The organism is Pseudomonas sp. TE12508, assembly GCF_056279485.1.
In genome coordinates, this window is the sequence record NZ_JBWCCN010000006.1 from 225411 (window position 1) to 283081 (window position 57671).

At 59.5% G+C, this 57671-nt stretch carries 36 protein-coding genes and 1 pseudogene (1 of these 37 only partly in view); 20 read left to right on the top strand and 17 right to left on the bottom strand.

The features are described 5' to 3' along the window. On the top strand, window positions 1-826 hold the final stretch of the coding sequence (locus ACZ9IM_RS10575) for a sensor histidine kinase (RefSeq protein ID WP_476223847.1). It extends 1211 nt beyond the left edge of the window; only the last 826 of its 2037 coding nucleotides appear in the window; its start codon lies off the left edge, out of view; the stop codon is at window positions 824-826. A gap of 2 nt (window positions 827-828) precedes the next feature. Then, window positions 829-1410: a cob(I)yrinic acid a,c-diamide adenosyltransferase gene (locus tag ACZ9IM_RS10580; protein WP_427622904.1), complete on the top strand. Its 582-nt coding sequence runs from the start codon at window positions 829-831 to the stop codon at window positions 1408-1410. A 122-nt stretch (window positions 1411-1532) separates the two neighbouring features. Here the strand turns inward: ACZ9IM_RS10580 and ACZ9IM_RS10585 are convergent, their stop codons facing one another. The 4 genes from ACZ9IM_RS10585 to secA form a co-directional block, all read right to left on the bottom strand. Next, on the bottom strand, window positions 1533-2477 hold the full coding sequence (locus ACZ9IM_RS10585) for a Nudix family hydrolase (RefSeq protein WP_476223848.1): 945 nt from the start codon (window positions 2475-2477) through the stop codon (window positions 1533-1535). Next, window positions 2474-3106, bottom strand: coding sequence for a glutathione S-transferase family protein (locus ACZ9IM_RS10590; RefSeq protein WP_476223849.1), 633 nt, complete (start codon window positions 3104-3106; stop codon window positions 2474-2476). Before ACZ9IM_RS10590 ends, ACZ9IM_RS10585 begins: the two co-directional genes overlap by 4 nt. 164 nt (window positions 3107-3270) lie before the next feature. After that, window positions 3271-4488: a bifunctional glutamate N-acetyltransferase/amino-acid acetyltransferase ArgJ gene (gene argJ, locus ACZ9IM_RS10595; RefSeq protein ID WP_476223850.1), complete on the bottom strand. Its 1218-nt coding sequence runs from the start codon at window positions 4486-4488 to the stop codon at window positions 3271-3273. Window positions 4489-4623: 135 nt separating this feature from the next. After that, a complete protein-coding gene (gene secA, locus ACZ9IM_RS10600) occupies window positions 4624-7359 on the bottom strand; it encodes a preprotein translocase subunit SecA (protein WP_476223851.1) in 2736 nt (911 codons plus the stop codon). Between the two features lie 307 nt (window positions 7360-7666). Between secA and ACZ9IM_RS10605 the strand changes: the two genes are divergently transcribed. Beyond that, window positions 7667-8122: a DUF721 domain-containing protein gene (locus ACZ9IM_RS10605; protein ID WP_123357942.1), complete on the top strand. Its 456-nt coding sequence runs from the start codon at window positions 7667-7669 to the stop codon at window positions 8120-8122. A 147-nt stretch (window positions 8123-8269) separates the two neighbouring features. On the opposite strand, the gene ACZ9IM_RS10610 is transcribed toward ACZ9IM_RS10605, so the two are convergent. After that, a complete protein-coding gene (locus ACZ9IM_RS10610) occupies window positions 8270-9757 on the bottom strand; it encodes a helicase HerA-like domain-containing protein (RefSeq protein WP_476223886.1) in 1488 nt (495 codons plus the stop codon). Window positions 9758-9941: 184 nt separating this feature from the next. Here ACZ9IM_RS10610 and ACZ9IM_RS10615 point away from each other — a divergent pair. From ACZ9IM_RS10615 to ACZ9IM_RS10635, 5 genes and pseudogenes are all read left to right on the top strand, one after another. Next, a pseudogene (locus tag ACZ9IM_RS10615) lies at window positions 9942-10973 on the top strand (HAMP domain-containing protein); the annotation flags it as partial. A gap of 93 nt (window positions 10974-11066) precedes the next feature. Beyond that, window positions 11067-11831, top strand: a complete 765-nt coding sequence (locus tag ACZ9IM_RS10620; protein ID WP_427623017.1) for a methyl-accepting chemotaxis protein — start codon at window positions 11067-11069, stop codon at window positions 11829-11831. 240 nt (window positions 11832-12071) lie between these two features. Next, window positions 12072-13193 carry a glycosyltransferase family 4 protein gene (locus tag ACZ9IM_RS10625; RefSeq protein ID WP_476223852.1) on the top strand — a complete coding sequence of 374 codons (1122 nt, stop codon included), beginning with the start codon at window positions 12072-12074 and terminating at the stop codon, window positions 13191-13193. Next, complete coding sequence (locus ACZ9IM_RS10630; RefSeq protein WP_476223853.1) at window positions 13186-13962, top strand: DUF2334 domain-containing protein; 777 nt, start codon at window positions 13186-13188, stop codon at window positions 13960-13962. The genes ACZ9IM_RS10625 and ACZ9IM_RS10630 overlap by 8 nt, the downstream gene beginning before the upstream one ends. Next, window positions 13959-14954, top strand: a complete 996-nt coding sequence (locus tag ACZ9IM_RS10635; protein ID WP_427622911.1) for a lysylphosphatidylglycerol synthase transmembrane domain-containing protein — start codon at window positions 13959-13961, stop codon at window positions 14952-14954. The genes ACZ9IM_RS10630 and ACZ9IM_RS10635 overlap by 4 nt, the downstream gene beginning before the upstream one ends. Window positions 14955-15016: 62 nt before the next feature. Here the strand turns inward: ACZ9IM_RS10635 and ACZ9IM_RS10640 are convergent, their stop codons facing one another. Further along, on the bottom strand, window positions 15017-15232 hold the full coding sequence (locus tag ACZ9IM_RS10640) for a hypothetical protein (protein WP_427622912.1): 216 nt from the start codon (window positions 15230-15232) through the stop codon (window positions 15017-15019). 82 nt (window positions 15233-15314) lie between these two features. Next, a complete protein-coding gene (gene purU, locus ACZ9IM_RS10645; RefSeq protein ID WP_008072448.1) occupies window positions 15315-16163 on the bottom strand; it encodes a formyltetrahydrofolate deformylase in 849 nt (282 codons plus the stop codon). Window positions 16164-16488: 325 nt separating this feature from the next. Here purU and mvaT point away from each other — a divergent pair, with 325 nt between their 5' ends. After that, window positions 16489-16866: a histone-like nucleoid-structuring protein MvaT gene (gene mvaT / locus ACZ9IM_RS10650; RefSeq protein WP_007933316.1), complete on the top strand. Its 378-nt coding sequence runs from the start codon at window positions 16489-16491 to the stop codon at window positions 16864-16866. Window positions 16867-16964: 98 nt separating this feature from the next. Here the strand turns inward: mvaT and sbcB are convergent, their stop codons facing one another. Beyond that, window positions 16965-18395 carry an exodeoxyribonuclease I gene (gene sbcB / locus ACZ9IM_RS10655; protein WP_476223855.1) on the bottom strand — a complete coding sequence of 477 codons (1431 nt, stop codon included), beginning with the start codon at window positions 18393-18395 and terminating at the stop codon, window positions 16965-16967. 168 nt (window positions 18396-18563) lie between these two features. On the opposite strand from sbcB, the gene ACZ9IM_RS10660 reads away from it, so the two are divergent. From ACZ9IM_RS10660 to ACZ9IM_RS10685, 6 genes are all read left to right on the top strand, one after another. Then, window positions 18564-19289, top strand: coding sequence for an RDD family protein (locus tag ACZ9IM_RS10660; protein WP_063341330.1), 726 nt, complete (start codon window positions 18564-18566; stop codon window positions 19287-19289). Beyond that, the gene (locus tag ACZ9IM_RS10665) at window positions 19286-20263 is read left to right on the top strand and encodes a stage II sporulation protein M (RefSeq protein WP_476223857.1); all 978 of its coding nucleotides are present in this window, start codon (window positions 19286-19288) and stop codon (window positions 20261-20263) included. The genes ACZ9IM_RS10660 and ACZ9IM_RS10665 overlap by 4 nt, the downstream gene beginning before the upstream one ends. After that, window positions 20250-21794 carry a DUF4129 domain-containing protein gene (locus ACZ9IM_RS10670; RefSeq protein WP_476223858.1) on the top strand — a complete coding sequence of 515 codons (1545 nt, stop codon included), beginning with the start codon at window positions 20250-20252 and terminating at the stop codon, window positions 21792-21794. Before ACZ9IM_RS10665 ends, ACZ9IM_RS10670 begins: the two co-directional genes overlap by 14 nt. After that, window positions 21791-22954 carry a DUF4350 domain-containing protein gene (locus ACZ9IM_RS10675; RefSeq protein WP_476223859.1) on the top strand — a complete coding sequence of 388 codons (1164 nt, stop codon included), beginning with the start codon at window positions 21791-21793 and terminating at the stop codon, window positions 22952-22954. Before ACZ9IM_RS10670 ends, ACZ9IM_RS10675 begins: the two co-directional genes overlap by 4 nt. Continuing rightward, window positions 22951-23952, top strand: a complete 1002-nt coding sequence (locus tag ACZ9IM_RS10680) for an AAA family ATPase (RefSeq protein ID WP_476223860.1) — start codon at window positions 22951-22953, stop codon at window positions 23950-23952. The genes ACZ9IM_RS10675 and ACZ9IM_RS10680 overlap by 4 nt, the downstream gene beginning before the upstream one ends. A 196-nt stretch (window positions 23953-24148) precedes the next feature. Beyond that, window positions 24149-25480 carry a DUF58 domain-containing protein gene (locus tag ACZ9IM_RS10685; RefSeq protein ID WP_427622919.1) on the top strand — a complete coding sequence of 444 codons (1332 nt, stop codon included), beginning with the start codon at window positions 24149-24151 and terminating at the stop codon, window positions 25478-25480. Between the two features lie 75 nt (window positions 25481-25555). Here ACZ9IM_RS10685 and ACZ9IM_RS10690 read toward each other — a convergent pair whose 3' ends face one another. The 4 genes from ACZ9IM_RS10690 to ACZ9IM_RS10705 form a co-directional block, all read right to left on the bottom strand. After that, window positions 25556-29893 (bottom strand): Ig-like domain-containing protein, encoded by a 4338-nt coding sequence (locus tag ACZ9IM_RS10690; RefSeq protein WP_476223861.1) that lies wholly within the window; start codon window positions 29891-29893, stop codon window positions 25556-25558. Next, window positions 29890-33969 carry a Tc toxin subunit A-related protein gene (locus ACZ9IM_RS10695; RefSeq protein ID WP_476223862.1) on the bottom strand — a complete coding sequence of 1360 codons (4080 nt, stop codon included), beginning with the start codon at window positions 33967-33969 and terminating at the stop codon, window positions 29890-29892. Before ACZ9IM_RS10695 ends, ACZ9IM_RS10690 begins: the two co-directional genes overlap by 4 nt. A gap of 75 nt (window positions 33970-34044) precedes the next feature. Then, on the bottom strand, window positions 34045-37635 hold the full coding sequence (locus tag ACZ9IM_RS10700; RefSeq protein ID WP_476223863.1) for a Tc toxin subunit A: 3591 nt from the start codon (window positions 37633-37635) through the stop codon (window positions 34045-34047). Window positions 37636-37800: 165 nt separating this feature from the next. After that, window positions 37801-39582 carry an Ig-like domain-containing protein gene (locus ACZ9IM_RS10705; protein WP_476223864.1) on the bottom strand — a complete coding sequence of 594 codons (1782 nt, stop codon included), beginning with the start codon at window positions 39580-39582 and terminating at the stop codon, window positions 37801-37803. Window positions 39583-41524: 1942 nt separating this feature from the next. Here ACZ9IM_RS10705 and ACZ9IM_RS10710 point away from each other — a divergent pair. After that, window positions 41525-41896: a DUF6124 family protein gene (locus ACZ9IM_RS10710; RefSeq protein WP_476223865.1), complete on the top strand. Its 372-nt coding sequence runs from the start codon at window positions 41525-41527 to the stop codon at window positions 41894-41896. A gap of 154 nt (window positions 41897-42050) precedes the next feature. Here the strand turns inward: ACZ9IM_RS10710 and ACZ9IM_RS10715 are convergent, their stop codons facing one another. Both ACZ9IM_RS10715 and ACZ9IM_RS10720 read right to left on the bottom strand, forming a co-directional pair. Next, a complete protein-coding gene (locus tag ACZ9IM_RS10715; protein WP_192343845.1) occupies window positions 42051-42410 on the bottom strand; it encodes a PilZ domain-containing protein in 360 nt (119 codons plus the stop codon). A 222-nt stretch (window positions 42411-42632) separates the two neighbouring features. After that, window positions 42633-43016 (bottom strand): tetratricopeptide repeat protein, encoded by a 384-nt coding sequence (locus ACZ9IM_RS10720; protein ID WP_192343844.1) that lies wholly within the window; start codon window positions 43014-43016, stop codon window positions 42633-42635. A gap of 170 nt (window positions 43017-43186) precedes the next feature. On the opposite strand from ACZ9IM_RS10720, the gene pyk reads away from it, so the two are divergent. After that, window positions 43187-44638, top strand: a complete 1452-nt coding sequence (gene pyk / locus ACZ9IM_RS10725) for a pyruvate kinase (protein WP_218397966.1) — start codon at window positions 43187-43189, stop codon at window positions 44636-44638. A gap of 167 nt (window positions 44639-44805) precedes the next feature. On the opposite strand, the gene ACZ9IM_RS10730 is transcribed toward pyk, so the two are convergent. From ACZ9IM_RS10730 to ACZ9IM_RS10740, 3 genes are all read right to left on the bottom strand, one after another. Then, a complete protein-coding gene (locus tag ACZ9IM_RS10730; protein WP_476223866.1) occupies window positions 44806-45555 on the bottom strand; it encodes an enoyl-CoA hydratase-related protein in 750 nt (249 codons plus the stop codon). 197 nt (window positions 45556-45752) lie between these two features. Then, window positions 45753-46688: an iron-sulfur-binding ferredoxin reductase gene (locus ACZ9IM_RS10735; RefSeq protein WP_476223867.1), complete on the bottom strand. Its 936-nt coding sequence runs from the start codon at window positions 46686-46688 to the stop codon at window positions 45753-45755. Further along, window positions 46681-47787: a GGDEF domain-containing protein gene (locus ACZ9IM_RS10740; RefSeq protein WP_427622926.1), complete on the bottom strand. Its 1107-nt coding sequence runs from the start codon at window positions 47785-47787 to the stop codon at window positions 46681-46683. The genes ACZ9IM_RS10735 and ACZ9IM_RS10740 overlap by 8 nt, the downstream gene beginning before the upstream one ends. A gap of 336 nt (window positions 47788-48123) precedes the next feature. On the opposite strand from ACZ9IM_RS10740, the gene ACZ9IM_RS10745 reads away from it, so the two are divergent. From ACZ9IM_RS10745 to ACZ9IM_RS10755, 3 genes are all read left to right on the top strand, one after another. After that, window positions 48124-49647 carry a fumarate hydratase gene (locus tag ACZ9IM_RS10745; protein ID WP_476223868.1) on the top strand — a complete coding sequence of 508 codons (1524 nt, stop codon included), beginning with the start codon at window positions 48124-48126 and terminating at the stop codon, window positions 49645-49647. A 328-nt stretch (window positions 49648-49975) separates the two neighbouring features. After that, on the top strand, window positions 49976-54526 hold the full coding sequence (locus ACZ9IM_RS10750; RefSeq protein ID WP_476223869.1) for a SpvB/TcaC N-terminal domain-containing protein: 4551 nt from the start codon (window positions 49976-49978) through the stop codon (window positions 54524-54526). Continuing rightward, window positions 54523-57303, top strand: coding sequence for an RHS repeat-associated core domain-containing protein (locus tag ACZ9IM_RS10755; protein WP_476223870.1), 2781 nt, complete (start codon window positions 54523-54525; stop codon window positions 57301-57303). The genes ACZ9IM_RS10750 and ACZ9IM_RS10755 overlap by 4 nt, the downstream gene beginning before the upstream one ends. Window positions 57304-57671 lie beyond the last annotated feature (368 nt).

The window sequence follows — 57671 nt, forward strand, 5'->3', positions numbered from 1 at the left end:
GGTGCAGTCGGAAAAAATGCTCTCGGTCGGTGGCCTCGCCGCTGGCATGGCTCACGAGATTAATAATCCACTGGGTGCAATCCTGCACAACGTGCAGAACATTCGTCGGCGCCTGTCACCTGATCTGCCGAAAAACCTCGAACAAGCGGAGCAACTGGGCATTGAGCTGGAAACGGTCAACCAGTATTTGAAAGTTCGCGAAGTGCCGCAATTACTCGATGGCATTCAACAGGCAGGTGCCCGGGCAGCGAAAATCGTGACGCACATGCTCAGCTTCAGCCGCCGCAGTACCCGGCAGATGGCGCCATGCGATTTGCCGGCGTTGATCGATCAAGCGGTGGAAATCGCCGGCAATGACTTCGACCTGGCGATCGGTTTCGACTTCAAGGGGCAGGCGATCATTCGGCAGTTCGATCCGGCACTGGGCCCGGTGCCCGGCACTGCCAACGAACTGGAACAGGTGCTGCTCAACCTGCTGAAAAACGCCGCGCAAGCCATTCATCAGCGTACCGACGACCGCGAACCGGGGCGGATTATTCTGCGTACAAAACTGAACCCGCCATGGGCGGAAATTCAGGTCGAAGACAACGGCATCGGCATGAGCGAGAACGTGCGCAAACGTACGTTCGAGCCGTTCTTCACCACCAAGGAAATCGGTCAGGGCACCGGCCTTGGGCTCTCGGTCTCGTACTTCATCATCACCAACAACCACAAGGGCCAGATGGAAGTGCAATCGACGCCGGGCCAAGGTACCTGTTTCACCTTGCGCCTGCCGTTGTCGGGCACTCCGGTGGTCTCTCAAGAACTCAATCAGCTGTCGAGGTAACCATGGGCTTTCGCTTGTCGAAGATTTACACCCGCACTGGCGACAAAGGCGAAACCGGGCTCGGCGATGGCCGCCGGGTGCCCAAGGACCATCCGCGCATCGAGGCCATTGGCGAAGTCGATACGCTGAACAGCCAGGTGGGTGTGCTGTTGGCCGGGTTGGCGGCACAAAGTGATACGTACCCGGGGCTGAACGAAGTGATCGAGGTGTTGGCGCCCTGCCAGCATCGGTTGTTCGACCTGGGTGGCGAACTGGCGATGCCGGTGTATCAGGCACTGAACACGGCAGAAGTCGAGCGGCTCGAAGCGGCGATTGATGTGTGGAATGAAGAGTTGGGGCCGCTGGAGAATTTCATTCTGCCCGGCGGTTCCGCGCTGATCGCCCAGGCTCACGTATGCCGCTGCCTGGCGCGCAGTGCCGAGCGGCGCTGTCAGCAGTTGAATGCGATCGAGCCATTGGCCGGGGTTGGCCTGGCGTATATCAATCGGTTGTCGGATTTGTTGTTTGTGGCGGCGAGGTTGATTGCCAAGCGTCAGGGGGTTGCCGAGATTCTTTGGCAGCCGGCGGCCAAACCCGGAGTGTAGTAACTGATCGTTCCCACGCTCTGCGTGGGAATGCAGCCCGGGACGCTCTGCGTCCCAATCAAGAGCCGAACGCGGAGCGTCCGTTGAGGCATTCCCACGCAGAGCGTGGGAACTATCGGGTGCTATGCCTCAGGCCAAAACGCCCGAATCCCCGCCACACCCTGCGCCCCTGCTTCCCAAGCCTTCTGCCGCTCTGCCGGGCCCACCCCGCCGAGCAAAAACACCGGTTTGCTGAAGCCCTCGATCAAAGTCGAAGCCTGCTCCCAACCCAATGGCAGAGCATCCGGGTGAGTCTGCGTCGGCTGCACCGGCGACAGGGTCACAAAGTCCACGCCCATTTGCTCGGCCAACGCCAGTTCTTCAGCGTTGTGGCAAGACGCTGCCAACCAGCGTGACGCCGGTAGCGGACGCCCGGCCGCCGCATACTTGCGCAACTGCTGCGATGTGATGTGCCAACCAGCGGACGGGAAGTCCCCCAGCCATTCAAACGGCCCCTTGATCATCAACTGCGCCTTGCCGGCACACAGCCCCGCCGCATCCACCGCCAGATCGCGGTATTGCGGGTCGTAGCCGTTGGGCGCGCGCAACTGAATCAGCTTGATGCCGCCAGCGATGGCTTTCTGGATACCGCGCAGCAAGGCCGGGGTTTCCAGGCCCTCCGGGGTAATCAGGTAGTCGCCGGGCAAGCGTGCAGCGGCGACGATCGGCTGGTTGGCGGCCGGAAATTCGTAATCCACCAGTTCCCGCGCGGTCACCCAGGCCAAAGGCTGACCTTCGGCGCCATGGGGTTCGCCGGTAAATGCCGAGACTTCCCAGACATCCAGCAACACCTGCTTGTCCGGGTAATCGTGGCGGACCTTGATCATCGGCCGCGCGGTGTTGACCACAATGCCCAACTCTTCGTGAAGCTCACGAGCCAGGGCCGTTTCGACGGATTCGTCATCCTCGACCTTGCCACCGGGGAACTCCCACAAACCGCCCTGATGCTGGGTGTCGGCACGGCGCGCGATGAGGATTTTGCCGTTGCTATCGCGGATAACCGCGGCTGCTACATGGACTCGTTTCACCGCTCTATTTCCTCCAGACCCGCCTTCTGCCAGGCCTTGAAGGCTGGCCATTGGTAGATGGTTTCGACATAGGCCGCGTCGGCCTCGGGCAGTTTTACCTGATAGGTGCGCAGGCGTACGGCGATCGGTGCAAAAAACGCATCGGCCAGGGTCGCGCCGCCAAACAGGAACGGGCCGGTTTCAGTCGCGGCTGCGCGACATTCAGCCCACAACGCCAACATGCGCTCGATTTCAGCCTGAACCTCAGGCGGGGTCGGCGACAGTGGCGCGTCGTGGCTCAAATCGAACGGCATGTTGCCGCGCATGGCGAAAAAACCGCTGTGCATCTGCGCGCACGCCGAACGCGCCTGGGCACGGGCGACAGTGTCTTTGGGCCAGAGCCCGGCGCCGGGGAATTGTTCGGCCAGGTATTCGGCAATCGCCAGGGAATCGGCGATGGTGCCGTGTTCGGTTTTCAGCAGAGGGACTTTCCCGGTCGGCGAATGCTTGAGCACGCGCTCGCGAGTGTCCGGCTGGTTCAGTTTGATCAGTTCTTCGGTGTAGGACGCGCCAGTCAGGTCAAGGGCCAGGGCGGCGCGCAGGGACCAGGAGGAATGCAGTTTGTCGCCGATGATCAGGTGGAGGCTCATGTTCGGGACCTTTTGATGAGGAAACAGGCCAGTCTAGCTAGCGACTGACAGACCGCCATCGCGAGCAGGCTCGCTCCCACATGTTTTTCTGCCATACACAAAATCTGTGTTCACTGGAGATCTACTGTGGGAGCGAGCCTGCTCGCGATAGCGTCGACTCGGTCTTAAGTACGGTACTCGGCGTTGATCTTCACGTATTCGTGGGACAGGTCAGTCGTCCAGATGGTTTCGCTGCATTCACCGCGACCCAGCTCGATACGGATGGTGATTTCTTCCTGTTGCATCACTGCCGCACCCTGGGCTTCGGTGTAGGTGGCAGAGCGAGCGCCGCGGCTGGCGATGCACACGTCACCGAGGAATACGTCGATCTTGCTCACGTCCAGGTTCGGTACGCCGGCACGGCCCACGGCGGCCAGAATGCGGCCCCAGTTCGGGTCGGAGGCGAACAACGCGGTCTTGATCAGCGGCGAATGGGCCACGGTGTAGCCGACGTCCAGGCACTCCTGGTGATTGCCGCCGCCGTTGACTTCCACGGTGACGAACTTGGTCGCGCCTTCGCCGTCGCGCACGATGGCCTGGGCCACGTCCATGCAGACTTCGAACACCGCTTGTTTCAGCAAAGCGAACAGCGGACCGCTGGCTTCGGTGATTTCCGGCAGTGCAGCCTGACCGGTGGCGATCAGCATGCAGCAGTCGTTGGTCGAAGTGTCGCCGTCGATGGTGATGCGGTTGAACGACTTGTTGGCGCCGTCCAGCAGCAGGTTTTGCAGCACCTCGCGGGAAACTTTGGCGTCGGTGGCGATGTAGCCGAGCATGGTCGCCATGTTCGGACGAATCATGCCCGCGCCTTTGCTAATGCCGGTGACGGTGATCGTCACGCCGTCATGCTGGAACTGGCGGCTGGCACCCTTTGGCAGGGTGTCAGTGGTCATGATGCCGGTAGCGGCGGCTTCCCAGTTATTGACCGACAGGTCGTCGAGGGCGGCTTGCAGCGCACCTTCGATTTTTTCGACCGGCAGCGGCTCGCCGATCACACCGGTGGAGTACGGCAGCACGAGATTTGCATCGACGCCGGTCAGCTCAGCCAGTTTGGCGCAAGTGCGCTCGGCAGCTGCCAGGCCTGGTTCGCCGGTACCGGCGTTGGCATTGCCGGTGTTGGTCAGCAGGTAACGTACCGGGCCTTGCACGCGTTGTTTGGCCAGGATAACGGGAGCGGCGCAAAAGGCGTTCAGGGTGAACACGCCCGCCACTGTGGAACCTTCGGCACAGCGCATGACCACGACATCCTTGCGCCCCGGGCGCTTGATACCGGCCGAGGCGATACCGAGTTCAAAACCGGCAACCGGGTGCAACGTTGGCAAAGGACCAAGACCAACAGCCATGAATGCGCTCCTTAAAAAGTAGTGTCTGCACCGTCATTACCCCGTTCTTTTAACGTGGCGCGGTGGTTTAAATGGCAAAACGCCGCGACGGCATAAGCCGGTCGCGGCGCGGGTATTTCAGCGAATGAAACGGGTTTACTGGATCTGCCCGTGGCAATGCTTGAACTTCTTGCCCGAACCGCAGTAGCACAGCTCGTTACGGCCCAGCTTCTGCTCGTTGCGCACCGGTGCGGTGGCGAGGGCTACGTCGACCTCTTCACCCAACACTTCCGGTTGCTCCAGGCCAGGTGCTTCGTCGTGCTGGAACTGCATGCGCGCAGCCAGTGCTTCGGCTTCCTGACGCAGGCGAGCTTCTTCTTCGATCGGATCTTCGCGGCGGACCTGAACGTGCGACAGCACACGGATCGAGTCGCGCTTGATCGAATCCAACAGCTCGGAGAACAAGGTGAAGGACTCGCGCTTGTATTCCTGCTTCGGGTTCTTCTGCGCATAACCACGCAAGTGGATGCCGTGACGCAGGTGATCCATGGTCGACAGGTGGTCTTTCCACAGGTCGTCCAGTACGCGCAGAACGATTTGCTTCTCGAAGGTGCGCAGTGCTTCGGCACCGGCCTGGTCTTCTTTCTCGTTGTACGCGGCGATCAGCTCGTTCATCAGCTTTTCGCGCAGGGTCTCTTCGTAGAGGTGATCGTCTTCGTCCAGCCACTGCTGGATTGGCAATGCCACACCGAAGTCGCTCTGCAACGCCGCTTCCAGACCGGCCACGTCCCACTGCTCAGGCAGTGATTGCGGTGGAATGTGCGCGCTGACAGTTGCGTTGAGCACGTCCTGACGGAAATCGGCGATGGTTTCGCCGATGTTGTCGGCGGCCAACAAACTGTTACGCATGTGATAGATCACTTTACGTTGTTCGTTGTTGACGTCGTCGAACTCGAGCAGTTGTTTACGGATGTCGAAGTTGCGGCCTTCAACCTTGCGCTGAGCCTTCTCGATGGCGTTGGTCACCATGCGGTGCTCGATCGCCTCACCGGACTGCATGCCCAGCGCCTTCATGAAGTTCTTCACCCGGTCAGAGGCGAAGATGCGCATCAGGCTGTCTTCCAGCGACAGGTAGAAACGGCTGGAACCGGCGTCGCCCTGACGACCGGCACGACCGCGCAACTGGTTGTCGATACGGCGCGATTCGTGACGCTCGGAAGCGATCACCTGCAAGCCGCCCGACTCCAGCACTTGCTGGTGGCGTTTCTGCCAGTCGGCCTTGATCTGGGCAATCTGCTCAGGGGTCGGGTCTTCCAGCGAAGCGACTTCCACTTCCCAGTTACCGCCCAACAGGATGTCGGTACCACGACCGGCCATGTTGGTGGCGATGGTCAGCGCGCCCGGGCGACCGGCCTGAGCAATGATTTCGGCTTCTTTTTCGTGGAACTTGGCGTTCAGAACCTTGTGTTCGATGCCTTCCTTCACGAGCAGGCTGGACATGTGCTCGGACGTTTCGATGGTGGCGGTACCCACCAGCACCGGACGGCCCTGAGCCATGCACTCCTTGATGTCGCCGATGATCGCCGCGTATTTCTCTTCGGCGGTCAGGAACACCAGGTCGTTGTAGTCCTTACGCGCCAAAGGTTTGTTCGGCGGGATGACCATGACCTGCAGGCCATAGATCTGATGAAACTCGAACGCTTCGGTGTCCGCGGTACCGGTCATGCCGGACAGCTTGTTGTACAGACGGAAGTAGTTCTGGAACGTGGTCGACGCCAGGGTCTGGCTCTCGGCCTGGATGTTCAGGTGTTCCTTGGCTTCGATGGCCTGGTGCAGGCCTTCGGACAAACGACGACCCGGCATGGTACGGCCGGTGTGCTCGTCGACCAGCACGACCTGACCGTCCTGCACGATGTATTCGACGTTGCGGTTGAACAGCTTGTGCGCGCGCAGACCGGCATAAACGTGGGTCAGCAGGCCGAGGTTATGCGCCGAATACAGGCTCTCGCCTTCAGCCAGCAGGCCGACGCGGGTGAGCATGTCTTCGATGAACTGGTGACCGGCTTCGTTGAGTTCGACCTGACGGGTCTTCTCGTCGACGGTGTAGTGCCCAGCCTTGGTGACTTCGCCTTCGACTTCTTCGACGTGCAACTCCAGCTGCGGGATCAGTTTGTTGATCTCGATGTACAGCTTGGAGCTGTCCTCGGCCTGACCGGAGATGATCAGCGGGGTACGGGCTTCGTCGATGAGGATGGAGTCGACTTCGTCGATCACGGCAAAATTGAGTTCGCGCTGGAATTTTTCTTCCATGCTGAACGCCATGTTGTCGCGCAGGTAGTCGAAACCGAATTCGTTGTTAGTGCCGTAGGTGATGTCGGCGGCGTAAGCAGCGCGCTTTTCTTCCGGCGGCTGGAATGGGGTGACCACGCCGACCGTCATGCCGAGGAATTCGTAGAGCGGACGCATCCAGTTGGCGTCACGGCGGGCCAGGTAGTCGTTCACCGTCACAACGTGCACGCCCTTGCCGGACAGCGCGTTGAGGTAAACGCCCAGTGTCGCCACCAGGGTCTTGCCTTCACCGGTACGCATTTCCGCGATCATGCCTTCGTGCAAGGTCATGCCGCCGATCAGCTGGACATCGAAGTGACGCATCCCCATGACGCGCTTACCGGCTTCGCGGGCGACCGCAAAGGCTTCTGGCAGCAACTTGTCGAGGGTTTCCCCTTTGGCGAGGCGGGCCTTGAACTCGTCTGTCTTGGCACGCAATTGATCGTCCGAAAGGGCCACCATTTGCTCTTCGAAGGCATTGACGAGCTGCACCGTCTTGAGCATGCGCTTGACTTCACGCTCGTTCTTGCTTCCAAAAAGTTTCTTTAACAAAGGCGCAAACATATCGGCAGGATCTTCCACACTAAAGGGATGGAGGGCGGCCCCGTGAGTCGCCCGTGCAGCCCTCATGGCCGCATGCGAACGAGTATTCTACCCGGAAACGATGGTGAGGAAAGTGGCGTTATTCCACGATGCATGCACTGCGCTATGACGGGGCTCACTTAAAATAAGGGCATTTTGCTGAACTTCAACCCATCAAGGGCACAAGTTACTTGTTGATTTAATGGGTAAAGCGCTCGCAAAGCAATGGGTCGGGGGCAGCGGGTGCTTTCTGTTACCATGGCCGCTCTGTTACTTCAGGTGTCTGATCATGGCATTTCGCCCTCTCACGGCCAGAGCACCCGCCGTTCTGCTTCGCGAAGCCAAACCGCTGAAAGCCATTTTTGGCCACGCTCAACGCCTGGGTCATTTACAACGTCTGGTGGAAAGTCAGTTGCAGCCAGCAGCCCGCGAGCATTGCCATGTGGCGTCGTGGCGCGAAGGCAGTTTATTGCTGATTGTCACCGACGGTCACTGGGCCACCCGCCTGCGTTATCAACAAAAGCGTCTGCAACGGCAGTTACAGCTGTTCGACGAGTTCGCCAGCCTGACGCGGATTCTATTCAAGGTTCAGCCGCCTACCGTTCAGCAAGGGGCTGCGGGGCATACGATAAATTTATCGACCGATGCGGCGGCGACCATTCAGGCGACGGCCGATGGTATTACCGACCCGAACCTGCGGGCGGCCCTCGAACGGCTGGCGGCTCACGCCAAGCCCAAGGTGTGACATAGAACCCATGTGGGAGCGGGCCTGTGGCGAGGGAGCTTGCTCCCGCCGGGCTGCGAAGCGGCCCCAAAATGGGACTGCTTCGCAGTCCAACCGGAGCAAGCTCCCTCGCCACAAGCCAGCCCCCACATTTTGATTGCCCACTGGCTATCGGCGTTTGCTGCCACCGAGCAATGAGCCCATCAACCCGCGTACCAATTGTCGGCCCAATTGATTCGCCGCCTGTCGCATCGCTGATTTCAATGCCTGGCCTGCCGCTGTGCCGAGGAATTCCCCGGCCTGCTCGGTGAAACTCGGCTCTTCAGGTGCAGGTTTGCCCGGCGCGGCTTCGGGCTCCGGCGCCAGGCCTTTGCGCCCCATCAGCACTTCATAAGCCGATTCGCGATCGACCGGTTTGTCGTAACGCCCCTTGAACGGCGAACCGGCGATCAGCACGGTGCGTTCGGTCTCGGTCAGCGGTCCGATCCGCGATTGCGGCGGTGCAACCAATACACGCTGGACCATTCCCGGCGTGCCCTTGTCTTGCAAGGTACCGACCAGCGCCTCGCCGATCCCCAACTCGGTCAACACCGACAAGGCTTCAAATGCCGGGTTCGGCCGGAAACCGTCGGCCACCGCGCGCAGGGATTTCTGCTCTTTGGCGGTAAACGCGCGCAAACCGTGCTGAATACGCAGGCCCAGTTGAGCCAGTACATCATCCGGCAAATCACCTGGCGATTGGGTGACGAAATACACCCCCACGCCTTTCGAGCGAATCAGCCGCACCACTTGTTCCAGACGCTCCTGCAACGCCTTGGGCGTACCGGCGAACAACAAGTGCGCTTCGTCGAAAAACAGCGCCAGCAGCGGTTTCTCGGCATCGCCGCGCTCCGGCAGTTGCTCGAACAGTTCGGCCAGCAGCCACAGCAGGAACGTCGCATAGACCTTCGGTGCTTCATGCACCAGACGGCTGGCATCGAGCAAGTGAATGCGCCCGCGACCATCCACGGCCGGTTGCAACATGTCTTCCAGTTGCAGTGCCGGTTCGCCGAACAGCGCTTCGGCGCCCTGCTGTTCCAGCGTCGCCAGACGGCGCAACAGCGCCTGGCTGGAACCAGTGGTCATCAACGCGGCGTCGTCCCCCAACAACTCGGGGTTGTCGCGCAGGTGATTGAGCAGAGCTTTCAAATCCTTGAGATCCAGCAGCAACAGCCCTTCGCGGTCGGCCACCTTGAACGCGGCATAGAGTGCCGACTGCTGACTGTCGGTCAGTTCCAGCAGGCTACCGAGCAACAACGGGCCCATTTCGCTCAAGGTCGTGCGCAGTGGATGACCGGACTGACCGTTAATGTCCCACAGGGTCACCGGATACGCCTGAGGCTTATGGTTCAGCCAAGGCATGCCGGCGATCCGCTCGGCGACTTTGCCTTGAGGGTTGCCGGCAGCGCCCAGGCCGCACAGGTCGCCTTTGATGTCTGCCGCGAATACAGCCACGCCGGCATCGCTGAAGGCTTCGGCCAGGCGCTGCAAGGTGACGGTTTTACCAGTCCCGGTAGCGCCCGCTATCAGGCCGTGACGGTTGGCCAGGCGCATGGCCTGGGCGATGGACTGGCCCGCGAGATCGGCGCCGATAACGAGTTGCAATGAGTCAGGCATTTTGTCACCCATGGTTAATCTTTGATCCTTCATGGCCGATAACAAGCGAGAGACCAGACTGAAAATAGCGTCGGTAATTCCCTAAGGAGAGGTGGAAATATCAGCTTACTTTCAACACTGCCCATTTTGCGCGCCTTTATAAAAGCACGCCCTGGACATTAAGACTTTAGCGGACCCCCAAGCCATGAATAAAAATCTGCGCTTCAGCCATAAAATACTGCTTGCCGCCGCCCTCATCGTTATTGCTGCCTTCGCCTCGTTCACACTGTACAACGACTATCTGCAGCGTAATGCGATACGCAACGACCTGGACAACTACCTGCAAGAAATGGGCAGTGTAACGGCCAACAATATCCAGACCTGGCTGGCCGGACGCAGCCTGTTGATCGAGAACCTGTCACAAAACGTCGCACTGAACGCCGACACCGACAACGTCTCCAAACTACTCGAGCAGAAGGCGGTAACCTCGACTTTCATGGGCGCCTATCTGGGCAACAAGGATGGCACCTTCATCATCCGCCCTGACAGCAAGATGCCTGATGGCTATGACCCTCGCGTCCGGCCTTGGTACAAGAGCGCCCAAAGCACCGGCGGCTCGGCACTGACCGAACCGTACATCGACCTGGCGTCCGGTCAACTGGTCATTTCCATCGTCAACAGTGTGCTCAAGGACGGTCAAAGCATCGGCGTGGTCGGTGGCGACTTGAGCTTGCAGGTGATCGCCGACAGCCTCAACGCGCTGGACTTCGACGGCATGGGTTACGCCTTTCTGATCAGCGCCGATGGCAAGATTCTGGTGCACCCGGACAAATCCCTGGCGATGAAGTCCCTGAGCGAGGCGTACCCGAAAAACACCCCGCGCATCAGCAGCGACTTCAGTGAAATCGACGTCGACGGCAAGACCCGCATCGTCACGTTCACTCCGATCAAAGGCCTGTCTTCGGTCAATTGGTACATCGGCCTGTCGGTGGATAAAGACAAAGCCTTCTCGATGCTCAGCGAATTCCGTACCTCGGCGGTCATTGCGACCATAATTGCCGTGGCGATCATCATCGCCTTGCTCGGCATGCTGATCCGCTTGCTGATCCAGCCGCTGCACGTCATGACCCGCGCCATGGAAGACATCGCCGACGGTGAAGGCGACCTGACCAAGCGCCTGACCATCCAGAATCAGGACGAATTCGGCATCCTCGGCACGGCGTTCAACCGTTTCGTGGAACGGGTTCATACCTCGATCCGCGAAGTGTCCTCGGCCACCGGCCAAGTCAACGAAGTAGCCCTGCGTGTAGTGGCCGCCTCGAACTCGTCGATGTTCAATTCCGACCAGCAAGCCTCGCGCACCAGCAGCGTTGCCGCGGCAATCAACCAGCTCGGCGCCGCCGCCCAGGAAATCGCCCGCAACGCCGCGCAAGCGTCAAGTCAGGCCAGCGACGCGCGCAGCCTGGCCGAAGATGGCCAGCAAGTGGTGGATCGCAGCATTGCCGCGATGAATCAGCTGTCGACCATGCTCAGCGCCTCGAGCACCAACATCGAATCGCTGAACAGCAAAACCGTGAACATCGGGCAGATTCTCGAAGTCATCACCAGCATCTCCCAGCAAACCAACCTGCTGGCGCTGAACGCCGCCATTGAAGCGGCACGGGCCGGTGAAGCCGGGCGCGGTTTTGCCGTGGTGGCCGACGAAGTGCGCAACCTGGCGCACCGCACACAAGAGTCGGCGCAACAGGTACAAACCATGATCGAGGAGCTGCAAGTGGGCGCCCGGGAATCGGTCAGCACCATGAGCGACAGCCAGCGCCACAGCCAGGACAGTGTGGAAATCGCCAACCTGGCCGGCGAACGCTTGAACAGCGTGACGCTGCGCATCGGCGAAATTGACGGCATGAACCAGTCCGTGGCCACGGCGACCGAGGAACAGACGGCGGTGGTTGAATCGATCAACGTGGATATCACCGAGATCAATACGCTGAACCAGGAAGGCGTGGAAAACCTGCAATCGACGTTACGGGCATGCTCGGACCTTGAACAGCAGGCTTCGCGATTGAAGCAGTTGGTGGGTAGTTTCCGCATCTAGCGTCTGATTACGGACACTGTGGCGAGGGAGCTTGCGCTGGGTCGCGAAGCGCCCCCAAAATCGGGATCAAAGGTGTGTCAGATTGAACACACCGGCTGATTTGCGACTGCTTCGCAGCCGAGCGGGAGCAAGCTCCCTCGCCACACCCCCGTCCAAAGCCCTTGGCTTCGCCGCAAAACCCCAACCGAACATCTATCCTTCATATAGGTCAACCCAAGGGAGAACAAACGGACCGGAGGAATGTTCATCGTGCATATCGCTGACATAACCATGTTCTACGCCCCTGCCAGCGGTGGCGTGCGCACTTATCTGGATGCCAAACACCGTCGCCTGGGCAGCAAGCCAGGCATTCGTCACAGTTTGCTGATTCCTGGGGCTCATTTGAGTGAACAGGATGGCATTTACACGGTTCCGGCCCCTGCCCTGCCCTTTGGCAAGGGTTATCGCTTCCCCCTCCGCCTCGCGCCGTGGCGTAATGTCCTGCAGGATTTGCAGCCTGATCTGATTGAAGCCGGCGACCCTTACCTGACTGCCTGGGCCGCTTTGGACGCCAAGCGGCAGCTCGATGTGCCGGTGATCGGTTTTTATCACTCGGATCTGCCGCTGCTGGTCAGCAATCGCATGGGCAATTGGGTTACACCCAATGTCGAAGCTTATGTCAGCAAGCTTTATAGCAACTTCGACCGGGTTCTGGCACCGAGTCAAATCATGGCCGATAAACTGATCGGGTTGGGCGTAAAAAACGTTTTCGTACAACCGCTGGGCGTCGACCTGCAAACGTTCAACCCCAATGCACGGGATCCAGGTTTGCGGGCCGAATTGGGCATCGATGAAAATACGTACCTGCTGATCTTCGCCGGCCGTGGGTCCAAGGAAAAAAACCTGCCGGTGCTGCTCAAATGCATGAAACGCCTGGGTCGTCGTTACCATCTGTTACTGGTGGGTTCATCAATGCCGACCCTGGTACCGCGCAATGTCACCGTCCTCGATGAGTTCTACCCGGCGGCGCAAGTCGCGCGCTTGATGGCCAGTGCCGATGCGCTGGTGCATGCCGGTGATCAGGAAACCTTTGGCCTGGTGGTCCTCGAAGCCATGGCCAGTGGCATTCCGGTGGTGGCCGTGGCGGCCGGGGCTTTTCAGGAAATTGTCACCGATCAATGCGGCCTGCTTTGCGCGCCGAACAATCCAGCAGCGATGGCCAACGCGGTGCGCGAACTGTTCAGTCAGGGCAGTGCCGCGCTGGGTAAGAAAGCCCGTAGCCATGTCGAGCAGCATTACGCCTGGGATATCGTGGTCGACAGCCTGCTGGGGCACTATCACGCAGTACTCGGCACTCAATGGCCACTGATCGCCAATGGTTGAGCCCATGAACGCGCCCAGCCTGATATTGGTATTGCACGACGTTGCGCCGCAAACCTGGCCCGATTACCAAGCCTTTGTCGAAGCCGTCGACGCATTGGGTAAGGTGCCGATCACCTGGCTGGTGGTGCCCGATTTGCACAAACGTAACGACCTGGCCGCGTATCCGGCGTTTCGACGTTTGCTGACCCGCCGCGTCGCTCGCGGCGACGAACTGGCATTGCACGGTTACTTTCATTGCGATGAAGGGCCAATCCCCATCACTCCCCGAGACTGGTTCATGCGCCGAATCTACACCCATGAAGGCGAGTTCTACGACCTGCCTCTGGAAGCCGCCCTCTCCCGCCTGCATGCCGGAATCGAGGTGTTTCACCGTTATAACTGGCCACTCGAAGGTTTCGTCGCCCCCGCCTGGCTGATGAGCGAAGGCACCCGCCAGGCCTTGCGCCAGTTACCCCTGCGCTACACCAGCGACTCGCAGCATCTGTATCGTTTGCCGGATTTCACCGCGATCGATGCCCCCGGTCTGGTCTGGAGCGCGCGCAGCGCCTGGCGCCGCGGCCTGTCGAAAATCGTCAGCGATCAGCGCGAGCAACGTTGGCGCCAGGCGCCGGTGATTCGTCTCGGCCTGCACCCCGTGGACATGCGCCATGAGTTTTCGCGTCACTACTGGCTGCACACCCTCAAACGCTTGCTCGACGAGGGACGTGTGCCGATGACCAAGGCCAACTGGCTGGCACAGCAACGCGACGTCGTCGGTCGCGCCGCATGAGCCGCGGGATTCTGCTGGTCGTCGCCCTGCTCGCTGCGGTGCTCATCCCGTCGTTACTGGGCGGCGGCGAGACATGGTCGCGGCTGCAAAGCTTTCCGCTGAAATGGTTGTTGGTCATGTTCGGCATGATCCTGCTGTGCTGGATGCTCAACACCCTGCGCTTGCGCCTGTTGCTGGGAGATCAGCGCGGCAAGATCAGTCACGTCAAAAGCCTTGGGGTGGTGATGTCCGCCGAATTCGCTTACTGCGCCACCCCCGGTGGCAGTGGCGGACCGCTGACCATCATGGCCCTGCTGGCACGCCACGGCGTACGACCGGCCAGGGGCAGCGCCGTGTTCGCCATGGATCAGTTGAGCGATCTGCTGTTTTTTCTCTGCGCGCTGAGCGGGATTCTGATTTATGCACTGTTCCAGCACCTCAGTCAGCGCATGGAATGGCTGCTGACCGTCAGCGCCATCTCGATGTTCGGAGGACTGTTCAGCTGCGTATTGGCGGCTCGCTACCACCGCTCGCTGATTCGTCTGAGTGGTCGGTTGCTCGCTCATCTCAATGTCAAAGGCACCACCCGGATGCGCTGGGCACGAAAGCTCCTGCACTTCCTGGCGGCGTTCACTGACACACTGAAGTTGCCCTTTCAGACATTGATCACGGTATTTGCACTGACCTGCCTGCATTGGCTTTTGCGCTATAGCGTGTTGTATCTGGCGTTGCGTGGGCTGGGCATGGACTTGCAGTGGGCCTGGTGTTTTCTGATCCAGATGCTGTCGCTGAGTGCAGGGCAGTTCAGCCTGTTGCCGGGCGGGGCCGGAGCGGCGGAATTGACATCGGCGGCGCTGCTGGCGCCTATGGTCGGGAAGTCCACCGCGGCGGCGGCGATTCTGATCTGGCGGACAGTGACTTATTACTTCTACCTGGTGGTCGGTGGTCCGGTGTTTTTGCTGATGCTCGGGCGGCCATTGCTCAGGAAGCTGATGAAGTTCAAACGGGCTTAAAAGATCGCCTGTGGCGAGGGGGCTTGCCCCCGTTGGGCTGCGAAGCGGCCCCCGGCATTCCTTCAGGTATACCTTGTGAGCTGATCTTGCGACGGCTGCGCCGCCGAACGGGGACAAGTCCCCTCACCACAGTCCTGCAACTGCTCCCACAACTCGGCGGCACCGGGGAACTCCGTGCCGTCTTCGGCGCTCAGGTCATCCGGGTCATAGCGACTCAAACAGCCCTCACCCAATGTGGCGGGTGCTTTGGAAGTGGCTTTGTCCAATGGATCGGCCATGGTCATGTTCTCAGTGCAAAAAACGGCGAAGGGCCTGCAGCGATTGAACGCCCAGGCCCTTCGAATTTCAACCGTATGGCTATCAGAACACCACGGTTTTATTGCCATGCACCAGCACCCGGTCTTCCAGGTGATAACGCAGACCACGGGCCAGCACCATTTTCTCGACATCACGGCCGAAGCGCACCATGTCTTCAATACTGTCGCTGTGACTCACGCGCACGACGTCTTGCTCGATGATCGGACCGGCGTCCAGCTCTTCGGTGACATAGTGGCAAGTGGCGCCGATCAACTTCACACCGCGCATCGAAGCCTGGTGATACGGCTTGGCACCGACGAACGACGGCAAGAAGCTGTGGTGAATATTGATGACTTTATGAGCATATTCGCTGCACAACTCGGGCGGCAGAATCTGCATATAACGGGCAAGTACCACCACTTCGGCCTCGTGCTGTTTAACCAGACGCGAGACTTCGGCGAAGGCCGGCTCCTTGTTCTGTGGATTGACCGGGACATGGTAGTAAGGAATACCGTGCCACTCGACCATGCTGCGCAAATCATCATGGTTGGAAATCACGCAGGTGATTTCACAGTCCAGTTCGTCGCTGTGCCAGCGGTGGAGCAAGTCGGCCAGACAGTGAGATTCACGGCTGGCCATCAACACCACGCGTTTCTTCTGCTCGGTGTCGGTGATGCGCCAATCCATCGAGAACTCTTCGGCGATCGGTGCAAACGCTTCGCGAAAGGCTTCGATACCGAAAGGTAGCGAATCGGCACGAATTTCGTGACGCATGAAGAACCAGCCACTGAGATTATCCGAGTGATGGCTCGCTTCAGTGATCCAGCCATTATGTGACGCCAGAAAGTTACTGACTTTAGCAACGATGCCGACGCGGTCCGGGCAAGCAATCACCAGCCGAAAAGTGCGCATGAGGGGGAAACTCCAGAACTTCGCAAAGGCCGCCATTCTAGCGATTGCGCAGCAAAACTGCAGTATTGATGACGTATGGCGTTGCCTGCAGGTCCCGTACAGGTTCTGCAAGCAGACGCGGCCCCACGCGATGGTGTTCTTGCGGGCATTCTTCAAGAGGTCAACTGAGAATATTTGTGACGCTATTTAACTATCACTCCAATGTGTGTCCTGTTCCGCAACTAATTTAAATAAAACTCCGGTTAAATGTTTACTTGATGAAACACCCTGACTATTATTGTCGCACTGTCACCTGCCATCCAGCGCCCAACATAAGGTAGTCCTCATGTCCTTGATCAACGAATATCGCGCCACCGAAGAAGCTATCAAAGAGCTGCAAGCCCGTTTGAAGAATCTGTCCCAAGACGACAAACTGCAAACCGAGCTGGAATTCGAAGGCAAACTGCGCACCCTGATGGGCGAATACTCCAAATCCCTGCGCGACATCATCGCGCTATTGGATCCAGAGTCCAAAACCAAGGCTCCACGTGGCGGCGCAGTAAAAACTACTGGCACCAAGCGTGCTCGCAAAGTTAAACAATACAAAAACCCGCACAATGGCGAAGTCATCGAAACCAAAGGTGGCAACCACAAGACTCTGAAAGAGTGGAAAGCCAAGTGGGGCGGTGATGTGGTTGAAGGTTGGGCTACCCTGCTGGGCTAAGCCGCAAGCGTGTCGCAGACTGATCCGCGACCAAAAGAACGCCAGCAAATGCTGGCGTTTTTTTATGCCTGAAATTCAAGCGCGGATTATTTTCGTTTTCAAAGATTCAAACGTTTGCGTAATGACTGGACATGATTCTGCCATTCATCCAGAACCTCTCGCTGAAACGATGTAGCACTAGTCATCAATTGAGCAGCCGCCTCCAGAAAACTATCCAGCGTATTTGGCGCGCCCCACTCAGGTGCACACAAACGTTTCTGACAGAATATTCGCCAGCGTTCTTGCTCTTCCAGGCTCAACGTATCGGGAAAGTTGCGTGCGCGATAACGAAACAATAATTCAGGCAAACGTTCATCATCGAAAGGCCACTGTTCATGTGCTAATTGCGCAGGGTCGGCAGCTCTGACTTGCTCACATAGACGCCGGTCCCGATCACCGATAAAACCGTCGTATAACTGTTGCTCGGGGTCTTGGCTCGGAGAAAAATCGTCGCTGGCGTAAATGTCTGCCACTTTATCTCGCCAAACTTGTTGTGCGTCACTTAGCCGCAGCGCCCGCTCCTGATAAAGCGCCATATCCAGCCCCAGACGTTGCTGATCTACAGGACGGAGTACCGATAACGGCGCCACTACCGGGCACTTGTTTATGTGTATGAGCTTGAGCGGCACCGGCAGTTCGCCTTCGGCCAAGTCATCGCGGCGGGTATAAAGCCGCTGACGCAAGGTTTCGGCATCCAGATCAAGCAGCCCCTGAGGGTCCAGGTGCAAGTCACAGACAATCAGCGCGTTGCGATTACGTGGATGCCAGGCCAACGGCAGTACCACACCCACATAGTTGCGGGCCGCCGAGAAGCGCCCGGAAATATGCACCATCGGCTGCAACAGCCGAATTTGATCCATGACCTTTTGTTTACTGCGCAGTTGAAACAGCCAGTCATATAACTTCGGCTGTTTCTCCCGAATCAGGCGCGCCAAAGCGATAGTGGCTCGGACATCCGACAGCGCCTCGTGCGCATGCCCATGATCGATGCCATTGGCGGCGGTCAGACGTTCGAGTTTGAGCGTGACTCGCCCCTCCTCGTCCCTGGGCCAGACGAGGCCATCGGGACGCAAGGCATAAGCTGCGCGCACCACATCGATCAAGTCCCAGCGGCTGTTGCCGCCCTGCCACTCCCGTGCATAGGGGTCGAAAAAGTTTCGATACAGGCTGTAACGGGTCATCTCGTCGTCAAAACGCAGTGTGTTGTATCCGGCCCCACAGGTGCCGGGCGCCGCGAGCTGGGCATGAACCCGTGTCATGAAATCGGCTTCGCTCAAACCTTGTTCGGCCAGACGCGCGGGCGTAATACCGGTGATCGCACACGCCGCCGGATGCGGCAGGATGTCCTCGCTGGGCTGGCAATAAAGGTTGACCGGTTCGTCTATTTCATTGAGATCGAAGTCGGTGCGAATCCCCGCCACTTGCAGCGGGCGGTCGCAACGGGGGTTGATGCCAGTGGTTTCATAGTCGTACCAGAAGATCGAGGTCACGGGCTGTTCCTGAACTGAAGACCGGCGAAGTCTAGGCGCACACACGGCGCCCCGACCAGCAATCTGTTATTCAAACATCTCTGGCCACGCACCGTGCAATACATAGTTATGTCGTTTCCCCCCGAGAGGCTGCTAGCATCCGACGGAACAGGCCACATCAAGGTGCCCATGCTCGACACCACAGCACTGCCAGGGAAAGCGACGCTGTCCCGGCCACTGGACACGCGGTATCACGTCGAAACGCCCGAAGGCATCGACTTGCCGCTGCGCCCGGCCGGGTTGATGGTACGTGCGCTGGCGTTCGCCATCGACCTGGGCCTGCGCGGGGTGATGCTGGGCCTGCTGTTTATTGTGTTGGCGTTTCTCGGAAAACTCGGCGCCGGGCTGGGTTCGATTCTGCTGTTCGTGGTGAGCTGGTGGTACATGGTGCTGTTCGAGGTGCTCAATCAGGGCCGCTCGCCGGGCAAGCAATGGATGGGATTACGCGTGGTGCATGACGATGGCACGCCGATCGGCTGGTCCGCGTCCTTGCTGCGCAACCTGCTGCGATTTGTCGACATGTTGCCATTCGGCTACTTCCTCGGAGCAATCAGCTGCCTGCAACATCCCACCTTCAAACGCCTCGGCGACCTGGCCGCCGGTACGCTGGTGATCTACCGCGAACAACCGCTCACCCGACCGCAACTGCCCGACGTCCCGCCACGGCGCGTAGCCTTCGCGTTGACGCTGACCGAGCAGCGCGCCATCCTCGGGTTTGCCGAGCGCCAGGGTGAACTCTCCGAAGCACGGGCCAACGAGCTCGCCTCGATACTCGCGCAACCGTTGCAGGTATCGAAGCCGCAGGCGGTGGCCGAACTCAACGGCATCGCCCGCGGACTGTTGGGCCCGACATGAAGCAAAGCCTTTTCGAAAGTCGCCACAGTGCCGAATGGGAGCAGTTTGCACTCATGCTTGAACGGCTGGAACGCGGCAAGGACGCCTCTGGAGTCGCCAGTTTCCCCAGTGATTATCGACGGCTCTGCCAACACCTGGCCCTGGCTCAGGAACGCGGTTACAGCAGTTTCCTGATCGATTCATTGCAACAACAGGTACTGCGCGGACATCAACAGCTTTATCGGCATCGCAGTCGACTGGGTGCCAACGTGTTGAGTTTCATCCTCGCCGATTTCCCGCGACTGGTGCGTGAGCAGTGGCGTTTCGTGCTTGCCGCCAGCCTGATGTTTTTTGGCAGCCTGATCGGCTTCGCGTTGCTGGTGTATCTGTTCCCGGACCTGATCTACAACCTGATCCCGGCCGAGCAGGTCAGTGAGATGCAAAGCATGTACGACCCCGTCGCCGGCCATTTAGGACGTTCGGCCGAACGGGCGGCCAGTGAAAACTGGGTGATGTTCGGTTACTACATCATGCACAACATCGGCATCGCTTTTCAGACCTTCGCCAGTGGTTTGCTGTTTGGCCTGGGCAGCGCGTTTTTCCTGTTCTTCAACGGTTTGATGATCGGTGCGGTGGCCGGGCATCTGACGCATATCGGCTATGGCCAAACCTTCTGGTCGTTCGTGATCGGCCATGGCGCCTTCGAACTGAGTGCCATCGCCCTGGCTGGCGCCGCAGGCCTGCAACTGGGCTGGGCCTTGATCGCGCCGGGGCGTTTGCCTCGCGCCGAAGCCCTGCAGCTGGCGGCGCGCAAGAGCGTGTTACTGATTTGCGGGGTCATGCTGTTTCTACTGATTGCGGCGTTTATCGAAGCCTACTGGTCGTCGCGGACCGGGCTCGCGCCGCTGACCAAATACCTGGTCGGCGCGGCGCTCTGGTTGTTGGTGGCGACTTATCTGCTGTTTGCCGGACGGACTCGTCATGCGCCTGAGTGATGCCAGTGTGGTAATCCGCCCGCGCACGACCTGGGAAGCCATGGACCTGGGCGTGCTGCTGAGTCAGCGCCATCGACGCTTGTTGATGACCAGTTGGGCCATCGTGACCTTGCCGATCTTCGCTCTACTCACCTTGCTCTTGTGGGATTCGCCCTCCCTCGCCGTTTTCCTGTTCTGGTGGCTCAAACCGGCGTTCGATCGACTGCCGCTGTACATCCTGTCCAAAGCCATGTTCGGCGAAACGCCCACACTGAAGCAGGCCCTGCGCCAATGGCCGCGCCTGCTCAAACCGCAATTGCTGGCCAGCCTGACCTGGCGTCGCCTGAGCCTGAGCCGCAGTTTTCTGATGCCGGTGGTGCAACTCGAAGGTCTGGCGGGCGAAGCACGCCAACAACGTTTGCGCGTGCTGCTGCAGCGCAACGCGGGTGCCGCCCAATGGCTGACGATCATCGGCGTGCATCTGGAAACCGCGCTGTGGATCGGCTTGATGGTGCTGTTCTACATGCTCTTGCCGCAACAGGTCGAACTCGACTGGGGCTGGCAGACCTTGATTACCGCCGCCACCCAAGACTGGCGCTGGCTGGAACACCTGACCAACACCTTTTACGTTCTGGTGCTGATTGTCTGGGAACCGATCTATGTGGCCTGCGGTTTCAGTCTTTATCTGAACCGACGCACGCGGCTGGAAGCCTGGGATATCGAACTGGTGTTCCGTCGGTTGCGCCAGCGCTTGACCAGCACGGTCGTCACGCTGCTGCTGGCCGCGATGCTGCTGGTGCCGACGGCGCAAAGTGGCTGGGCCGCCGAACCGAGTACTTCACCGGAATCTGCCCGCCTGTTGGAGCAACCACTGACCAGTCAGGCATCTCGGGACAGCATCAAGGCCATCCTCGATCAGCCCCCCTTCAAGAACAAGGAAACGGTCACGCGCTATCGTTTTGGCGAAGACAAACCCGCCCCCGACACTGCGGACAATGGTCAAACACCCGCCTGGCTGAAGGCGCTGTTCAGCTTGCTGGACAGCCAACGCTTTGGCGTATTGGCCAGCCTGATCGAAGTGTTGCTGTGGAGCACAGTGATCGGCGCCATTGGGCTATTGATCTGGCGTTACCGCGACTGGCTGCAGGCCTTTGTCAGCCGTCGACCCACGTTAAATCGTAAAGTCGCGCGGCCGTTACCGCAGCAGGCGTTCGGCCTGGACCTCAACCGCGAAACCCTGCCTGCCGATATTGCAGCCAGCGCCGAAAGCCTCTGGCAAACCCATCCCCGTGAAGCCCTCGGGTTGCTCTATCGCGCCCTGCTCAGCCACTTGCTGCACGACTTCAACATGGCGCTCAAGCCCGCCGACACCGAAGGCGAAGTTCTGCAGCGCGTTGAACAACTGCAACAACCTGCCTTGCTGGCCTTCAGTAAAAACCTCACCGGGCACTGGCAGAACATGGCCTATGGGCATCGTCTGCCACCGGCGCATTTGCAGCAGGAACTCTGTGACGGCTGGCGCGCGTTATTCGGCCCGGGAGCGGCCCGTTGAACCGGCGTTTGTGGCTTTCGGCCGGCGCGTTCATCGCCCTGCTCGTGTGTGCGCTGAGCGTTTACCTGTATTTCAAGGCCATGCCCTATCAGGCAGAAATCGATCACGGCCCGTCCCCCGAAGCCCAGGCCAACCCCTATCTGGCGGCCGAGCATTTTCTGCGTAAACAGGGCCTGACTGTCAGCCACGCCAACAGCCTCGACATCTTGCCGACGCTCGAGCCTCACCAGCACAGTTTGTTGTTGCTCGGCGATCGGTCGAACATGTCACCGCGACAGGTGGATCAGGTGTTGAACTGGACCCGGGCCGGTGGACGTCTTTTGTTCGTCGCCGAAGCCCTGTGGGATGAGAAGACCGGTCAGAGCAATGACCTGCTGCTCGACCGGGTGCAGGTGCACCAGTCCCTGAGCAAAGACCTCAAGGAACCGCCGCCCGATCTCCTCGACGACCCCTACCCCAAACTGACCAAGCTGTACCTGGAAAACGAAGAGGCGCCGGCCTACGCCGGCTTCGATACCGCGTTCCATCTCGACGATCCGAAAAACCTCGCCCAGGCCTGGGCCAACAGCGGCAAGGCCACGCACATGATGCAACTGGCTCACGGGCTGGGTTCGATCACCGTGGTCACCGACGCCGACCTCTGGAAAACCCCGGCCATCGACCAGTACGATAACGCCTGGCTGCTGTGGTACCTGACGGCCGACACAGGCGTGACCCTGCTGTTCAATACTGATCACGACAGTCTGCCGACCTTACTGTGGCGCAACTTTCCACAAGCTCTGGTGGCCCTGATTGCCTTGATCGCCTTGGGGTTCTGGCACGTCGGCGTGCGCAACGGCCCATTGCTCGAACCTGCCCCAAAGGCGCGTCGTCAACTTCAGGAACACCTGCGTGCCAGCGCCGATTTCATGCTGCGTCGCAACGGCCAGCACAGCCTGTTGCAAGCCTTGCAACAAGACATCCTGCGTCGTGTCCGTCACCGTCATCCCGGTTTTGAACAACTCGGCGTTGCCGAACAATGGCTAGTGCTCGCACGCCTGACTGGCCAACCCACACGCGCCATCAGCCAGGCCATGAGCCCGCGACCGAAGCAGCGGCTGCCCAGCGCTGAATTCTGCCGTCAGGTCGCCCAGCTGCAAACCTTGAGGAATGCCTTATGACTGAACAGATTGAGCCCGGCACACAGACCCACGCCGCCCAGCAGCGCCAGCGCGCCAGTCAGTTGGCCCAAGCGATAAGAACGGAATTGCAAAAAGCCGTGATCGGCCAGAACAGCGTGATCGACGACGTGCTCACCGCCCTGATCGCCGGCGGCCATGTGCTGCTCGAAGGTGTGCCGGGGTTGGGCAAGACGTTGCTGGTGCGCGCCCTCGCTCGCTGCTTCGGCGGTGAGTTCGCGCGCATCCAGTTCACCCCGGACCTGATGCCCAGCGATGTCACCGGGCACGCGGTGTACGACTTGCAAACCGAGCAATTCAAACTGCGCAAAGGCCCGCTGTTCACCAACCTGCTGCTGGCCGACGAGATCAACCGCGCCCCGGCGAAAACCCAGGCGGCGCTGCTCGAAGCCATGCAGGAACGCCAGGTCACCCTCGAAGGCCGCGCCCTGCCGATCGCGCAACCGTTCATGGTACTCGCCACCCAAAACCCGATCGAACAGGAAGGCACTTACCCGTTGCCGGAAGCCGAGCTCGACCGCTTCATGCTCAAGGTGCGCATGGACTACCCCGATGCCGAGCAGGAACTGAACATGGTGCGCCAGGTTAGCCGCTCGACCCGCGCCGACATGCTCGACGTGCAACCGTTGCGCACCGTGTTGCAAGCCAGGGACGTGCTGGCCCTGCAACGCATTGCCAGTGATCTGCCCATGGACGATCAGGTACTCGACTACGCCGTGCGCCTGGCCCGCACCACCCGAACCTGGCCGGGGTTGACCCTGGGCGCCGGGCCACGCGCTTCAATCGCGCTGGTACGTTGCGCCCGCGCCCGGGCCTTGTTGCGCGGTGGCGAGTTTGTGATTCCCGATGACATCAAAGGTTGTGCGCTGGCCGTTCTGCGTCACCGTGTGCGAATTGCCCCGGAGCTGGACATCGAAGGGCTGGAAGTCGATCAGGTACTCCGGCAGTTGCTCGACCAAGTGCCGGCGCCGAGGCTGTGACCGACACTCCCGTGGCGAGGGGGCTTGCCCCCGTTGGGTTGCGGAGCAGCCCCAAAACCCATCGACGCATAATGTCAGATAAAACGCGTCTACCTGTTTTACGACTGCTTCGCAGCCGAACGCGGGCAAGCCCGCTCGCCACAAAGGTACTGTGCCAGATGGTTGAACGTAGCCCTTACCAAGGAATCGCGACGCAATGAAACCCTCGCGCCTGCTGCTGATCTGGCTCGCGGCCCTACTGGCCATCGGCATCGTGCTGGGCACGTTGCGAGCCTTGGACATCGCCATTCCATCCAGCCTGTTATCGATCAACTGGGGATTGCTGTTAGCGCTGCTGGCCCTGGCGATACTCGATGCCATCCGCCTCAAACGACTGCCCTCGCCTCGTGTGCAACGGCATATGCCCGGCAGTCTGGCGCTTGGTCGATGGGGCGAAGTACGGCTGGAGGTCGAGCATGATCTTGCCCAGCCCTTGAGCATTCAGCTCTTCGACCACGTACCGGACGGCCTGAGTTTCGAAAACCTGCCACTGCCAGTCGAGCTGCAACCCGGCCAGCGCAGCCACATCGGTTATCGGCTACGCCCCCTCAAACGCGGCCACTTCACCTTTGAACACTGCGAAATCCGCCTGCCAAGTCCGTTGGGTCTGTGGCTCGACAAACGCATTCTGAACCTGACTCACCACACCCGCGTCTACCCCGACTTCGCCCACCTCTACGGCGGCCAACTGTTGGCGGTGGACAACTGGCTCAGTCAACTCGGCGTGCGTCAGCGTCAACGCCGTGGTCTGGGCCTGGAATTTCACCAGTTACGGGAATTCAGAGAAGGCGACAGCCTGCGTCAGATCGACTGGAAAGCCACTGCGCGCCAACGCACGCCAATTGCCCGGGAGTACCAGGACGAACGCGATCAACAGATCATGTTCCTGCTCGACTGCGGCCGGCGCATGCGCAGCCAGGACGGCGAACTGTCGCATTTCGACCATGCACTCAACGCCTGCCTGCTGCTCAGTTACGTCGCGCTACGTCAAGGTGATGCGGTGGGCCTGTGTACCTTCGCCGGCGATAAGGCTCGCTACCTCGCTCCGGTCAAGGGCACAGACCAGCTCAACGTGTTGCTCAACACCGTCTACGACCTGGCCGGCACGCAACGCCCTGCCGATTACCCAGCCGCCATCAACCAGCTGCTGGCCCGACAAAAACGCCGGGCACTGGTGGTACTGGTCACCAACCTGCGAGACGAAGACGACGAAGAACTGCTCACTGCCGTCAAACGCCTGGGCCGTCAGCATCGAGTGCTGGTGGTCAGCCTGCGCGAAGAGGTGCTCGACCACTTGCGTCAGGCCCCCGTGCAAACCTTGCCTGAAGCCCTGACGTATTGCGGCACGGTGGAGTATTTGAACGCGCGAGCCGAACTCCATGAGCAGTTGCGTGCTCATGGAGTGCCGGTGCTGGATGCCCGACCCAGTGAACTGGGCACGGCGTTGGTGACGCGGTATTTGAGTTGGAAGCGGGCTGGGGTGATTTAGAGAGACTCCATGACAAAACACCAGAGACTCAGCTCATTACCGCCATCTTCGATCACAGCCTCATTCACGAAACCATCATTGATTCACTGGCCAAGGGCGATTCATAGCGGTCAGGTCATAGTATTTCTCACTAAGAACAGTACCCTGCGGATCCCTTACCTGAGCACGGATGCGTGTCCCTCCAGCGGGGAGAGGTCCAAAGTTTTTACTCGCCAAGCCATCCGAATCGGTATGTGTCGCCGGTGGTGCCTGATTTTCATTTCTAAACCAAAATACTTCTACTCCTTGCGCAGGCTGCTGAGTGAGTCTAGAAACAACAATGGCTCGAACCGTTGCATACCCGCCAATAGGGTAAAAATTTCCGCCCAAAGACCATACCCGCGTTATCTCGACATGCCACGCTTCCATGATGGTAATCCGTGCAACGGAGCTCGGGTTACTGCTCTCCAGCGTGGCGGTAAGGTCGTAGACTCCAAGCTTGTCAGGCTTGAACGTGACGCTTGCGATTCCATTTTTATCGGATGACGAAGGCAGCAACACCTGATCTGGAAAATGCCAGGTAACCTCAACATTCTCCATTTCAACACCGCCATTGCGGCCCACCACTTTCACCCGTGCGATCACGTTGTCACCCAGACGAATCGTCGGGGTATCAGTGGTAATGTCTTCAAGCACCGGCTCATCTTCAACCACCGTAAACACCAATCGAGCCGAATCCCACCCCGTTTCTCCACCACGCACCGAAGCGATCAAGGAACGCTCACCTACGGCCACAGGTAGTTTGAAGTGAACATTGGCCTTGCCATCGGCCCCTGTCAGCGTCGGCTCCAGCGACACACCCTCGAATCGCCACATAACCTCCACGCCCTCAAGCACTTTGCCGCTGAGGCTGACCACCGTCACCTGTGCACTGACCTCGTCACCGGGGTAGCCGCTCAACTCGGGGCTGGAAACGTCTTGAATCCGCCGCGGTTCGTTGACTGTGAAATTGATAGTGATCGAATCCGAATGCACGGCGTCGCCAGCGGTGGCCGTCAGCGTCATGAGCCCGGATTTGACAGGGACAAAGCTGACAGTCGCCACACCACGGAAATTGCTCTTGGTTCGAATCGGTTCCAGCCCCTGGCTTTCCCACACGACGGATACCCCCGCCAGAGGCTTGCCGGTAATGACCGAGACCAACGTCACTCGGGCCTTGAATTCGGTTCCCCAATCAATGACCTGAAGGATGCTGTCCATCGCCTTGAACTTGATGACCTGCGACGTCGTCCCCAGCGACACGGCATGAAGCGGTGAACGCTCCAGCAGCCGTGAGGCGGCCAATCGCAACGAGAAGCCGGCGTCCTTGATGTCCCCGGCTTTCAACGTGAACGGCAGGCCGGCGGCAGTGAGCTGTCGAGGTACGCCCAGTGCCACTGGCCCAGGCTCAAGGGCTAGTTCGGCCGGGCCTGTGCCCGTCAGCCCCAGTGTCAGGGTTTGCCCGTACAGTACGCTGTCTTCGTTCGCCGAAAGCAGGAAGTTGAATTCGCTGTCACGACGGGGAAAGAAGGTCGATTGCGCCCAGGGTTGCGGCAACTGGTCGTCGGTGTGGACCATCAGCTCAAGCCACGGATCGGTCTCCAGGGCATTGACTTCAAAAGTCTCCCCGGCTTGAGTTCCGTCATAAGGGTTGTCAACCCGAGCAGTCACCTGATTCGGCCCAGCAGCCTGCGGCCGACAGGCATAACCGGCCCAGCCTTCCGGCCCGGTCAGCGAAGTGCCGGGTTGCCCCAGGCCTTCTTGCCATTGAACCGATGCCCCTTCTACAGGCTGATCCGTGAAAAACGACAGGTACTGGATTTCCAGCCTCGCACTTTCGTTCTTGCTCAGCACCGGGTCCGTCGCGGCATTGTGGATGGCGCCGACCTTGAGTTTGTTGTGGGCCAGTTTGAAAGGAAACTCAATTGTGCTCCAGCCCAGTGGTAAATAATTAAAGTTGAACAGCACTCTAAAATCGCCTCCTTGCTGGGTGGCACTCAGATCAAATTGCCATCGCCCTCCACCAGCGGTGATCGAAGGTGGCTGCCCGATAGGTGGCGTGATGATCCAGTCAGCTGGCACACCTCCAGGACGGACCCACCACCCTATCCACAAGCCATGCAGCGGGCTAAACACAGGGGTCCACAACGTGATGTTGTGAATAGCCCCAATGCAGGGGTAAACGGCACCACGGTCAGGCACTGCAGGCGTCTGATCCAGCACCAGCGTCGCTTCCTGAGCCAGGCTCGAGGCAAACAGTCGCCCGTTCAGCTCGCGCCTTTCCGGCAGATGGTTGCTATGCACCTGCAGCCCGAACAATCCGCTGATGTCGGTGCCGGAGCTGATCTCCCACTCCAGCCCCTCGTCCGTCAGTACCCGCTCTCCCCCCAGGTCGGGAGTAAAAACCAGCCCAAGCCCCGGGTGCACACCGCCGTGCCCGTTCAGGGCAATCCGCTGCCCGATAAAGGCGCTGCCGGGGCTTGGCTCAAGTCGCAATACATGACTGCGCCCACGTAGACAAACCACCCCAGGCTTGAAGTTCAGACCGGCGGGAATAACGTCTCGCCCATCCAAGAAGAACGTCACTTCATCCTTCCACTGACTGCTCGCCAGCGCCAAAACCTGGAACTCGCGATCGAGCGTACTCCCATCGTCACGCACCTTGACCTGCGCCGTTAGGCTATAGCCTCCAGGCTCGGTGGGCTTGTCGATCACACTGGCCCAGCCACCCTCGCCGGTGTAGGAGGTGACCGTGCCACGCGGGCCGACCCAGTCCACCCGTGCATTGAGTACCGGCTGGTTGTTGAGCGACAGCACTTGCAGCATGCAGTACACGTCGTCGCCTTCATCCACCACCGGGGATTTGTTGGCCTCGCGCACCTCGCCAATCTTGACGCTGTTGCGCGCCAGCGACATGGCGTTGGGGACGGTGGTCCGCAGCAGCCTGGAGCAACCCAGACGCAAGCCGAAGCGTCCGTCCTTGATGTCGCCGCAGTGCAGCACCCAGTCCAACCACTGCTCCCCCCCGACCGGCACCCCAACCGGTACCGCCAAATCAGGACTCACAGTCACCGCCAGTTCAGCGTGGGGCTCCCCTTCCCACAGCAACCACACCTCCGTGCCCTGCAATGGGCTGTTGCTCGAAAACCCTGCACCGAGACGATAATCCCCGCCGCGATCGGGGTAGCCAGTCTTTTCCCCCCAGGTAGCAATGTTGGTGTTATTGAACGAGACCCCCACACTCTTCCATGGATCACTCGCCAACGCCCGAACCTGCAACGACTGAACCACCTGACCGCTCTCGTAATAAGGGCTCGCCACAGACGCTTCGATGTCCTGAATACCCGCCATGGTGGGCTGATAGTCGAACCTGGCCTTGCCCTCTCCATCGGTAGTGCCGCGCTGCAGCACCTCATCACCGAGGCGCCAGATCACCTCCTGTCCCGAGACCGGCGCTTCGGTGTAATGCGAGCGCACCAGAACAACCAGCTCGACCGATTCTTCATACTCGATGACCGGGAAATAAGCGGCCTCCTGCACCACCTCCATGACCAGTCGATGGTGCCCCAGCGATACCGCAATCGGGAAAGGAGGCGCGGTGTACTTGCTATAGAGCTCAAGGGTCAACAGGCGGGCTTCATCGCCTTCCAGGTCTGGGCAGTCGATCGTCCATGGCAGCTCGATCCGTTGGTTTTCCCCCAGTGCCGGCAACGTGGTGATCGCCTCCAGAGGATTGTCCTCGCTCCACAGCGCAGCTTCGGTGCCCCGCCATGGGCTGTTCCCGTCCGGCTCGACACCCAGCTCATGGCTGGACGCCCCCGCGGCCCCAAGGCACAAGTACATCGTCTGGCCCGCGGTAAAATGCTGACCGTCGACGTGCCACCGCAGCAATTGCAGAGGGTCGAGCTCAAGGTGAAGCTCGATGCGAGCAAGGCGTATCTGCTGACTACCCGAGCTACTCGGGCTGATCAGGGTGACGCGCAGACGGTCGCCCTGGCGGATATCAAAGTCCAGGTAGGTGGTGAGTTCGATAAGGTTGAGGTCCAGGCGATTGACCGTGTCCTGGGGTGAACCGGCAGGGGGCAGCAGAAGTTCCAACTCCTGAGTGCTGTCTTCCTTACCAATCTTTATCGTGCCGGGTTCCGTATGAACGGTCTCGTATAAAACGCTCATGTGGTAACGCGCAGAGGCGCCACCGTCCGCCGGGATTTCCAGCGTTTGATAAACAGACGCCAGATTGGTCAGGGACATGAACTTGATGCTCTCACCGCCCCATTGGCCCGTCGAGACAGACACGCCCGAAGGATTGAAGAGGTCGATCCAGTGCTCGTAATCCTCCTGGAAATCGCCATTGAGCACCAGATTGGTATTCGTGTTGATCGCACGTTCATTCATGACTGTTTCCCCTTTGAAAGAGGTTGCACATCCTTTGCCTCGACCAGCGCCTTAGCCTTTTGGGAAAATGAGGCATCGCCCACCTTGGCCGTATAACGAACCTTCACGATAATGTCGGTCAACGACGCCAGCATCTCGAATTGTTTCAGCCGTCGAGGCCAGGGAAAGGTCAGCTTCCAGCGCGAAACGGCTCCCGTATTCTCGAAGGGATTGAGCAAACCTTCATCAGGCTTAAGCGCAGCCCGGCCGGTATCGTCCAGCCCGCTGGACAACGCCACCTGCTGGCCGCTGCTCAAGTTGAACAGCACGTCGGCTGGCGCAATAGCGTTAGCCGGATCATGCAGGTATTCAAGCGATTGAATCGAGGGCTTGAGGGCCGTGACACTGCCGACCTGCAACAGGGTTGCCCGAGCGTTCTCGAAAGGCGCGACAACCATTGGCAGCGTCACTTCAACCGCGCTGATCTGCCGGCAATAGTGATCGTGGAAGTCGCGGTCGAACAGCAGCTGGGTGAGCTTGAAGTTCAACGTACCTTTGTCCCGGAGATCGCGCAGTGCATCAGCCCAGGAACCTGTCTCCTGCGGGTCTGTCGTGTCATCAAACAGTTCGCGCAACGATATGACTTTGACCAGCTCAAGGCGCCGCTGATAACGCTGCAAATAGTCTGACTCCATCCGCAACAGGTCCAGGCGCAGGGAATCGCCCGCCGTCAGCCCATGGCGACTGTCGAGCCAGACGTCCGGGCGAATGCTGCTCGATTCATATTCACCGGTTTCTGCCTGCAGAGCGGCCTGAGCACTCAGGCATAAGCCGACCACTGCGTCATATGCCTGAAAATGAACAGTCTTGAGCTGGCCCAGTAACCAACGAAACAACTCAACATTTGTGGCCCGTTTTTTAAGGAACTCGTACACATTCAGTGCCTGGGTGTTGGCCCTGAGTGTTTGATCATGGCTCGCCTGCACCGCCTTGATCGCGTGGCACTGAGCCTTGATCTGTTTGTCGATCGCGTCCTTTTCGGCGGCTGCTTGGTCACGGGCATGGCCCCACTCCACACGCCTGCGGCGATAGTTTTCAGAGATCAGTTTTTTATCGGCATCCTTCATGATGACATCGGCTGCCGTTTGAATCCCGTAGGCCACGGCCCTGGGTACCCCACCTAATTGCCAATTGCCGTTAGCCAGGCCAAATATTTTTGGAGGTACATCGAGGAGAGAGCCCGCCGCGTGCAAACCATTGCTGACCCCCATAAGAATTTTCGCGAGGTCATTGGCGGACATGGATTCGTATTCCGAATCGGAAATGTGATCGTCATAGAGTTGCAAATAGTGCTTGCAGCGCTCATCGGCCAGCGCCTTGCTCTTGCATAGCGCGTCCTTTGTGGCCTTCATCTGCTCCAGGTTTTCCTCTTGCACCTGTCTGGCGAACTCCCCCAATTCGATCAGATGATTCTGCTGCAACTCTTCCTGCTCGCCACGATCCTGTTGCTCCTGCAGGCGCAGCACCTGATTGCCGAACTCCTGCAGGGTTTGCACCCCGCGCATCGCCGCCTCGAACAGCACCCGCCAACGGAATGCCGCCACGCGCAGCTGCCCGCCCATGGGACGTACCGAGCCCGCACCACCGGCCGCCAGGCTGCGCAGCAGATCTCGGGGGTCCATGGTGCTGAATAGCGGAATCGATAACGGCTTGCCGTCGAGTGTCAGGTTATGACGCAGGTTATAGAGCCGACTTGCCGGCAGTTCGTAAGACTCAAGCAGGCGTGCACTGACCGGGAGCTTGAATCGCTCGGTACCAATCATTCCCGGGTCTTCGAACCAGGCGGTCTTGACCGGCAAGTGTCCGGCATCCAGTTGCAGGTTTTTTTCGAACGCATCCAGCTTCGGACGGGTATTGGCTTCTGCCACCAGCTCTTCCAGGGTTGCCGGTGTCCAGCGATTGAGGGTTCGGGTATCCGGCGGCTCCCCCATCAGCGTCTGAGCACGCACATACTGCAACTTGGCAGTCGCCAGGCTGTCGCGTGTCAGCTGTCGATATAGCCAGTCTCCCCAGGCGATGATGTTGTTGACGTAGTCGAGAAAAATCAGGATTTGATAATGCCGCGGTGACGAGTAGGCGATCGCATCCGGGTCGGTGGGCGCATTCGCTTCGTAGCAAATATCTTTATCAACGACCTGGACGTCCAATGGCCGGCATCGCCAGTAAGCGGGTTTGGAATCTTTGGCAGGCGCCTGCGGGTCGAAAATATAATGCAGCCACTGCTGGGCCTCGAGAAAACGCTGCTCGGCAGTTAAGCGCGAGGCCACCAGATGAGGCAGGTGGAAGAACAGCTCCCAGAAAAACAAGCCGTTACAACCATCGAACGGCCCGTTCGGTTCGACACCTTTTCCGGGTAGCGGCGGCTCGGCCGGGAACTGGGTCTCCCAGTCGAGCACTGCGTCCATTGAGACGTTGGAACGGGTAACCAGTTCAGGACCGATCAGGGTGTTCAACCGAACAAACTTGAGGTTCAGGTTGTTTAGAGGGAGGGCTAGAAACTGTGCGCCTTTTTCATTGGTTTTATGGATGAACGGCAGCGGGGGGTTAGCGGGTACTGAACCGATGGTAATTACAAACTTACGGGCTCCCACAATCTCCGAGGAACCCAACGTGAAGGTAACGATGGCAAACGAACTTCTGATGACTTTCATCCAGGCCGTCGACCAACCGCCATTTCTCGAATGCGCCTCCTTAATAGGAACCGGATCTCCTTCCGCCCCATTTTCAAGGGTTAATTCGAATAGAACTGAATTGCCATTCTCGGCCGTCTTTACAGCAGAGCAATGTCCCTGAATATATAGCGCGTACTTTCCCTGTTCTGGAACGATATAAACCTTGAGTGAATAGTGATCGATTAATGTGCCATCGTTAACCACTGTGCTGGACATCGAAGGATAGTCACTGGGCAATACCCGTTGCTGAACAGTGACGGGATCAACAAACAAGACATGGGCCAGATGGTCCATGACAGGCCGCTCATCCGCCACTTTACGAAACAGCGAATCTCGTGTTTCGTAGATTTCCACCGGAACGTGATCTGCGGCCGGGTCGGCTGCCGTGCCATTGGTCAGGTGCACCGCCAGCCTGCCCTTCGGATACTCGGTATCAATCTCATCGCGCAAGGCCACCGCCACCAGCCTGCACCCTGCTGACACCGGCTTGTCGAACTGAGCCAAATGCAGCCTGATGGGCGACGACCATTGTCCGTTCAAGGCGACGAACGCCACTTTGATTTCCAGCTCGTAGGGTTTTTGCATGACGGCATCAGGATCGAATAACGCCTCACGCCATTCCACCCACACCAGGCACAACCGCCCGCCCCACCACACCAATCTGCTGTCCAGCACCTGTTCGTCAGCCGGAATGTCCGCGGGTTGCCACTCGCTCCAGGCGGTCGGGTTGACCGCGACAGATTCGTTTTCAAGCAGGATCTCGGCCCGGCGCCAAAAGTAGCGATGCGGGGCAATACGTTCCCGACCGACAAAGTAATAGTCGGCGCTGCGAGGGTCATTGCCATCCATGTAAGCCGTGAGCACTTCCAGGTTGCAGGTTTCTTCAAATCCGCGCAGATACTCCTGCACCGCCCGTTGCACCGAATCGATGGTCAGTCGCGCCTGGCTCAGGTTGTTTTCAAGGGTCTTGAACAGACTGGTCTTGCGAATGCGGGCATAGGGCGTGATGTAATCTTCCGGCAGGCACTTGAGCAACTGGCTGGCCGACCAGACCGGATAGTTGCTGGCAATGTCCCAGTCCCGTAGATGCTTCTTGTCGAATTCCACCCCTTCATAACCAGGCTCAAGTTTCTGATACACGGCGTGAATGTACTGCTGCAGACAACTGACGGCCTCCGCCACCCAGGACGTCTGCACCTGGTCACTGTCCAGAGGATCGGTGCGCAGCCATTCGAACAGATCGTTGGCGTTTTTCAGGGGCGATTCATCCGAAGGATCGTCATCGACGTCTTTCATACCGATACTGAAATCAATCAAGGCGTCCCGCTTCAGGGCTGCCAGTTCACCGAGCTGTTGCTTGATCATCACCATCTCCTGTCAGCTTGAAGTGGCCGCGGTCTGGACGAAACAGCACCTGGGCGCGCAGCGAGCCATTGAATGTCACGGGGTAGCCACGAACGTCATATTGGGAAAAGTAATTGAGGTGTCAGCCCCTAGGGCGGCCTTGACTTTGACAACAGCAGGTACAGCTCGGGTGAAGTCGATTCTGGCAACACCCTGGCGGTCGGTCCACGTTTCAAAAGGTTCCACAGGACCGGGAAAGCCCACAGGCTCAACCGTCCAGTTCACCGTCTCGCCAATGCCTGGGTTTCCATGGGCATCCTTCAAGGTCACCGACAAGGTGACTTGCGTTCCGACTACTGGCTCGACAGGCTGCGAGGACTTATAGAGCTGGAGCGACGATCGCTCAGTGCCAATCACCACCGGCGGCGCGGATTGCTTCTTGCCCAGGTCGAGTTCATAGGAGGCGATTTCTTTACCCATGCTTTTGCCGGAGTATCGGACGGTGGTCCTGCCATTCTCTCCGGTGGTCGTCATCGAGGACTCAAAAAGCCCCAGCTCCGACGTCCAGTGCACATTGACGTTCCCCTGCGGTACGTTCGCACGGCTCTTCACGGTCACCGTAAAGGTGGCGACATCGCCGGGTTTGTTCGCCACCAAAGAGGCAGGGGTGACGGTGCAAGTGGTCAATACATCTTCGGTGACCGCCTCTACATCCTCGGCGCGGATTGCCTGCTGGGCATCGGACAAACTGGCCGTTACCCGGTCAGCAACTTTCTCGTAGTTTTCGTAAGTGTCATCAGCCGGCAACGTACCCATCGCCAGAATCGCCTCGGCATCCAGGCCGCTGCGCTCGGCGAAGGCCCGCACACGCGTCAGCAGGTCAAGGTGGGCCAGGCTGCGAACAATGCCATTGCCCGAGCCATCCCCCGGATTTGCACGCTTGGCGCAGGCGCTGACCTCCTGAGTACTCCAGGCAAAGAGCTCCGCAAGAAGCTTCGCCGCCCTCGCCTTGACCAGACGCCCACCGTCGCCGGTGAGATCGGGCAATGCGTTGACGCGCTGCAGATAGTCGAGCAATTGCGCTTCGGGCTTGCCGGTCAATTTGACCGCGCGCCGGTAAACCGTCAGGTGGTACAGGGTGGTGAGATCGAAGGCCTGCGCCTGCTGCAGGCCGACCCATTTGTCGTACCCCACCTTCAGGTACAACTCCAGAAACCCGGGGCTCAACTCCAGCGTCAACGCCACGGCACTGCGCCGCACAAAATCGGCCAGCATGCCCAGGAAAGGATCGCCGGGCAGGTTGGAGTCCCGGCGTCCGGTCGTCGCAACCTCGGTGATCGGCGCACGCTCCAGCACCTGCGCCAGTACGTCATGCACATTCCCGCCGGACCACGTCAGCACTGGCAGGACCCGCTCTGCATCAAGTTGCGCATACACCGCCAGGCTTTCTTGCACCACGCTGTACTGGCCGGCCCGACTGCGCAGCAACACCGCCAGGATTTTCCCGACGATGGTGATAATGACCGCCTCATCCTCTTCTCCCGAGACCGCCCTCACTGCACGGTCGATGAGCTCACGGGCATGAGTTTCGTAGGACTGATCAGCTGATTCGACAAAGTGACTGACCAACCCATCCTCATCCACCAGCGCCCGCAATGCCCCCAGCCACGGGCGATTGTTCGGCAGCGGCGAGACCCCGGCCACCATCAAGGCATTTTCGGTAAAGAGCACCGGGGGGAGCCGGTTACGCAATTGGGCGAACAGCCCCAGTTCTGCCTCGCCGGGCCGCGAAGGCGCGATGATCGGCGTCACCTGCTGCACCACCCAATGCACCGATAGCTCACTGTCGCGGCACCAGCGAACACAGTCCGTCAAGGCGTGAATCACACTGAGGGCGTCGGGTGTCTGCGCTACCTTGTCGGTGCTGATCCGCGGCGCTCCTCCCAGTGCAGTGAGCCAGTTTCCGCCCCCCACTGCATTGAGCAGCACAACCCCCTCGATCGGGGAGATCCCGAGCAGGCGAGGCAACTTCACCAACCGGTAGAAACTGGAGAGAATCGGCAGGCTGCGAGCCAACTCGGTCACCCCGAAGGCCCTGGCGACCACATGAGCCAGGTAAAAATAGGTCTCCAGATCGACGCCCAGCCCGGTGCGCAACTGGTTGACGGTGAGCATGTCCGCCTCGGTCAGCGGAATGATCGGAAACGCTTGATTATCGATTTGCAGGGGCCGAGGGAACAGGCTGCGCTCGTTGAAAATACGGTCGAACTGAGCGCTCTGGGCACCCCGGCCGAAAACGGAAATTTGCCAAAGGAACGCGGCGAAATCCTCGGCGCTGCACTGGTGGAGTTCGCGCAGCTCCTGAAACAGGCCCAATGCCCGGATCGTGTTGGGTGTCATCCAGTAACTCGGGGCTTGTTTCGTATTGCTTTCAGCTTTGATGGCCGCGACGATCAGCGCATCGACCTCATGGCTGGGCAACGCCAGCCACTTGTCCAGCCGCAGCTTGCGGTTCATGCGGTCGAATCTGGAGTGTGAGCCCTGCTCGAAAAAGTTGAGGAATTCAACAATGGAGCTCCTGATAGACAGCGCTGGACTGACCCCGCCATTGATGAACACTGAGCCCGAATACGCACCGGAAACTGGTGATACGCCCGAGTCGAGCGCCGGTGCATTATTGGATAACGTGGTGACGAACCCCCTAATAGACAGAAGCGCCTCGATACCCGGCCGATCAAGCTTCGTTCTGCCGTTGAAAAAATCCACCTGATGGAGATTCCCAGGGCCGTGGGCCCCCACTACCCCGAAGTTCTCCCTATAAAACTCGGCATTAATTATGTCAGGCGGAAAATAGGGGGGTTCAGTCAGCAGCTCCCGCTGACTCGGACTAAGCCTGGACGCAAAAAGGAATGCCGTATCCGATTCAGCGCTCCAGGGGGCAGACCGAATGAAATACGGAAACTGCGGATCACACAGGCGCATCACACTCCCGACGGACTCGGCACTTTGCTTCGCCACGTAATCCAGTGTGACCCACGGGCGGTGGAATGGCAGCCCGTTGGGGTAACGTCGATAACTCAGTTCTTTATCCAGGTTTTGGACTTGGCCGATGGACTCCTTGATGAAGGTCTCCAGCACATGGGTAACCACCTCCACCGAGGACACCGAACCATTGACCGTGACGGGGTCGATGGTCAGGTCATTAAGGTCGCTACGCCGCCCATCGAGGGGTAATACGTTTGCATCCCCCCCAGGAAGCCGGTTCTCGGACCATTTCTTGAGCGCCACCAAATAGGAGGCTGGGCCATGAATGGCCTCGATCGCATCAGACGGGCACATGTTATTGAAATTAGGGCTGAACAGACCGTCATAAGTGGGCCCGCCTACCAGCGCCAGCAACCCCTGCCGAAGGTTCGCCGGCTGCGGTTCGCCACCGCTCAACTCATGCTCGATAAACCGGCGCAGCACCAGCGTCGCCAGACCGTTGATTCGCCACAACAGTGCCTGGGCTTGCTGGGCGTTCAAGTCGTAGTCACGCACCAACCCGGCGACCCCTTTCTGCGCCAGTGCACACACCGAACCGCCCTCATCGAAATACTGACCGAGTTTTGGCAATGCTTCGCGCTGCGACTCATCGACAATTTGCTCGTAGACCTGCCGGGCGAGCTGAAGGGGAGAGTGCTTCATCCTGATGCTCCTGCGTTCAACGATTTTGTCCGGCGCACTGCGCGAAAGCGCTTCGCGGCCTGACCTTTGCGGTTGGGGTTATTGGGCGCCGCCGGAGCCGGGGCGTCTACTGTCAAAACTGACAGTAGACGCTACCGTTGGTCGGGCCTTTTTCAATAGAATGAATCAGGAGCCGGGTGAGCCTTCAGGCGGCAAGACTTCGAAGCGATCACTGTCGCCCCAGTCCGACACCGGCCCGCCATCACCGTCCGTTTGCCGGGCCATTGCCCACCCCGCTCCCCAAGGCAAGTCCTGTTCGGACTCGGCCTGCCAATCACCGCTCCCCGTGTTCGGGACATCCGGGGCCAGCACCTCGTCAGCGTTGTACCAGGCCACCAGCTCAAGAGGCGCGCCAGGACGGACTGTCCCTTCGAACACCGGCCTTGCAGGAACCCATTGGCCCGGTTGCGGCGCGGTGAACGTCGGCGGATCGCTGCGCAGCACAATCGGGCGCTCGCCCGACCAGCCCGAGGGATACCCGTCAAAGCCTTGTTGAGCGACAAGCCGACGCTCCCCGGCCGAACCCTCGAGTTCAACCCAAAACGACCAGGTGCTGTTTTCTTGCACCACAGCAGAGCCCAAGGGCCTGTCGAGGGCGTCGGCCCATGCCACCGTGACCGTATCGCCGGGGTAACCGAACCCGGAAATCGCCAGCCGCCGTCCGACCGCTTGCCCGGCTGCCGGCGTTTCGATCATCGGTTTGGCCGGGACCACCCGCAGTGCATGATCAGCGCCGAACCCGGACTCTTTCTCGCCGTAGAATTGCTTGACCCGCAAGGTATAAGGGCCCAGCGGCAACGTCGCGTCATACCGCCAGAAGTCGTCGTCCCTGACCGGAACACGCGCCAGCGGTTGGGTGCTCCCCTCCAGCCACACTTCAACCTCTGCACCCGGTCTGCCACGACCTTCGATCCTGAAAGTGCGCGCCACATCGTCTCCCGGTTGCGGAACGTCGATGTCCGGTGCCAGCAGCACCACCTCGAAGCTGACCCGCTCGCTTTTTTCAGAACTTGCGACACCGAAAAACTGCTGGGCGTAAACCGTATGAGGTCCAAAAGCCAGCGGGTTGAGTCTTACCCACCAGCCGTCCTCGGTCACAGCTGCTTCGCCCAGGAGAAGCTCGGTCACATAATCGAAAACCCTCATCACCGCTCCGGCGATACCGCCACCGCCTTCGACGATGGGCCTGTAATCCACCTGCTCGTCAATCGGCCGGGTGATGACGGGTTGTGGGACGGCCACGGTGAACGTTCCGGACACCGGGTTTGAGGTTTGCCCGCCGAAGGTTTGCGTCACCGTGACCCGGTGCTCCACTCCCGGTACAAACGCGGTATCTCGCCGGAACGCCCAAGTGCCCGCGGTCACCTCCGCCAGGTGGACGGTGACGTTGTCGCTGAAGGTGACATTGACCACTGCCCCCGGCCAGCACGTACCGGAAATCCGTGGAGAAAGCGCCTCAGGGAGGATGCTCATGATAGGCAGCGGAGCCGGGATGATCATGTTGCCGGACCATTCGACCCAGTCAGATACCTTGTTGCCGAACACTTGACGCGCCTTGACGCGATAGGAACCGGGGGCGATTTCCTGGGTGGCGGTGACCGACCAACTGCTGCCGTTGACAGTGGCTTGTGGTACTGCCGCATGAGCGGTGTCGTTGAGCGAGATATCGACTTTCGTCGCCGTTTGGTTCGGCCATGTCGTGCCCGTACCAGAGAACCTGGGCTTTTGACTGGGCAAGTCGGTGGGCTGATTGAGGGTCGGTTTGGGCACGGGCACCGTAACGGGCACAGCGTCTGACCACTCAGAGTAAATCGGGGTACCGTTATCAGTGACAAACTGTCGTATCACCATCACATAACTGCCCGGCAACCAGTCGGTGACGTCTTTCTGCCAGCTACTGTTAACCACGGAGGCGGTCCACTGAACGCCGCCAGCTCCTCCTCTGTACCAAATCTGAACCGTGGCGCCTGTGTACCCGACGCCTGAAAACCGAACGGTTTTATCGTCTGGGTAGGTAACATTGACCAAGAGCTTGGGGGGACGGATTTTGAAGAAGCGAGCTGTGCTGCGCCCGGAACTTACGCCATCTAAAACTTGCTCGGCGACTAATGAAAGAGGGCCTGGAGGCACGGTAACCATTACACTCCAGCTACCGGCGGCATCTTCCACTATGCTTGAGCCATATTCTTCAGATTGCGAAAAATCTTTGAGTAGATGGACCTTGGCGCCACTTAATCCATTGGATCCACCTACCTGAAAGTTGATATCTTGAACAGAACCCGCTGAAGGATACGAAAAGATTGGCTTGCCCAATATAGAATACCAGACAATCAATGTAGAACCGGGCGGAGAAGTAGATCCGCTAAAGTCAGCCCGCACCGGCACAAGGCTACTGGGTTGCATGGTAACCAGGGACGCTTCCCATGTCTCATCTCCTTTTACTGTTGTGTCTTCAGTCAATTTGACAGAAGTGTCATCCCTGAACACTCGTATCGTAGTTCCGGGAAGGCCTATACCCTTGAAGACATTGCCATGTACAAGCACGGAGCCAGGAGTGGGCGCAGTAATAGCAGCCAGGTAGGCGGTCGAGTGGATGGACTCTCCAGAGAACTTGCTGCCTATTTTCTGCTTGGCATAAAAAGTCATGGAATTTGCGCCGCTTGGCAAAGAGATATCTGCTGCCCAGCTGCCATCAGGCTGGATAACAGCAGTACCTAGCTCAGCATGGCCACTGGCATTATAGAGGTATATTGTACCGTGCCCATATACTCCTTCCGCCCCCCTAACAGTAAATGTTCGATCCCTAATATTTCTGGTCTGATAATCGAGTGTCGGGGTATTGGGTTCGAAAGATACCCATCTATCCGTTTCCCCGGTTGGATCCGTTTGACCTGATCTATCGAATATATATTTAAATATTATACAGGCTTGCTCAACGTTGCCAACTACGCTCCCGCCACCATTAATGCTGTGCCAAGCACCATCTTGGACAGCGCTAGAGGTTAGTTCCGTTTCACCCCAATAGTTCGAGGAGTAAAAACGAAGTTTAATATTGCCGGAATCTCCGCCAATATTGCTAACCCTATACCTTATTACATAGCAAGAAAATGTTCTTCCATCCGCACCCCACGAATACTTAATTTCAAGATCAGCCCAGAGCGTTTTCCAAATCGCCGTCAAAATCACAATTTTTTCCGATAACGAGGGAAGCCGATCAATATCGCTTTGTTTAGAAACCTCAACTTCTGAAGTTTCAACTAATCGTTCGGAACCTTCATTTTGTCCAATCCCGTTGCTAATGGACACGTTCTTGGACATTTCGCCAGGCTCATTTTTTACATCGTTATCAGTCTCCATCGCTTACTCCCTAATTTGTCGTGTCCATGCGGGCACAATGTGCTGGCGATGTGGCCAGAAATCGGTGAATCATTGAATGCCAATCTCTTTCGCACGAACACCTGTTAGTTCTGACAGTCCAGACGAACGGTAACGTCCCGCCGCGGCGTCTTCAGGCGGGTCCTACAAAGTTTGGCAAGTGACTACACGACCTTGCGCCGCTGCCTACAGATCCGCCAGAATCCGCCGGCTTGTGCACTTTGGTCATGCCCCGTAACTTGATCCGCGTCGCTGCTCATCAGCGATCGGGTTTAGTCGCCCGGGATCATGTGCATTGTGTATAAGCGTCATCCAGTCGGGTATTCCCTATCCCCGCACTCGATGGTGGCTGTTCGCAGGGCGCCCTAGGGCGCGCCGGTTCGTGCACTCCCGGTCGACTAACCTGCTTACAGCCGCCACCCTAATTTCGTTTAGTCGCGAACAGGGGAAGGCCCCAACTACGAGTGTGCAAAACATGTTCAAACCAACACCTAATCCACCCGAAACCGACCCGGTTTCCCCCTACGCCTCCCTCGATTCAAAAAAGCTCCACGCCGCCGCCGAAAAGGCCCTGGACCACTACCTCAAACCCGGCATCGAATCGCTGCGCCCATCCCAGGACCGTGCCATGAAAATGTTCACCGTCGTACCTGATGCAAACCCCGAAGCCCTCATCATCCAGACCTATGAAACCTTTTCTTCGGTGAGCCTTCTGCTGCTGGACCTGGCGGACAGCCTGGAAGACAAACAGCGGCATCTGGCGATGGCGATTTATCAGATGAGCGAGATGGGGTTGATGCTGGCGGAGCGGTCGCTGGATATCGAGCGGGCGATCAGCCCGACGTAGATTTAACCGTTGACGCTGTGTCGACTGTACTGACGCCATCGCGAGCAGGCTCGCTCCCACAGGGGATTTGGGTTGAACACATGTGTTGTGATCAACGCCTGCCACTGTGGGAGCGAGCCTGCTCGCGATGGCAATTGCAAAGGCGCCGCAGAGTTCAGGCTGAGGCAGGCAACGGCTGAAAACTGAAGTACTGCTTCAACGCCTCCACCAATTGCCCATATTCCGGCGGTGCCCGTTGCAGGCTGAAGCCAGCGTCATAGTGGTGGGGGGTTGCGTCCTCGTGGCACCACAGGCAGCAGGCATTGAGGTCGATCACCTGCTGACAATGGCCATCCATGGGGATTTTCAGGCGCAGATTAAAATCGGCGCCTACCATCATCGGCAACTGGCTGATCAACATCAGCCCGTCCTCGGACAGATTACCCAGAAAGCCGATGGGCTTGTCGGTGACGCTGTTGAACACTTTGAGAAAATACGGCAGTTGATGCCGCTCGATCCGGCGGTCAGTGAACATGCTGATTTCGCTACGCAAGGCCCTTAAGCAGGGCCGCACCAATACTTCGGAACGGGCCTGCTCTATTGTTTTATAGGCATCAGCCGCGCTCTCCCCGATCCTGGTGCGACAGTCCTTCCAACCGCTGTCGCTTACTGCTGCCGATCACAGGTGTTACCTCGAATTAGAGGCAAGGCTCTAAACCGATCCATTGGACTATAGCTCACCGCTGTCGCATGACAATCAGAACCGGGTTGGACGCACCGCCGCCGCGCTGCGGGTCGGGTAATGGCCCAGGCTCTGCAAGGTTTCCAGACGGGCACGGGCACGGTAGGCGTATTCGCTTTGCGGGTAAGAGGCCATGATGAACTGGTAAGTCTGCGCCGCATCGATAAACAGCTTTTGCCGTTCCAGACACTGGCCGCGCATCATCGACACTTCCGGCCACACATAAGGCCGCGCGCGGCTGGCACGCTCGACCTTGGACAGCTCGAGCATCACTTGCTCGCAGTTGCCGCGCTCATAGGCGCTGTAGGCATTATTCAAATGATGGTTCATCGACCAACGGGTGCAGCCCGTGACACTGAGGGCACTGATGGCAAGGGCGGCAATGAGCACGAATCGCATGGGGGATCTCCTGTCTTGAGCTCTGTATCGACCCTTGGGCGGAAATCTTCAGGACGGTTTGTGCCGATTGTCGCGTTCAATAAAGAAACTAATAAGTAGTGCAAACGAACAATGACTACACCCAAAGACCATAGTAGCCTCTGCTAGCGCTTGAACTCAGGAGTCTATGCATGTCCGTCCGTCGCACCAAAATCGTCGCTACCCTTGGCCCGGCCAGTAACTCGCCGGAAGTTCTCGAACAGCTGATTCTGGCTGGCCTGGACGTCGCCCGTCTGAACTTCTCCCACGGCACCCCCGACGAGCACAAGGCTCGCGCGAAGCTGGTGCGTGACCTCGCTGCCAAGCACGGCCGCTTCGTCGCCCTGCTGGGTGACCTGCAAGGCCCGAAAATTCGTATCGCCAAATTCGCCAACAAGAAGATCGAGCTGAAGATCGGTGATCAATTCACCTTCTCTACCAGCCATCCGTTGACCGAAGGCAACCAGCAAGTAGTCGGCATCGACTACCCGGATCTGGTGAAAGACTGCGGCGTGGGCGACGAGTTGCTGCTCGACGACGGCCGCGTGGTGATGCGCGTTGATACCGCCACCGCCACCGAGCTGCATTGCACCGTGACCATCGGCGGCCCGCTGTCGGACCACAAAGGCATCAACCGTCGCGGCGGCGGCCTGACCGCACCGGCCCTGACCGAAAAAGACAAGGCCGACATCAAGCTCGCAGCCGAAATGGAAGTCGACTACCTCGCGGTGTCCTTCCCGCGTGACGCCGCCGACATGGAATACGCCCGTCAACTGCGCGACGAAGCCGGCGGTACTGCCTGGCTGGTGGCGAAGATCGAACGCGCCGAAGCCGTGGCCGACGACGAAACCCTCGACGGCCTGATCAAAGCCTCCGACGCGGTGATGGTTGCCCGTGGTGACCTGGGTGTGGAAATCGGCGACGCCGAACTGGTGGGCATCCAGAAGAAAATCATTCTGCATGCACGCCGCCACAACAAAGCGGTGATCGTTGCGACCCAGATGATGGAGTCGATGATCCAGAACCCGATGCCGACCCGCGCCGAAGTCTCCGACGTAGCCAACGCCGTGCTCGACTACACCGACGCCGTGATGCTCTCGGCCGAAAGTGCTGCCGGTTTGTACCCGCTGGAAGCCGTGCAAGCCATGGCGCGCATCTGCATCGGCGCTGAAAAGCACCCGACCAGCAAGACCTCCAGCCACCGCATCGGCAAGGTCTTCGAAAGCTGCGACCAGAGCATCGCGCTGGCAGCCATGTACACCGCCAACCACTTCCCGGGCGTGAAAGCGATCATCGCGTTGACCGAAAGTGGCTACACGCCGTTGATCATGTCGCGCATCCGTTCCTCGGTGCCGATCTACGCATTCTCCCCGCACCGCGAAACCCAGGCCCGCGCGGCCATGTTCCGTGGCGTCTACACCGTACCGTTCGACCCGGCGTCCTTGCCGCCTGAGCAAGTCAGCCAGGCTGCGATCGACGAGTTGCTCAAGTTGGGTGTGGTCGAGAAAGGCGACTGGGTCATCCTGACCAAGGGCGACAGCTACCACACCACCGGCGGCACCAACGGGATGAAAATCCTGCACGTTGGCGACCCGATGGTCTGAGTGATCAAGCGCTGAAAAACAAAAGCCCCGCCATGTGAATGGCGGGGCTTTTTAGTGATCGTTCCCACGCTCTGCGTGGGAATGCAGCCCGGGACGCTCCGCGTCCCAAGAGCGGACGCGGAGCATCCATTGAGGCATTCCCACGCAGAGCGTGGGAACGATCGGACTCAATGCCGTTTGATAAACCCGGTCAACGCCGCCATCGCTTCCGGCGAACGCAGCCGCTGGGTGAACAACGCGCCCTCTTCTTCTATCACCTTGCGTATCTGTTCCCGATCCGGCGCTTTCATCAGTTGCTTGCTGATGCGCACAGCCTCCGCCGGCAACGACTCGAAACGCAACGCCATCTCCCGCGCTTTGGCCAATGCCGCTTCGCCACTGTCCAAGGCTTCAGTCGCTATCCCCCACGCTGCCGCCTGTTCACCACTGAAACCCTCGCCCAGCAACAACAGCTCCGCCGCTTTGGCATGCCCGAGCATTCGCGGCAGGATCAGGCTGGAGCCGAACTCAGGGCATAATCCGAGGTTGACGAACGGCATGCGCAGCCGCGCGTCGGTGCTGACGTAAACCAGATCGCAATGCAGCAGCATCGTCGTACCGATCCCCACCGCCGCGCCGGCCACGGCGGCGATCACCGGTTTGCGGCACTCGAGCAAATTGAGCATGAAGTGGAACACCGGGCTGTCGAGGTTGCTCGGGGGTTGCTGGAGGAAATCAAAGATGTCGTTGCCAGCGGTGAAGCACTCAGTGCTACCGGTGATCAGCACCGCATTGATTTCGGGGTCGCTGTCGGCAAACCGCAAACCCTCCGCCAGTTGGCTGTACATGGCACGCGTCAGGGCGTTTTTCTTCTCGGGGCGATTGATGCGCAGGGTCAGCAGGCCGCGCTCGCGTTCAAACTGGATGGTATCGGGCATGGTGAGTCCTGATCTGAGAGAGGATCAACTGTGGCGAGGGGGCTTGCCCCCGTTCGGCTGCGAAGCAGTCGTAAAACCGGCACGCTCGGTTTGTCTGATACACCGAGGTGGCGTCTGTTTTTAGGGGCCGCTTCGCAGCCCAACGGGGGCAAGCCCCCTCGCCACAGCAAGCTCGCTCGCCACAGAGAAATCAGCGCTCAACCACGGGGTAGAAAGACATCCGCCAGCAGTTGATTGCGCGGCAATCCCGCCAGGTACAGGCGCCGGGCAAAGGCGTCGACGCTGTCGGGGGCCCCGCAGACTAAGGCCAGGGTTTGCCGCGAAACAAGGCGCAGTTGTGCCAAAGCCGCGGGCAACTCGGCCGCGGTCCACAGCTCGATGCTAAGGTTTTCACGGCCGTCGGCCATGGCTTGCAGGGGTTTGGCCAGATAATGCTCACCCGCATCATGGGCCAGGTGAATGACACGGATGGCGCCTTGGTGATCCTGACGCAATGCTTCGCGCAAAATACCGAACAACGGCCCCAGACCGGTGCCGGCCGCCAATAGCCACAGCGGTCGGGTGTGCCAGTCCGGGTCGTAATGCAACGCTCCACCGCGCAACTCGCCGAGGCGGATCGGATCGCCGATTTTCAACTGGCGTGCCGAATCACTGAACTCCCCGGGCTGACGGCAATCGAGGTGAAACTCCAAAAAGCGATCTTCTTCCGGCAGACTGGCCAGGGAATACGGTCGCGCAATCTGGCCCGCCCACAACACCAGATGCTGCCCCGCCTGATAGCGCAACGGTCGCTCACTCGTCAGGCGTAAACGCAAAACGCTGGGGCTCAGCCAATCGCTGGCGGCCACTTGAGCGGCAAGTCCATCACGCAGTGGGTCAAAGGTTTCGACTTGCAGATCATCGACCACCTGGCACTGACAGGCCAACCGCCAACCCTGCTGACGCTGCTCATGGCTCAAGGCATCGGGACGGCTGTCGCTGGGCAAGCCCTCGACACATTTAACCAGGCACGCATGGCAACTGCCGGCGCGGCAGCTATAGGGCACCGACACGCCGTTCTGATTCAAAGCATCGAGCAGGTTACTCCCCGCCGCCACCGTCCATTGGCGTTCGCCGACCCGTAACTCAGGCATCGACATTCTCCCAGGCCGCCGCGCAACGGTTACGACCATCACGCTTGGCGCGATACAGCGCCTGATCCGCGCGGTGCAAGGCGTCATCCAGATCGTCGCCGAGCGCCAACAAAGTCATGCCCACCGACAGGCTGAGGTTGCGCACATCCAGGCCGACCAATTCGACATCCATGAACGCAATGCGCAACCGCTCACAACACGCCGTCAGGCGCTCGGCATCGCAATCGGGTAACAGCACCACGAACTCTTCACCGCCATAACGGGCCAGAACATCGCCATCGCGCAGGCAGGCGGTGGCCACTCCGGCAAACGCTTGCAGCACCTGATCGCCGGCGGCATGGCCGTGAACATCGTTGATGCGTTTGAAGTGATCGAGGTCGATCAACGCCAGGCCATGCACCACATCGGCTTCCATGGCGTTCAACTCCCGGGAGGCCAGGCGCAGGAAATGCCGGCGGTTGAACAGCCCGGTGAGTTCATCGGTCGCCACCAAACCTTCGAGCTGGCGCATCATCCCGCGCAGGGTGTCCTGATGCGCCTGCAAGGCAAACCGCCGCTGACGCATACGCTGGCGCGACATCTGGACGTAACGGGCGTAAAGCACCAGCCACGCGAGTACCACCAACAGCACGCACACCTGCAACAGGGCCAGCGTCGGGTCGGGCAGCTGAAAGTGGTAGCCCTCCCACAAGGTGATGGCGCTGAAACTGAAAAACACCAGAAACGCGCAACGGGCGAAAGCCGTGCGCGAAAGATGAAACAGCCCGAACAACAGAATCAGCAGGTAAAACACCAGAAACACGCCACGCGCCTCGTCCAGGTGGGCGATCAGCCAGGTTTGCCAACCCAGCCCCAGCAGTATTTGCACTTCGGTCAGGCTCGGATCGGAAAAACGCAGATTGCGACCGCTCGAGAACACCGCGAACAACACCGCCTGGCTGAGCACCACCAACGCGCTGCCGATCGCCATACCGGCGATGGATTCATCGTAATGGCCGGTGAAAAACGCCAGCCACAGCAGCAGCAAAGCCAGGGCGTAGGTGCCAGCTGCGAGGGCAAAGCGTTTAAGCAAAAGCCGCTGAATGGCGTTATGGGTCAATCGCTGATTCACCGTGGGAAAGGAGGCTGATCGAGTGTCCTACTCTACAGGCCGGATGCCACTTTAGTGGCGAGTCTGATAAATGACCATTCAATTTTCGGGGCAGAAAACTGGCGTCAAAGCCATGACCCGAACTCAAGGAAAAAATCCTGTGGCGAGCCCCCTCGCCACAAAATCCGGCGCGTGTACAGGTCATCGAGGCGCGGTATACTGCCGCGCCTTTTTAGCGTCGCGCCAGCATGCCCGGCGTGCCTTGAAAGGTGCTTGCAACCGACCGATGCACCCAAGCTGCAAGCACCTTATTGAATGTTCCCGTCTTTTAGAGGAGCGCGACTCATGACCGTGATCAAGCAAGACGACCTGATTCAGAGCGTTGCCGACGCCCTGCAATTCATTTCCTACTACCACCCCGTGGATTTCATCCAGGCGATGCACGAGGCCTACCTGCGTGAAGAATCGCCGGCAGCCCGCGATTCCATGGCGCAGATCCTGATCAACTCGCGCATGTGCGCTACCGGCCACCGCCCGATCTGCCAGGACACCGGTATCGTTACCGTGTTCGTGCGCGTGGGCATGGACGTGCGTTGGGATGGCGCCACTATGGGCCTGGACGACATGATCAACGAAGGCGTACGCCGGGCTTACAACCTGCCGGAAAACGTCCTGCGTGCTTCGATCCTCGCCGACCCGGCGGGCGCTCGTAAAAACACCAAGGACAACACCCCGGCCGTTATTCACTACTCCATCGTTCCGGGTAACACCGTGGAAGTGGACGTGGCGGCCAAGGGCGGCGGTTCCGAGAACAAGTCGAAAATGGCCATGCTCAACCCGTCCGACTCGATCGTCGACTGGGTACTGAAGACCGTTCCGGAAATGGGCGCCGGCTGGTGCCCACCGGGCATGCTCGGCATCGGCATCGGCGGCACCGCCGAGAAAGCCGCGGTAATGGCCAAGGAAGTGTTGATGGAATCCATCGACATTCATGAGCTGAAGAAGCGCGGCCCGTCCAACCGTATCGAAGAGATGCGTCTGGAGCTGTTCGAGAAGGTCAACCAACTGGGCATCGGCGCCCAGGGCCTGGGTGGCCTGACCACCGTGCTCGACGTGAAGATCATGGATTACCCGACCCACGCCGCGTCCCTGCCGGTGTGCATGATCCCTAACTGCGCCGCCACCCGTCACGCGCACTTCGTGCTTGACGGTTCCGGCCCGGCCTCGCTGGAAGCGCCACCGCTGGACGCCTACCCGGAAATCGTCTGGGAAGCCGGCCCGTCGGCCCGTCGCGTCAACCTCGATACCCTGACGCCGGAAGAAGTGCAGAGCTGGAAGCCGGGCGAAACCGTCCTGCTCAACGGCAAAATGCTCACCGGTCGCGACGCGGCGCACAAGCGCATGGTCGAGATGCTGAACAAGGGTGAAAGCCTGCCGGTGGACCTCAAAGGTCGCTTCATCTACTACGTCGGCCCGGTCGATCCGGTGCGCGAAGAAGTGGTTGGCCCGGCCGGCCCGACCACCGCGACACGGATGGACAAGTTCACCCGTCAGATCCTCGAGCAAACCGGCCTGTTGGGCATGATCGGCAAGTCCGAGCGCGGCCCGACCGCGATCGAAGCGATCAAGGACCACAAAGCCGTTTACCTGATGGCTGTCGGCGGCGCGGCTTACCTGGTGGCGCAAGCCATCAAGAAATCCCGCGTGGTGGCTTTCGCCGAACTGGGCATGGAAGCGATCTACGAGTTCGACGTCAAAGACATGCCTGTGACCGTTGCGGTCGACAGCAAGGGCGAGTCGGTACACATCACCGGTCCTGCCATCTGGCAGAAAAAGATCAGTGAAAGCCTGGCGGTGGAAGTGCAGTAAGCGCAACCCTCTCCAGAAACGGCCGGGTCATCCCCCAGATGACCCGGCCGTTTTTTTTCCAACACCACAAAACCCATTGTGGGAGCGGGCTTGCTCGCGAAAGCGGTATGCCAGCCGCAAAATATTTATCGGATGTACCGGCTTCTTCGCGGGCAAGCCCGCTCCCACAATGATTTGGCGTGTCCTGCAATCGCGATAAAAAGCCACGCCTTGCAACCCAATCATTCTAAAAAAACCACCTTCACCTGTCAGATCTGACAGGTTACGTCTCTCCCCCTTCTTGATAGCGTTAGTCCACCCACGGCCACCGTGCGCATTGGATGAAACCATGGCAGATCAAGACCTCAGCATCACGACGCCGTCCATCGCAAAAAGCGCATCGATCGCCACCATCGGCAAAAGCTGGGTCGCCGTGGGCCCGACCGGAGCGGCAGCCTTCGAACTGCCGATACCGGCTTCCGCAGGGCGGGGTTGGGATCCGCAACTGTCCCTGAGTTACAGCAGCCAGGCGGGTAACGGGCCGTTCGGCATCGGCTGGAACCTGGGGGTCGGCCAGATCAGCCGCCGCACCCACAAAGGTGTGCCGCGCTATACCGATCATGACGAAATCATCGGTGACGACGGCAAAATCTGGGAGCCCGTACGCAACTCAGACAAAACACTCAAGTCCCGCCTCGAAAGTAGCTACAACGGCGTCGACATCGGCCCGCACAGGGTGGTGCGTTATAGGCCACAGGGCGAAAAGGGCTTTGCCCTGCGAGAACGCTGGCAACGGGTGAGCCGGTCAAGAGAGGCGAATCCACCAACATTCTGGCTGGTGCACAACGCCGACGGCTCACTGCACGTGTACGGCAAAACCGCGTCTTCGCGCCGGGCCGATCCCGACGACCCGCTACGCGTGGGCACCTGGCTGCTGTGCGAAAGCATGAACGCCCACGGCGAACATATTTGCTTCGATTACAAAGCCGATGATCAAGACGCCGACCCCGTCCATGACTACCGCGCCCAGCGTTACCTGCATCGGGTGTTCTACGGCAACTTCACGGCCAGCAAGGATTTGTATGCCTGGACGATGGAAAACCCGGCCGATCTGGACTGGCATTTTCATCTGCTGTTCGACTACGGCGAGCGCAGCACGTCGCTGACCGAAAAACCCGTATATGACGGCGACACACTGCAACCCTGGCTGACGCGTGCGGACGCCTTCTCGACCTATGGGCAGGGCTTTGAAACGGGCACGCGCCGACTCTGCCGGCAAGTGTTGATGTTTAACCACTTTCCTGCCGAGGACGAGCTTGGCGACGCGCCAGTGCTGGTTCGGCGCCTGTTGCTGGAATACTCGAAAAGCACACCGGGATGGACCTTCAGCCAGATAACCGCAGCCCACTATCAGGCCTACGGCACCAGCGGTGCCGTGGAAAACAGCCCACCGGTGGAGTTCGACTACTCGCCATTCGAGATCAATCAAACGCCCACACGATGGCTTGAAGCGGACAACATGCCAGGCCTCGAGGATGGCCAGTACTACCAGAGTGTCGACCTGTACGGTGAAGGCGTGCCAGGCGTTCTCTGCCGCTATGACCAGAGCTGGTACTACCGAGAACCGATGCGCGCCCTGTCAGGGCCCGATGACATCGGCTACGGGCCCTGGACCGCGCTGGACAAAATCCCCGTCGCGAACCGCAACCAACCCGTGCATCAGGTACTCACCGACCTGACTGGGGATGGCCGCCTCGACTGGATCAGCGCCCAACCGGGCATGAGCGTTTTCCGTACGCTGAAGGCCGATCGCAACTGGGCAGAATCCATTGCCTTTAATGCATTTCCGCTGGAGTTTTTCAACACCCTTTTCCGCTTGGGTGATTTTTCGGGAGACGGGCTCAATTCCCTGGGGCTGATCGGTCCCCAGTGCGTGCGCCTGTACGCCAATCGTCGCGAGCAAGGGTTTGCCCCGGCCGAAGAAACGCCGCATGAGCCACTGGATGACCGGCTCCCTCTGTTCAGCAATTCCTCCAGTGAGCTGGTGCTGCTGGGCAACCTGCTGGGCAGCGACATGACCGAGCTATGCCGCATCCGGCATGACCAAATCGAATGCTGGCCAAATCTGGGGCACGGCAAATTCGGCCAGGGACGGGTGATCAGCGCCTTGCCGTTCGAGTACGGCGAATTCGATTCCGCACGGGTGCGAATCGCCGATCTCGACGGGTCCGGCGCACCGGCACTGATCTATCTGAAATCCACTGCGTTCGAGATTTACCTGAACCGTGGCGGCAACGGGCTGGAGCAGACGCCGATCGTTGTGCCCTGGCCGCAGGACGTGCGTTACGACCCTTTGTGCCAGGTCACCTTCGCCGACCTGCAAGGCCTTGGCTGTGCCAGCCTGATCCTCACGGTGCCGCACATGAAACCGCAGCATTGGCGCTACGACTTTGTCGCCGCCAAACCGTACCTGCTGACGGCCAGCAACAACAATATGGGCTGCAGCGCCCGGGCGGTCTATCGCAGCTCCGCGCAGGAATGGCTGGACGAAAAGCAAGAACGGCTCGTGGCCAACCCGACAGAGGTCCCAGCGTGCTTTTTACCCTTCCCCGTCCAGGTCGTGCATCAACAGCGCCAGCTGGATGAAGTCACGGGCAATTGCCTGACCCAATCGTTTGCCTATCGCCAGGGTGTTTACGACGGCAAGGAGCGCGAGTTCCGCGGCTTCGGCCAACTGCGACAAACCGACAGCGAGACCGCCACGGGCGACGACGATATTGGCTTCACGGCACCGGTACGGGTGTGCACCTGGTTCCATACCGGGCAGTCCATGGACAGGCCGCGCGATGGCTATTTCGATCGCGACACCGAGGCCTTCCCCTTGGGCGACACGCTGTTCAGCCGTTATCACGCCAATGATGAGTGTGATGAGCCCGTGACGCCCCCCGACGATACCACCCGCTACGAAATCGCCCGGGCGCTGGTTGGCTCGGTCGCCAGAATCGAAACCTATGCCGCTCAGGATGACCCGGCCACGGCGCAGCCTTACTCGGTGCAAGAGCACCGCTACCTGGTTCGCGAAGTACGGCCCCGCGGTGAACTGTATGCCGCGGCGGTGCTGCTGCCCCTGGCGCTGGAGACGATCAGCTACCAGTACGACCACTTTATCGACGACCCGCTGTGCCGTCATGACGTGACCCTGCGGTGGAACGCCTACGGCCTGCCCACCCACGCGCTGACCATCAGCTATGCGCGGCGCCGGACCGCAGCGGACGCGCCGCCCTTTACCGATCCCGATGAACAGCAGTGGTGGCGGGACGCTCATGACGAGGCTCAGCAGGACTGGTACGTGGACGAAACCCGCGCCCGATTCATCAACCTGGACGAGGACCCCCAGCACTGGCGGCTCGGGTTACCCTGGGAGCAACGCAGCAATGCGCTGGTATTACCCAAAGGCACACTACCGTCGGGGCTCAACCCAAAGGAAGTGTCGTACAAGACACTGGCAGAGCATCACAACTCGCCCGAATGGAACGAGCTAAGGGTGTTGACCGGGCAATCGATACAACGCTACCTCAAGACTGAAGACGGCACTGTATGGCCCGATGACCCGGACAAAGGCTCAGCCGATTTCGAAGCCTTGGCCGGCCCGGTGGAAGTGGCGCAAATGGACAAGACCGCGCTCGATGCTTATGGCGACCTGCCGCCGCCCTTCGACATCCGCGACGAACTGGCCAACATCGGTTATACGCCCATGCCGCTTCTGTTCGAGTCGTCGCTCCCGGCAGACAACGAAGAGAACCTGTGGTCCGCCCACTACGGTTTCGCCGAGTACGACAGCCTCAATGGTTTTTACAACGTGCGTAAATACCATGAGACACCCAGTCACGGCGTGACCAAGGCTCAATACGATCCCTATTGTCTGGCGATCATCAGCGTCGAATTGCCGGACGGTTGCACCACCCGGGTCGAATACGACTATCACGCGCTGCAACCCCTGCGCATCATCGATGCCAACGACAATGTTCAGGAAGCCATTTACGAACCGTCCGGACAGCCCCTGGCGATCAGTTTTTACGGCACCGAGAATGGCAGTACCGCCGGCTTCGAGCCGCTGAACGATTACGAGCGACCAGAGGATCATCGGCCGGACCCGGCCATCGAGAACCCGGTGGATGCCATACAAAAAGCTGCCAGCACGTTGCGCAAAGACTTGTTCAGCTGGATGGGACAGCTTCCTCCTTTCGCCAGCGAGACCGTCCAATGGCGCGACGCCTGGATCGCGGACGGTTATGTCCTGCCCAGCGGGCACATCCGCGCCAGCGCGCGCCAGCGGTTGCGGCAACGCAACCCGCTGACGACGGCGGAACAGGCGTTGAGCCGACTCATCGACACGGTTCACCGCGAGCCGGTGCACAGCGTCATCCTCAGCGCCGACCGTTATCCCAGTGACAGGGAACCGGCACAGATTCAAATCGTTAAAGCCTGCGTGGACGGTTTTGGCCGGGCGCTGCAAACCCAGCAACTGGTGGAGCCCGGCATGGCCTACGCGGCGGATGCCGACGGCAAACTGATCATCGAGAATGGTCAATTTCTCGAGGAATTCGCCGATCCGCGCTGGCGCATCAGCGAACGGGTGGACTACAACAACAAAGGTCAGGCCGTGCGGCAGTATCGGCCGTTTTTTGCCAACACCCATCACTACGTCAACGACCAGTCCCTGCGCGAGCTCGGCTATTTCGATCAACTGTTCTATGACGTACCGGGCCGGCCGATCAAGCTGATCAATGCCAAAGGCTATTTTTCCCGCGAGACCTATCATCCCTGGTACCACGTCAGCGAAGACTTCAACGACACCGATCAGACCCTGTCGAGGCCACCGCCGGGCGCATCGTCATGACGACCAGTGTCCATCGGCGCACGCCCCTGCTCACGGTGAGTGACGGCCGTGGCCTACCGGTCCGCCAGGTCGCCTATCTGCGTACGATTGCCAGTGACACGGCAACTGCCCTGGTGACCCGCCAGCATTACGATGCGGCCGGCCGCCTGGCGGCGCAATGGGATCCGCGCTTGTTCGGCAACCCCAAACCCAACCTTGCCCGTGTCTACGGTCTTGCGGGCGAGTCGCTCAGCGTCGACAGTGTCGATGCCGGCTGGCGCCTGAGCCTGCCAGGGCTGGCAGGGGAAGCGCTGCACCGTTGGGACGCACGCGGCAATCACTGGCGCAGCACTTACGATAGCCAGTTGCGGGTGGTGGCGGTTGAGGAAAACGCGCAGCCGGACGTCGAAACCTACACCTACGCCACAGCCTCGGCCGACGCCGGCCACAACCTGCGCGGGCAGTTGCTCGAGCAGGTGGATCCGTCGGGCAGCGTACGCCTCGACAGCTACGGTCTGAACGGTGAGCCGCTGCGCGAAACCCGTACCTTCCACGCCCCCCAGACGTTTGTCAGCCGCCGCAGCTACAGCCCCTTGGGCACCGTGCTCGAGCTGGTTGATGCCGGCGATCATCGGCAGCAATCGCGTTACGACCTCGCCGGGCAGCTCAAACAGGTGCAGTTGCAGCTCAACGGGCAAACGGGCTGGCAACCGGTGTTGCTGGACGCGCAGTACAACGCCGCCGGACAAATCATTGAGCAACACGCGGGTAACGGGGTGATCAGCCGTTGGCGCTACGACTCGGCCGACGGGCGCCTGCTACGGCACTACTCACAGAAAAACCAGGCGCCGGCCTTTCAGGACTTCGAGTATGTCTACGACCCGGCAGGCCACCTCACGCGCCTGCTCGACCATGTTTTCACGCCCCGGCATTTCGCCAACCAGCGCATCGATGGCCACCGCGAGTTCAGCTATGACTCGTTGTATCGACTGCACAGCGCCAGCGGTTACGACGACGGCCCGCCCTCGGACATTCCAGGCCGCCCACAACCCACCGACCCCACCAACCGGCTCAACTATACGCAGACTTACCAGTACGACGACGGCGGCAACCTGATCAAACTCTGCCATGTGCGCGAGGGTGCCAACCATACCCGCGAGATGTTCATCGATCCCGCCAGCAACCGTGGCGTGCGCTGGGTCACGGGCGATCCCGCGCCGGTGTTCGACCGCCTGTTCGACCGTCACGGCAACCTCCAGGCCTTGCAGCCCGGGCAAAACCTGCAGTGGAACGCGCGCGATCAATTGGCATCGGTGACGCTGGTCGATCGCGACAATGGGCCCGACGACGTAGAGCATTACCGCTACAGCCAGGGGGTGCGGGTCCACAAGCGCCTGGAAACCCATACCGCCACAATCAGCCATTTTCACGACGTGCGCTACCTGCCGAGACTGGAGATTCGCACCCGGGACAACGGTGAAGAACTGCACCTCATCACCCTCGCCGCCGGGTTCGGCAACGTACGGTGCCTGCATTGGGTGACCGGTAAGCCGCCGGGTATCGACGCCGATCAACTGCGCTACACCCTGGATGACCACTTGGGTTCATGCCTGATGGAACTGGACCAACAGGCCCGGCTGATCAGCCACGAAGGTTACTACCCGTTCGGCGCCACCGCATGGATGGCGGCATCGTCGGCGGTGGAGGCCGATTACAAGACCGTGCGCTATTCGGGCAAGGAAATGGATGTCAGCGGGCTGTACTACTACGGCGCCCGGTACTACGCACCGTGGCTTCAGCGCTGGGTGAGTGCCGATCCGGCGGGGGATGTGGACGGGCTGAATCTGTATGGGTTTGTGGGAAACAACCCGCTGCGCTATGTGGATCCTGACGGGGCAAACAAAGCAGAAAGCGTGATTTTCAATTACTCGAAATTTATTTCCGTTCTCGGTGGTTATGCCGATCAGACACTCCAGCAACTGGACAACGTCATCCATCAAAAGAACAACCTGCCCGAACTGGGCAAGAACCTGCTGGGCGAGACTATCAATGGAATCATCGGCTATGAGGGCGGAGTTTTTGGTAGTTCGCAAGCCAGCACATTCCTTCCGCAATTCCCTCATTACGCAGCCTTTAAACCGCAGACGGCAGTGCCTTTCCTCGAAGGATTAACCGGCGGCAACGCCGGCGGAGACATGGCCGGAGGAATGAACGCTCCCTTTACCAATAACTTGGGCCTGATCCGCCCACTGATACCGCAAACCTCGACCATTTCAGTTGCAGCAATTGATAAAAAATTAGGTCTCGCTAAAGATGAAGGCATTAACTGGCGAGAGCTTCCCGGTAAGGTGCTCAACCCTGATTTTTTAATGAACAGGGTGATCGCCACGGTCGTATCAATCACCGGTGGTGCTCTTGGTATGGGCTCTCGGGTTCAGGAAGCCGAGGACATCAACAACCGGCTCGACCCGGTCAAGATCAATAAAATCGAGACGATGCTCAGCGACTGGAAAGCCGCTACCGAGCAACGTTGGGCGCACGCCGAAGCCGCCTTCAATGCGTTGGGTGCCAACGTTATCGACCCGGCCAACCAGCTCTCTAACGTCAACCACATGACACCCAAAGAAATGCTCGCACCGATTCACCGCTCGGTATTGCAACAGCAAACCAGAACCACCCTTGACTACATAGATCGCGCTCAAAAAGGAATGGCTTACTACAAAGAGATGGGCACCACAGACAATCAGTTTTCATTGCGCCAAGCGCGAACCGCCTCACGAAAGTCCTCTAGACGATGACCGACTCTCGGAGTGCCAACGCGTGAACGATCACTGCATTTGCATACGCCTACCCTGCTTGTCCAAGACCCTCGAACGCTAACGGTGAGGCAAGTGGACTATTTGCGCACGACAACCACTATTGAAAGTCTTGTCACTCGCCAACACCACGACTCCGCCGGACGATTGATCGCACAATGGGATCCGCGCCTGTCCGGCACCGCGCCCAAGGCCAATCTGGCCAAGGTCTACAACCTGACCGGCGGGCCGCTGAAAGTCGACAGCGTCGATGCCGGCTGGCCTGAGCCTGCCGGGGTTGGCGGGCGAAGTGCTGCAGCGTTGGGATCAGCGCGGCCATCACTGGCAGACCCGCTACGACGACCAGTTAC

Coding starts and splice junctions, on each gene's coding strand:
- ACZ9IM_RS10580 (WP_427622904.1), top strand. CDS start 829: ATGGGCTTTCGCTTGTCGAAGATTTACACCCGCACTGGCGACAAAGGC.
- ACZ9IM_RS10590 (WP_476223849.1), bottom strand. CDS start 3,106: ATGAGCCTCCACCTGATCATCGGCGACAAACTGCATTCCTCCTGGTCC.
- argJ (WP_476223850.1), bottom strand. CDS start 4,488: ATGGCTGTTGGTCTTGGTCCTTTGCCAACGTTGCACCCGGTTGCCGGT.
- secA (WP_476223851.1), bottom strand. CDS start 7,359: ATGTTTGCGCCTTTGTTAAAGAAACTTTTTGGAAGCAAGAACGAGCGT.
- ACZ9IM_RS10605 (WP_123357942.1), top strand. CDS start 7,667: ATGGCATTTCGCCCTCTCACGGCCAGAGCACCCGCCGTTCTGCTTCGC.
- ACZ9IM_RS10610 (WP_476223886.1), bottom strand. CDS start 9,757: ATGCCTGACTCATTGCAACTCGTTATCGGCGCCGATCTCGCGGGCCAG.
- ACZ9IM_RS10620 (WP_427623017.1), top strand. CDS start 11,067: ATGTTCAATTCCGACCAGCAAGCCTCGCGCACCAGCAGCGTTGCCGCG.
- ACZ9IM_RS10625 (WP_476223852.1), top strand. CDS start 12,072: ATGTTCATCGTGCATATCGCTGACATAACCATGTTCTACGCCCCTGCC.
- ACZ9IM_RS10630 (WP_476223853.1), top strand. CDS start 13,186: ATGGTTGAGCCCATGAACGCGCCCAGCCTGATATTGGTATTGCACGAC.
- ACZ9IM_RS10635 (WP_427622911.1), top strand. CDS start 13,959: ATGAGCCGCGGGATTCTGCTGGTCGTCGCCCTGCTCGCTGCGGTGCTC.
- ACZ9IM_RS10640 (WP_427622912.1), bottom strand. CDS start 15,232: ATGGCCGATCCATTGGACAAAGCCACTTCCAAAGCACCCGCCACATTG.
- purU (WP_008072448.1), bottom strand. CDS start 16,163: ATGCGCACTTTTCGGCTGGTGATTGCTTGCCCGGACCGCGTCGGCATC.
- mvaT (WP_007933316.1), top strand. CDS start 16,489: ATGTCCTTGATCAACGAATATCGCGCCACCGAAGAAGCTATCAAAGAG.
- ACZ9IM_RS10660 (WP_063341330.1), top strand. CDS start 18,564: ATGCTCGACACCACAGCACTGCCAGGGAAAGCGACGCTGTCCCGGCCA.
- ACZ9IM_RS10665 (WP_476223857.1), top strand. CDS start 19,286: ATGAAGCAAAGCCTTTTCGAAAGTCGCCACAGTGCCGAATGGGAGCAG.
- ACZ9IM_RS10670 (WP_476223858.1), top strand. CDS start 20,250: ATGCGCCTGAGTGATGCCAGTGTGGTAATCCGCCCGCGCACGACCTGG.
- ACZ9IM_RS10680 (WP_476223860.1), top strand. CDS start 22,951: ATGACTGAACAGATTGAGCCCGGCACACAGACCCACGCCGCCCAGCAG.
- ACZ9IM_RS10685 (WP_427622919.1), top strand. CDS start 24,149: ATGAAACCCTCGCGCCTGCTGCTGATCTGGCTCGCGGCCCTACTGGCC.
- ACZ9IM_RS10690 (WP_476223861.1), bottom strand. CDS start 29,893: ATGAATGAACGTGCGATCAACACGAATACCAATCTGGTGCTCAATGGC.
- ACZ9IM_RS10695 (WP_476223862.1), bottom strand. CDS start 33,969: ATGATCAAGCAACAGCTCGGTGAACTGGCAGCCCTGAAGCGGGACGCC.
- ACZ9IM_RS10700 (WP_476223863.1), bottom strand. CDS start 37,635: ATGAAGCACTCTCCCCTTCAGCTCGCCCGGCAGGTCTACGAGCAAATT.
- ACZ9IM_RS10710 (WP_476223865.1), top strand. CDS start 41,525: ATGTTCAAACCAACACCTAATCCACCCGAAACCGACCCGGTTTCCCCC.
- ACZ9IM_RS10715 (WP_192343845.1), bottom strand. CDS start 42,410: ATGTTCACTGACCGCCGGATCGAGCGGCATCAACTGCCGTATTTTCTC.
- ACZ9IM_RS10720 (WP_192343844.1), bottom strand. CDS start 43,016: ATGCGATTCGTGCTCATTGCCGCCCTTGCCATCAGTGCCCTCAGTGTC.
- pyk (WP_218397966.1), top strand. CDS start 43,187: ATGTCCGTCCGTCGCACCAAAATCGTCGCTACCCTTGGCCCGGCCAGT.
- ACZ9IM_RS10730 (WP_476223866.1), bottom strand. CDS start 45,555: ATGCCCGATACCATCCAGTTTGAACGCGAGCGCGGCCTGCTGACCCTG.
- ACZ9IM_RS10735 (WP_476223867.1), bottom strand. CDS start 46,688: ATGCCTGAGTTACGGGTCGGCGAACGCCAATGGACGGTGGCGGCGGGG.
- ACZ9IM_RS10745 (WP_476223868.1), top strand. CDS start 48,124: ATGACCGTGATCAAGCAAGACGACCTGATTCAGAGCGTTGCCGACGCC.
- ACZ9IM_RS10750 (WP_476223869.1), top strand. CDS start 49,976: ATGGCAGATCAAGACCTCAGCATCACGACGCCGTCCATCGCAAAAAGC.
- ACZ9IM_RS10755 (WP_476223870.1), top strand. CDS start 54,523: ATGACGACCAGTGTCCATCGGCGCACGCCCCTGCTCACGGTGAGTGAC.